The organism is Microbacterium indicum DSM 19969 (assembly GCF_000422385.1).
In the GTDB taxonomy this organism is placed as follows: Bacteria; Actinomycetota; Actinomycetes; order Actinomycetales; family Microbacteriaceae; genus Microbacterium; species Microbacterium indicum.
This window is the reverse complement of sequence record NZ_AULR01000002.1, coordinates 394,639-451,239: the sequence shown is the minus strand read 5'-3', so window position 1 is coordinate 451,239 and position 56,601 is coordinate 394,639. Positions and strand designations below refer to the sequence as shown.

Annotated in this window: 52 protein-coding genes and 5 tRNA genes (2 of these 57 cut by a window edge); 38 read left to right on the top strand and 19 right to left on the bottom strand. The window is 71.9% G+C overall.

The features are described 5' to 3' along the window. Nucleotides 1-591: the beginning of a leucyl aminopeptidase gene (locus H576_RS0104780; protein WP_029149995.1), read on the bottom strand. The gene continues 891 nt to the left of window position 1, outside the view; only the first 591 of its 1,482 coding nucleotides appear in the window; the start codon lies at nt 589-591; the stop codon falls past the left edge of the window. 87 nt (nt 592-678) lie between these two features. Here H576_RS0104780 and H576_RS0104775 point away from each other — a divergent pair, with 87 nt between their 5' ends. The 3 genes from H576_RS0104775 to H576_RS0104765 all read left to right on the top strand — a co-directional run bounded on the left by H576_RS0104775 (nt 679) and on the right by H576_RS0104765 (nt 3,769). Beyond that, nucleotides 679-1,611, top strand: a complete 933-nt coding sequence (locus H576_RS0104775) for a proteasome assembly chaperone family protein (RefSeq protein ID WP_029149994.1) — start codon at nt 679-681, stop codon at nt 1,609-1,611. A gap of 209 nt (nt 1,612-1,820) precedes the next feature. Then, complete coding sequence (locus tag H576_RS0104770) at nt 1,821-3,080, top strand: RNA polymerase sigma factor (protein WP_029149993.1); 1,260 nt, start codon at nt 1,821-1,823, stop codon at nt 3,078-3,080. After that, on the top strand, nt 3,077-3,769 hold the full coding sequence (locus tag H576_RS0104765; protein ID WP_029149992.1) for a coenzyme F420-0:L-glutamate ligase: 693 nt from the start codon (nt 3,077-3,079) through the stop codon (nt 3,767-3,769). The genes H576_RS0104770 and H576_RS0104765 overlap by 4 nt, the downstream gene beginning before the upstream one ends. A 70-nt stretch (nt 3,770-3,839) precedes the next feature. Here H576_RS0104765 and H576_RS0104760 read toward each other — a convergent pair whose 3' ends face one another. After that, complete coding sequence (locus tag H576_RS0104760; RefSeq protein ID WP_029149991.1) at nt 3,840-4,862, bottom strand: sugar-transfer associated ATP-grasp domain-containing protein; 1,023 nt, start codon at nt 4,860-4,862, stop codon at nt 3,840-3,842. Nucleotides 4,863-4,945: 83 nt separating this feature from the next. Here H576_RS0104760 and H576_RS14330 point away from each other — a divergent pair, with 83 nt between their 5' ends. Next, nucleotides 4,946-5,638 (top strand): alanine racemase C-terminal domain-containing protein, encoded by a 693-nt coding sequence (locus H576_RS14330; protein WP_084502437.1) that lies wholly within the window; start codon nt 4,946-4,948, stop codon nt 5,636-5,638. Then, the gene (locus H576_RS0104750) at nt 5,635-6,675 is read left to right on the top strand and encodes an alanine racemase (protein WP_029149990.1); all 1,041 of its coding nucleotides are present in this window, start codon (nt 5,635-5,637) and stop codon (nt 6,673-6,675) included. The genes H576_RS14330 and H576_RS0104750 overlap by 4 nt, the downstream gene beginning before the upstream one ends. A gap of 52 nt (nt 6,676-6,727) precedes the next feature. Here the strand turns inward: H576_RS0104750 and H576_RS0104745 are convergent, their stop codons facing one another. Beyond that, complete coding sequence (locus H576_RS0104745; protein ID WP_029149989.1) at nt 6,728-6,940, bottom strand: DUF7455 domain-containing protein; 213 nt, start codon at nt 6,938-6,940, stop codon at nt 6,728-6,730. A 161-nt stretch (nt 6,941-7,101) separates the two neighbouring features. On the opposite strand from H576_RS0104745, the gene H576_RS0104740 reads away from it, so the two are divergent. Beyond that, entirely contained in the window at nt 7,102-9,207 is a 2,106-nt protein-coding gene (locus H576_RS0104740) for a DNA gyrase/topoisomerase IV subunit B (protein WP_036319183.1), read from the top strand. Nucleotides 9,208-9,250: 43 nt separating this feature from the next. Here the strand turns inward: H576_RS0104740 and H576_RS14325 are convergent, their stop codons facing one another. Further along, nucleotides 9,251-10,159 (bottom strand): EamA family transporter, encoded by a 909-nt coding sequence (locus H576_RS14325; protein WP_051172162.1) that lies wholly within the window; start codon nt 10,157-10,159, stop codon nt 9,251-9,253. After that, the gene (locus H576_RS0104730) at nt 10,159-12,603 is read right to left on the bottom strand and encodes a DNA gyrase/topoisomerase IV subunit A (RefSeq protein WP_029149987.1); all 2,445 of its coding nucleotides are present in this window, start codon (nt 12,601-12,603) and stop codon (nt 10,159-10,161) included. Before H576_RS0104730 ends, H576_RS14325 begins: the two co-directional genes overlap by 1 nt. Nucleotides 12,604-12,689: 86 nt before the next feature. Between H576_RS0104730 and H576_RS0104725 the strand changes: the two genes are divergently transcribed. Continuing rightward, the gene (locus tag H576_RS0104725; RefSeq protein ID WP_029149986.1) at nt 12,690-13,820 is read left to right on the top strand and encodes an alkaline phosphatase family protein; all 1,131 of its coding nucleotides are present in this window, start codon (nt 12,690-12,692) and stop codon (nt 13,818-13,820) included. A gap of 4 nt (nt 13,821-13,824) precedes the next feature. On the opposite strand, the gene sepH is transcribed toward H576_RS0104725, so the two are convergent. Next, entirely contained in the window at nt 13,825-14,802 is a 978-nt protein-coding gene (sepH, locus tag H576_RS0104720) for a septation protein SepH (RefSeq protein ID WP_029149985.1), read from the bottom strand. Between the two features lie 318 nt (nt 14,803-15,120). Between sepH and H576_RS0104715 the strand changes: the two genes are divergently transcribed. Then, nucleotides 15,121-15,414 (top strand): DUF4193 domain-containing protein, encoded by a 294-nt coding sequence (locus tag H576_RS0104715; protein ID WP_029149984.1) that lies wholly within the window; start codon nt 15,121-15,123, stop codon nt 15,412-15,414. Nucleotides 15,415-15,421: 7 nt separating this feature from the next. Here the strand turns inward: H576_RS0104715 and H576_RS0104710 are convergent, their stop codons facing one another. Next, nucleotides 15,422-15,907, bottom strand: a complete 486-nt coding sequence (locus H576_RS0104710; RefSeq protein ID WP_029149983.1) for a DUF3093 domain-containing protein — start codon at nt 15,905-15,907, stop codon at nt 15,422-15,424. 12 nt (nt 15,908-15,919) lie between these two features. Here H576_RS0104710 and dut point away from each other — a divergent pair, with 12 nt between their 5' ends. The 5 genes from dut to dxs all read left to right on the top strand — a co-directional run bounded on the left by dut (nt 15,920) and on the right by dxs (nt 22,701). Next, the gene (gene dut / locus H576_RS0104705; protein ID WP_029149982.1) at nt 15,920-16,369 is read left to right on the top strand and encodes a dUTP diphosphatase; all 450 of its coding nucleotides are present in this window, start codon (nt 15,920-15,922) and stop codon (nt 16,367-16,369) included. A gap of 22 nt (nt 16,370-16,391) precedes the next feature. Then, nucleotides 16,392-17,006, top strand: a complete 615-nt coding sequence (locus H576_RS0104700; protein ID WP_029149981.1) for a DUF3710 domain-containing protein — start codon at nt 16,392-16,394, stop codon at nt 17,004-17,006. Continuing rightward, on the top strand, nt 17,003-17,752 hold the full coding sequence (locus tag H576_RS0104695; protein WP_425411268.1) for a DUF3159 domain-containing protein: 750 nt from the start codon (nt 17,003-17,005) through the stop codon (nt 17,750-17,752). Before H576_RS0104700 ends, H576_RS0104695 begins: the two co-directional genes overlap by 4 nt. A 177-nt stretch (nt 17,753-17,929) precedes the next feature. Beyond that, a complete protein-coding gene (gene acnA / locus H576_RS0104690; RefSeq protein ID WP_029149979.1) occupies nt 17,930-20,632 on the top strand; it encodes an aconitate hydratase AcnA in 2,703 nt (900 codons plus the stop codon). Nucleotides 20,633-20,739: 107 nt separating this feature from the next. Next, on the top strand, nt 20,740-22,701 hold the full coding sequence (dxs, locus tag H576_RS0104685) for a 1-deoxy-D-xylulose-5-phosphate synthase (protein ID WP_029149978.1): 1,962 nt from the start codon (nt 20,740-20,742) through the stop codon (nt 22,699-22,701). Nucleotides 22,702-22,759: 58 nt separating this feature from the next. On the opposite strand, the gene H576_RS0104680 is transcribed toward dxs, so the two are convergent. From H576_RS0104680 to H576_RS0104665, 4 genes are all read right to left on the bottom strand, one after another. Beyond that, entirely contained in the window at nt 22,760-24,895 is a 2,136-nt protein-coding gene (locus H576_RS0104680) for a 3-hydroxyacyl-CoA dehydrogenase NAD-binding domain-containing protein (protein ID WP_029149977.1), read from the bottom strand. A gap of 8 nt (nt 24,896-24,903) precedes the next feature. Next, nucleotides 24,904-26,112: a thiolase family protein gene (locus H576_RS0104675; RefSeq protein WP_029149976.1), complete on the bottom strand. Its 1,209-nt coding sequence runs from the start codon at nt 26,110-26,112 to the stop codon at nt 24,904-24,906. 77 nt (nt 26,113-26,189) lie between these two features. Next, on the bottom strand, nt 26,190-27,371 hold the full coding sequence (locus tag H576_RS0104670; protein ID WP_029149975.1) for an HRDC domain-containing protein: 1,182 nt from the start codon (nt 27,369-27,371) through the stop codon (nt 26,190-26,192). A 57-nt stretch (nt 27,372-27,428) separates the two neighbouring features. Further along, the gene (locus H576_RS0104665) at nt 27,429-28,004 is read right to left on the bottom strand and encodes a DUF3000 domain-containing protein (RefSeq protein ID WP_029149974.1); all 576 of its coding nucleotides are present in this window, start codon (nt 28,002-28,004) and stop codon (nt 27,429-27,431) included. Nucleotides 28,005-28,026: 22 nt separating this feature from the next. Between H576_RS0104665 and H576_RS0104660 the strand changes: the two genes are divergently transcribed. Then, nucleotides 28,027-29,226 carry an alpha/beta hydrolase gene (locus H576_RS0104660; RefSeq protein ID WP_245559110.1) on the top strand — a complete coding sequence of 400 codons (1,200 nt, stop codon included), beginning with the start codon at nt 28,027-28,029 and terminating at the stop codon, nt 29,224-29,226. Here the strand turns inward: H576_RS0104660 and H576_RS0104655 are convergent. Then, nucleotides 29,216-29,647 (bottom strand): SufE family protein, encoded by a 432-nt coding sequence (locus H576_RS0104655; protein ID WP_029149972.1) that lies wholly within the window; start codon nt 29,645-29,647, stop codon nt 29,216-29,218. The two genes, H576_RS0104660 and H576_RS0104655, sit on opposite strands and share 11 nt — an antisense overlap. A gap of 59 nt (nt 29,648-29,706) precedes the next feature. Here H576_RS0104655 and zapE point away from each other — a divergent pair, with 59 nt between their 5' ends. The 3 genes from zapE to H576_RS14320 all read left to right on the top strand — a co-directional run bounded on the left by zapE (nt 29,707) and on the right by H576_RS14320 (nt 32,818). Continuing rightward, nucleotides 29,707-30,741 (top strand): cell division protein ZapE, encoded by a 1,035-nt coding sequence (gene zapE, locus H576_RS0104650; RefSeq protein WP_029149971.1) that lies wholly within the window; start codon nt 29,707-29,709, stop codon nt 30,739-30,741. Between the two features lie 196 nt (nt 30,742-30,937). Further along, a complete protein-coding gene (locus H576_RS0104645) occupies nt 30,938-32,185 on the top strand; it encodes an ammonium transporter (RefSeq protein WP_029149970.1) in 1,248 nt (415 codons plus the stop codon). Between the two features lie 66 nt (nt 32,186-32,251). Beyond that, the gene (locus H576_RS14320) at nt 32,252-32,818 is read left to right on the top strand and encodes a type II toxin-antitoxin system PemK/MazF family toxin (protein ID WP_425411267.1); all 567 of its coding nucleotides are present in this window, start codon (nt 32,252-32,254) and stop codon (nt 32,816-32,818) included. 66 nt (nt 32,819-32,884) lie between these two features. On the opposite strand, the gene H576_RS0104630 is transcribed toward H576_RS14320, so the two are convergent. Then, a tRNA-Val gene (locus tag H576_RS0104630) sits at nt 32,885-32,958 on the bottom strand. A 189-nt stretch (nt 32,959-33,147) separates the two neighbouring features. Here H576_RS0104630 and H576_RS0104625 point away from each other — a divergent pair. From H576_RS0104625 to H576_RS0104595, 7 genes are all read left to right on the top strand, one after another. Next, a tRNA-Gly gene (locus H576_RS0104625) sits at nt 33,148-33,220 on the top strand. A 53-nt stretch (nt 33,221-33,273) separates the two neighbouring features. Further along, nucleotides 33,274-33,344: transfer RNA gene (locus tag H576_RS0104620), tRNA-Cys, on the top strand. A 25-nt stretch (nt 33,345-33,369) separates the two neighbouring features. After that, nucleotides 33,370-33,441, top strand: a tRNA-Val gene (locus H576_RS0104615). 33 nt (nt 33,442-33,474) lie between these two features. Then, a tRNA-Gly gene (locus tag H576_RS0104610) sits at nt 33,475-33,550 on the top strand. A gap of 77 nt (nt 33,551-33,627) precedes the next feature. Beyond that, entirely contained in the window at nt 33,628-33,999 is a 372-nt protein-coding gene (locus tag H576_RS0104605; protein WP_029149968.1) for an ankyrin repeat domain-containing protein, read from the top strand. A 77-nt stretch (nt 34,000-34,076) separates the two neighbouring features. Next, nucleotides 34,077-36,014: a threonine--tRNA ligase gene (gene thrS, locus H576_RS0104600; RefSeq protein ID WP_051172158.1), complete on the top strand. Its 1,938-nt coding sequence runs from the start codon at nt 34,077-34,079 to the stop codon at nt 36,012-36,014. Further along, a complete protein-coding gene (locus H576_RS0104595) occupies nt 36,011-36,568 on the top strand; it encodes an HIT family protein (RefSeq protein WP_029149966.1) in 558 nt (185 codons plus the stop codon). The genes thrS and H576_RS0104595 overlap by 4 nt, the downstream gene beginning before the upstream one ends. Here the strand turns inward: H576_RS0104595 and pdxT are convergent, their stop codons facing one another. Next, nucleotides 36,569-37,153 carry a pyridoxal 5'-phosphate synthase glutaminase subunit PdxT gene (pdxT, locus tag H576_RS0104590; RefSeq protein ID WP_029149965.1) on the bottom strand — a complete coding sequence of 195 codons (585 nt, stop codon included), beginning with the start codon at nt 37,151-37,153 and terminating at the stop codon, nt 36,569-36,571. Further along, a complete protein-coding gene (gene pdxS / locus H576_RS0104585) occupies nt 37,147-38,046 on the bottom strand; it encodes a pyridoxal 5'-phosphate synthase lyase subunit PdxS (protein WP_029149964.1) in 900 nt (299 codons plus the stop codon). Before pdxS ends, pdxT begins: the two co-directional genes overlap by 7 nt. Nucleotides 38,047-38,086: 40 nt before the next feature. Here pdxS and H576_RS0104580 point away from each other — a divergent pair, with 40 nt between their 5' ends. Beyond that, entirely contained in the window at nt 38,087-39,403 is a 1,317-nt protein-coding gene (locus tag H576_RS0104580; protein ID WP_029149963.1) for an aminotransferase class I/II-fold pyridoxal phosphate-dependent enzyme, read from the top strand. Here H576_RS0104580 and pdxY read toward each other — a convergent pair. After that, nucleotides 39,400-40,251: a pyridoxal kinase PdxY gene (pdxY, locus tag H576_RS0104575; RefSeq protein ID WP_029149962.1), complete on the bottom strand. Its 852-nt coding sequence runs from the start codon at nt 40,249-40,251 to the stop codon at nt 39,400-39,402. The genes H576_RS0104580 and pdxY overlap by 4 nt on opposite strands. Nucleotides 40,252-40,277: 26 nt before the next feature. Between pdxY and H576_RS0104570 the strand changes: the two genes are divergently transcribed. From H576_RS0104570 to H576_RS0104530, 9 genes are all read left to right on the top strand, one after another. Continuing rightward, entirely contained in the window at nt 40,278-41,177 is a 900-nt protein-coding gene (locus tag H576_RS0104570; protein ID WP_029149961.1) for a L,D-transpeptidase, read from the top strand. A gap of 98 nt (nt 41,178-41,275) precedes the next feature. Further along, a complete protein-coding gene (locus H576_RS0104565) occupies nt 41,276-42,037 on the top strand; it encodes a YebC/PmpR family DNA-binding transcriptional regulator (protein WP_029149960.1) in 762 nt (253 codons plus the stop codon). A gap of 65 nt (nt 42,038-42,102) precedes the next feature. Then, nucleotides 42,103-42,690: a crossover junction endodeoxyribonuclease RuvC gene (gene ruvC, locus H576_RS0104560; protein WP_029149959.1), complete on the top strand. Its 588-nt coding sequence runs from the start codon at nt 42,103-42,105 to the stop codon at nt 42,688-42,690. A 9-nt stretch (nt 42,691-42,699) separates the two neighbouring features. Beyond that, nucleotides 42,700-43,320, top strand: a complete 621-nt coding sequence (gene ruvA, locus H576_RS0104555; protein ID WP_029149958.1) for a Holliday junction branch migration protein RuvA — start codon at nt 42,700-42,702, stop codon at nt 43,318-43,320. Continuing rightward, nucleotides 43,313-44,320 carry a Holliday junction branch migration DNA helicase RuvB gene (gene ruvB / locus H576_RS0104550; protein ID WP_029149957.1) on the top strand — a complete coding sequence of 336 codons (1,008 nt, stop codon included), beginning with the start codon at nt 43,313-43,315 and terminating at the stop codon, nt 44,318-44,320. The genes ruvA and ruvB overlap by 8 nt, the downstream gene beginning before the upstream one ends. 100 nt (nt 44,321-44,420) lie before the next feature. After that, nucleotides 44,421-44,825: a preprotein translocase subunit YajC gene (locus H576_RS14315; protein ID WP_051172156.1), complete on the top strand. Its 405-nt coding sequence runs from the start codon at nt 44,421-44,423 to the stop codon at nt 44,823-44,825. Nucleotides 44,826-44,884: 59 nt separating this feature from the next. Next, entirely contained in the window at nt 44,885-46,597 is a 1,713-nt protein-coding gene (gene secD, locus H576_RS0104540) for a protein translocase subunit SecD (RefSeq protein WP_029149956.1), read from the top strand. Beyond that, the gene (gene secF, locus H576_RS0104535; RefSeq protein WP_029149955.1) at nt 46,597-47,571 is read left to right on the top strand and encodes a protein translocase subunit SecF; all 975 of its coding nucleotides are present in this window, start codon (nt 46,597-46,599) and stop codon (nt 47,569-47,571) included. Before secD ends, secF begins: the two co-directional genes overlap by 1 nt. Before the next feature lie 60 nt (nt 47,572-47,631). Next, a complete protein-coding gene (locus tag H576_RS0104530; RefSeq protein WP_029149954.1) occupies nt 47,632-49,881 on the top strand; it encodes a RelA/SpoT family protein in 2,250 nt (749 codons plus the stop codon). On the opposite strand, the gene H576_RS14310 is transcribed toward H576_RS0104530, so the two are convergent. The 3 genes from H576_RS14310 to H576_RS14300 form a co-directional block, all read right to left on the bottom strand. After that, complete coding sequence (locus tag H576_RS14310; protein ID WP_051172154.1) at nt 49,860-50,426, bottom strand: type IV toxin-antitoxin system AbiEi family antitoxin; 567 nt, start codon at nt 50,424-50,426, stop codon at nt 49,860-49,862. The two genes, H576_RS0104530 and H576_RS14310, sit on opposite strands and share 22 nt — an antisense overlap. Before the next feature lie 56 nt (nt 50,427-50,482). Further along, on the bottom strand, nt 50,483-51,925 hold the full coding sequence (locus tag H576_RS14305; RefSeq protein ID WP_084502435.1) for a DUF349 domain-containing protein: 1,443 nt from the start codon (nt 51,923-51,925) through the stop codon (nt 50,483-50,485). A 75-nt stretch (nt 51,926-52,000) separates the two neighbouring features. After that, a complete protein-coding gene (locus tag H576_RS14300) occupies nt 52,001-52,255 on the bottom strand; it encodes a hypothetical protein (RefSeq protein ID WP_051172151.1) in 255 nt (84 codons plus the stop codon). A gap of 132 nt (nt 52,256-52,387) precedes the next feature. On the opposite strand from H576_RS14300, the gene H576_RS0104510 reads away from it, so the two are divergent. The 4 genes from H576_RS0104510 to H576_RS14295 all read left to right on the top strand — a co-directional run. Further along, nucleotides 52,388-53,722, top strand: coding sequence for a replication-associated recombination protein A (locus H576_RS0104510; RefSeq protein ID WP_084502433.1), 1,335 nt, complete (start codon nt 52,388-52,390; stop codon nt 53,720-53,722). A 244-nt stretch (nt 53,723-53,966) separates the two neighbouring features. Further along, nucleotides 53,967-54,848: a sulfurtransferase gene (locus H576_RS0104505; RefSeq protein WP_029149952.1), complete on the top strand. Its 882-nt coding sequence runs from the start codon at nt 53,967-53,969 to the stop codon at nt 54,846-54,848. After that, on the top strand, nt 54,845-55,987 hold the full coding sequence (locus H576_RS0104500) for an LLM class flavin-dependent oxidoreductase (RefSeq protein ID WP_029149951.1): 1,143 nt from the start codon (nt 54,845-54,847) through the stop codon (nt 55,985-55,987). Before H576_RS0104505 ends, H576_RS0104500 begins: the two co-directional genes overlap by 4 nt. Beyond that, nucleotides 55,984-56,601, top strand: the 5' portion of a protein-coding gene (locus H576_RS14295) for an acyl-CoA dehydrogenase family protein (RefSeq protein ID WP_036319169.1). 513 nt of this gene lie beyond the right edge of the window; 618 of the gene's 1,131 nt are visible here — the first part of the coding sequence; it begins with the start codon at nt 55,984-55,986; the stop codon falls past the right edge of the window. The genes H576_RS0104500 and H576_RS14295 overlap by 4 nt, the downstream gene beginning before the upstream one ends.

The following is a 56,601-nucleotide window of genomic DNA, read 5'->3' as shown; positions in this document are numbered from 1 at the left end:
GGCGACGGCGGCGACGGCCGCCTGCGCGAGCTGGTCGGGGCTCTGCCGGTCGGCGGGCGTCGAGACGAGGTCCTTCACGAGGGCCACGGCCTCGGCTGCGGCGGTCGCGCCCGCGAGGTCGGCGTCGGTCGCGGTCTGCGGGGCGTGCACGAGCGAGAGCGAAGCGCGGCGCTTCTTCGCGACGGCGTCCTCGCCGTCGGTCTTGTAACCGGCGAAGCGGTAGGAGCCGAGCGCCGCGCCCTCGGCGGCGGCGCGCCACGCGCCGTCGACACCGGTGCCCTCGGTGACGGCGACGGCGACGGTGTCGAAGCCGGTCAGCTGCCGCACGGCCGCGCCGACGTGCTCGCGGACGGCGTCGAGGCTCGGGTTCGCGCCGAGGCCCACGACCGCGAGGGGCAGGCTCGTCACCTCGGGGGCGTAGACGCGGGCGTACGCGCCCTTCGAACCCGTGAAGCCGATGGCGTCGAGCGCGGGCCTCAGGCCGGCGGGCAGCTCCGTCGCATCGCCGAGCGCGGGGAGGGCGAGGACGGCGGCGTCGGCCCGTTCGTCGGGGAAGGAGGCGTGCGTGATCGAGATCTCGGAGAGAGGCATAGGCCCATCCTAAGGACGGAGCCCGTGGCGGCCTCGCAGTTCCGGGATCCGGCCCGGGCCCTCGCGGGGCGCTCATAAAGTGGAAGGATGCCCCGCCCCTCCGACCTGTTCGATCGCGTCGCGAACGCACCCGTCGTTCCGCCGCGGCTTCCCCTCGTCGTGCTGCTCAACGGCGCGGGCGACGCGGGATCCGCGCTCGCGACCGTCACCGACTTCATGCGCGAGGAGCTCGACCCGCAGCCCGTCGCCGTCTTCCGGAACGACGAGCTGCTCGACTACCGGGCGCGCCGCCCCCTCGTGACCTTCGACGAGGACCACGTGTCCGAGGTGCGCGCCGCGCGGCTCGAGCTCTCGCTCGCGCACGACGCGCTCGGCCAGCCGTTCCTCCTCCTCGCGGGCTACGAGCCCGACTACGCCTGGGACGCGTTCGTCGAGGCCGCCATCGGGCTGGCCGACGAGTTCGACGCCGTGACCGTGACGCGCATCCACTCCATCGCGATGCCCGTCCCGCACACGCGCCCCCTCGGATCCACGGTGTCGGGCACACGCGACGAGCTCATCCGGGCGCACTCCATCTGGAAGCCGCGCACGCAGTTCCCCGGCTCGCTCGGCCACGTGCTCGAGTTCCGCATGTCCGAGGACGGCTTCCCGACCGCCGGCTTCTCGATCCTCGTCCCGCACTACCTCGCCGAGACCGAGTTCCCGGGAGCGGCCCTCGCCGCGCTCGACCGGATCATGACGGCGACGGGCCTCGTGTTCGGGCTCGACGGGCTGCGCGAGGAGAACCGCGTGTACCTCGAGCGGATCGAGGACCAGATCGAGACGAACGACGAGCTGCGCCGCATGGTCGCGAACCTCGAGCACCGCATGGACGCCTGGACGGCCGGCGGCCTCGGCGCGGGCGCGGGGCGGTTCGACGGCATCGCCGAGGGCGACCTGCCGAGCGCCGACGAGCTCGCGGCCGAGCTCGAGCGCTTCCTCGCGGACCGCCGAGATGACGAGCAGGGCCCGCAGATCTGACGCGGCGCGGGGGAATGCCGGTGCCCGCCCGGACGTTCACCTCCATGACGCGCTCTCGCCGCGTCTTCGGGGCACGGCGAGGTATGCGACAATAGGACACCGACCCGTTGCCCGGCGGTCCGCTCGCGGATCCGTCTTGACAAGGGTCTTAATCGTGCTCGAACACACCCGGGGCGCTGGCGCGTGGTGGCCCTGGTGAAAGGTGAAACGTGACTCCTGCCACGAAGACCACGAAGGCCGAAGAGGTCGACGAGACCGCTGCGGCCCCCGCGGCGAAGAAGACGACCGCGAAGAAGACCGCGGCGAAGAAGCCCGCGGCGAAGAAGACGACCGCCGCCAAGAAGGCGCCCGCGAAGTCGGCGAAGGCCGCCAAGGACGACGAGCTCGAGCCCGAGACCGGTGCAATCGAGGTCGTCGACGAGGCCGACGAGACGACCGACCAGACCGACGAGGCGCCCAAGAAGGAGCAGGCCGAGCCGCTCCCCACGGGCGCGATCGTGATCTCGCAGTCCGAGGAAGAGGACGTCCCGGTCTACTCGACGCAGATCACGGGAGCGACCGCCGACCCCGTCAAGGACTACCTCAAGCAGATCGGCAAGGTCCCGCTGCTCAACGCGGCGGAGGAGGTCGACCTCGCGATGCGCATCGAGGCGGGCCTGTTCGCCGAGGAGAAGCTGTCGAAGATGTCGGCGGCCGAGCGCTCTTCGCAGCTCGGGCTCGACCTGCAGTGGGTGACCCGAGACGGGCGCCGCGCGAAGAGCCACCTGCTCGGCGCGAACCTCCGCCTCGTCGTGTCGCTCGCGAAGCGCTACACGGGCCGCGGCATGCAGTTCCTGGATCTGATCCAGGAGGGCAACCTCGGCCTGATCCGCGCCGTCGAGAAGTTCGACTACACCAAGGGCTTCAAGTTCTCGACCTACGCGACGTGGTGGATCCGTCAGGCCATCACCCGCGCCATGGCCGACCAGGCCCGCACGATCCGCATCCCCGTGCACATGGTCGAGGTCATCAACAAGCTCGCGCGCGTGCAGCGCCAGATGCTGCAGGACCTGGGCCGCGAGCCCACGCCCGAGGAGCTCGCCAAGGAGCTCGACATGACGCCCGAGAAGGTCGTCGAGGTGCAGAAGTACGGGCGCGAGCCCATCTCGCTGCACACGCCCCTCGGCGAGGACGGCGACAGCGAGTTCGGCGACCTCATCGAGGACACCGAGGCGGTCGTCCCGGCCGACGCCGTGGGCTTCACGATGCTGCAGCGTCAGCTCGAGAGCCTCCTCGACTCGCTCTCCGAGCGCGAGGCGGGCGTGATCCGCATGCGCTTCGGTCTCGGCGACGGCCAGCCCAAGACGCTCGACCAGATCGGCGACACCTTCGGCGTCACGCGCGAGCGCATCCGCCAGATCGAGTCCAAGACGATGGCGAAGCTGCGCCACCCGAGCCGCTCGCAGTCGCTGCGGGACTACCTCGAGTGAGCGGCGAGGCGAACGAGGGCAAGGCCCTCGAGGTCACCGTTGACGGCACGACGTACCAGCGGATCCCGATCCGCTCGCGCGTCGTCATGCCGGGCGACGACATCGACGAGATCGTCGACACGTACGCCAAGGAGCACGTGCGCCCGGGCGACCTCCTCTTCATCACCGAGAAGATCGTCGCGATCACGCAGGGTCGCTCGTACATGATGGACGAGATCGAGGCGCGCCCGCTCGCGAAGTTCCTCTCGAAGTACGTCACGAAGACGTCCTTCGGGATCGGCCTCGGGATCCCCGAGACCATGGAGTTCGCGCTGCGCGAGGTCGGCACGATCCGGATCGTCTTCGCCGCGGGCGTCGCGGCCGTCACGAAGCTCTTCGGGCGTCGGGGCGACTTCTACCGCATCGCGGGCGACAAGGCGCGCGCGATCGACGGGCCGACGAAGAACACGATCCCGCCGTACAACAACGCGGTCGTGCTCGGGCCGGAGCGCCCGCGCGAGGTCGCGGCCGAGGTCAAGGCCCGCCTGGGCTGCGACGTCGCGGTCGTCGACATCAACGACATCGGCGGCAACATCCTGGGCTCGACCCTCGACAAGACGGCCGAGCGCACGCTCGTGAAGGTCCTGAGCGATAACCCGCTCGGGCAGGGCCATCAGTCGACGCCGATGGGGATCATCCGCACGGCGTGACGTCTGCGCAGAAGGGGGAGAGGACCGCGGTCCTCTCCCCCCTTCTGCGCAGACGGGTCTCGGCGCGGCCTCAGAACCCGATCGCGCGGCGGTAGCGCGGCTTGTGCCCCGTGCGGATCCCGGACACGCTCGGCTTGTTCTCGTAGACGCCCGCGCCCCAGTTGCCCTCGACGAGGTCGACGCCGTCGTTCGTGACGACCACGTCCCATCCCGCGTACTGCACCTCGGGCACCTCGCGCGCCGCGCGGCGGATGAGGTCGACGGCCTCGTCGAAGCGCGGCAGCTGGAAGTCTGCGATGACGAGCCCCGAGTCGGGGTGCTTCTCGTGGACGTGCCCGTGCGAGTCGTAGCCGGCGCTCATCGCGTGGCCCGTCTCGGGGTCGAGCATCGTGTAGAAGCCGCCGTACGACATCTGGTCGCTGACCTCGCCGCGCCCGAACTTCTGGGCGACGGCGACGATGTGCGTCTCGGATCCGTCGAAGAAGGCGACGATGCGCGTGGTGTTGACGGTCCCGGGGCAGTACGCGGCGATGTCGTCGTGCTGGCGGATGACCTCCTCGAGGAGCATCTCGTCGCCGGCCACGAGCTTCGCGTGGAACGCGGCCCAGTCGTCGACGTCGGCCGCGTGGTAGCGGCGGACGCCGAGGCCCATGTGGCTCACGGGCACCTTCGCGATGACGGTGCCGTGCTTCTCGGCGAACGCGCGCACCTCGTCGACGTTGTCGGCCGTGACGACGAGCCAGTCGCGCTCGATCATGGGGGCGAAGCGGCGGTTGAACGCGACCTTGTCCTCGAAGATCGCGCGGCCGGCCGGCTGCGAGTAGCGCTGCGCGAGCTGCATCGACACGGGGTGCGTCATGAAGGTGGCACGCTCGGCCTTCGAGAGGATCGCGAAGTCGTAGTCGACGTAGTCCTGGAACGCGACGTCGTGCTTCGCGGCCGACCAGAGCATGTCGACGACGGTCCTGGGGACGGCCTGGCCGTGCTCCTGACGCACCTCCTTCGCGCGCTCGATGACCGAGGCGATGTCGATGCGGCGGGCGCGCTCCGCGAGGTAGCGCAGCTTGGGTCCGAGGGCGAGGCCGTTCGGCATGGATCCTCCGGGTCGGCGGGCGGTGGCGTCGCGGTCGGCGCGCGTTGCGCGGCCTCTCGGCGACCCGGCCTAGTCTAGGTCGGATGACCGCGCCGACTCTGAGCACGAGCGCACCGCGTGTGCGTGTGTCGCGATCCGCCCTCGTCCGCAACGTCGCGCGGGCGCGCGCCGCGGATCCCTCCGCGCCGGTCGACCTGCGCCGCGACGCCTGCGGCGCCGGGCTGGAGACGGTCGCCCGCGCGGCGGTCGAGGCGGGCGTGCGATCGGCGCTCCTCGACGACGGCGCCGATCCGCTCGCCCGGGAGCGCGTCGCCGAGCTGGGCCTCGCGCCCTCTGTGGAACCCGCGCTCGACCCGGGCGCCGTCCTGGGCGTCGACGGGGGCGGGATCCTCGCGGTCTCCTTCTCGGGGCCCGTCCTGCAGGCCAAGCGGCTCCGCGCGGGCGACGGCGTCTCGTACGGCTACCGCTTCCGGGCCGATCGCGACACCCGCGCGGCGCTTGTGGCCGGCGGCTATGCCCAGGGCGTCGCGCGGGCGCTCGGGGGAGAGGCCGCGGTGCTCCTCGCGGGCCGCGAGATGCCGATCGTCGGCCGCGTCGCGATGGACGTGAGCGTCGTCCTGACCGGCGACGCCGAGGTCGCGCGCGGCGACGAGGCCCTCTTCTTCGGAGCCGAGGCCCCGGGGCTGCTCGCGGACTGGGCGAGGATCACGGGGCTCACGCCGCTCGAACTCGTCGCGAACGCGTGCTCGCACGCGGCCCGGGAGGTCGTCGCATGACCGCCGAGCTCCGCGTCGACCTCGCCCAGCTGCGCCGCAACGTCCGCGCGGTGCGCGCGCACATGTCGCCCGCCGAGACGATGATCGTCATCAAGGACGACGCGTACGCGCTCGGCGTCTCGGAGGTCGCGGCCGCGGCCGCCGAGGCCGGGGCGCGCTGGTTCGGCGGGATCGACATCCCGAGCGCCCTCGGCGCGAAGGCCGCGGCCGGATCGACCGTGCGCGTCCTCGCGTGGGCGACGGCGGGGGAGGACGAGGCGGCGCGCGCCCTGAGCGCGGGCCTCGAGCTCGGGGTCGGCGACGCCGACTATCTGGAGCGCGTCGCCCGGGCCGCGGAGGCGACGGGGATCGTCGCCCCCGTTCACCTCAAGGCCGACACAGGGCTGCACCGCAACGGCGTGCGGCCCGAGGAATGGCGGGCCTTCTGCGAGCGGGCGCGCGCGCTCGAGATCGCGGGCAGCGTGCGGGTCGTGGGCCTCTGGACGCACATCGCCGAGGCGAGCGACGCCGAGGACGACCGGGCGCGCGCGGCGTTCGACGCCGCGATCGACGGCGCGCGGGCTGCGGGGCTCGAACCCGCGGTGCGCCACCTCGCCGCGAGCGCCGCGGCCTGGCATCGCCCCGAGTTCCGGTACGACCTCGTCCGGATCGGCGCGTTCGCCTACGGCGTGCGCTCCGAGGGCGGGCCCGACGTCCCCGGGATCGCGCCCGTCGCCTCGCTCGTCGCCCGCGTCGTGCGCGTCGAGGGCGACGCCGCGGTCGTGGATCTCGGATCCGTCGACGGATTCCCGTCGACCGCGGCCGGCCGCATCGAGGTCGCGGGCCCCGCGGGGCGTCGGCCGCTCCTCGCGGTCGGCGCCTTCGAGTCGCGCGTCGCCGCGTGGGACGGCGCGGCGGCCGGCGACGAGGTCGTCGTGTTCGGCCCCGGAACGCGCGGCGAGCTCACCCCGACCGACGTCGGCGAGGCGATCGGGACGGTCGGCGAGGAGCCGCAGCTCCGCATCGCGCGCCACGTGCGCCGGGTCTACCTGCCCTGACGCGCGAAGGCGCCCTCCCGCCGGAGCGGAAGGGCGCCTGAGGCGTCGTGCGCTACTTCGCCTCGACGAGACGGTCGGTCTCGTCGTGCCACTCGGTGGCGACGGCGCGGAGCTTCTCCTCGAACTTGCGGCCGTGGTGCGCGCAGTAGAGCAGCTCGCTGTCGCCCACCGTGGCGGCGATGTAGGCCTGGGCGCCGCACGCGTCGCAGCGGTCTGCGGCGGTGAGACGGTGGATCGTCGTCGGAGCTTCTGCTGTCGTCGTCATCGTGCTTCTCTCCATTCGTCGTGTGTCCGTCCTCGGAAGCGTTGTGCCCCATACAACCACGCGGGCATCGGGGCGAGGGCCGCATTCCGCCCCGTTTCGCGGTGGGCGTACGGGAGTGTCCTGAGGATCGGGGTCGATCTCCGAAGATAGGATCGAACATCATGACGAACGCCGACGCGACCGAGTACAGCGCTCACCACCTCCAGGTGCTCGAGGGCCTCGAGGCCGTCCGCAAGCGCCCCGGCATGTACATCGGGTCGAACGGCTCGCCCGGCCTCATGCACTGCCTCTGGGAGATCATCGACAACTCGGTCGACGAGGCCGTCGGCGGCAACGGATCCCGCATCGACGTCGTCCTCCGCGCCGACGGCTCGGTTGAGGTCCAGGACCGCGGCCGCGGCGTCCCCGTCGACGTCGAGCCGCGCACGGGCCTCACGGGCGTCGAGGTCGTCTACACGAAGCTCCACGCGGGCGGGAAGTTCGGCGGCGGATCGTACGCGGCGTCGGGCGGCCTGCACGGCGTCGGCGCCTCGGTCGTCAACGCGCTCTCGGAGCGCCTCGACGTCGACGTGGACCGCGGGGGGAAAACCTACGCGATGTCGTTCCGCCGCGGTGAGCCCGGCGTCTTCGCCGACGCCGACGAGCCGCGCCCCGACGCGCCCTTCACGCCGTTCACCGGCGGCAGCGAGCTGCGCGTCGTCGGCAAGACGGCGAAGGGCGTCACGGGCACGCGCGTGCGCTACTGGGCCGACCAGCAGATCTTCACGCCCGACGCGGCGTTCCAGTACGACGACCTCGTCACGCGCGCACGACAGACGGCCTTCCTCGTTCCGGGCCTCGAGATCGTGATCCGCGACGAGCGCCACGCCGACGACCCCGAGACCGGGGTGCGCGAGACGAGCTACCGCTTCGACGGGGGCATCAGCGAGTTCGCCGACTTCCTCGCGACCGACGCGCCCGTGACCGACACCTGGCGCCTCAAGGGATCCGGCTCCTTCACCGAGACCGTTCCGATGCTCCAGCCCGACGGATCGATGCAGTCGACGTCGGTCGAGCGCGAGTGCGCCGTCGACATCGCGCTGCGCTGGGGCACGGGGTACGACACGATCACGCGCTCCTTCGTCAACATCATCGCGACGCCGAAGGGCGGCACGCACCAGCAGGGCTTCGAGCAGGAGCTCACGAAGCAGCTCCGTGCCGAGGTCGAGAAGAACGCGCGCAAGCTCAAGGCCGGCACCGACAAGCTCGAGAAGGACGACGTCCTCGCGGGCCTCACCGCCGTGCTCACGGTCGAGCTCCCCGAGCCGCAGTTCGAGGGCCAGACGAAGGAGGTGCTCGGCACGCCGGCCGTGCGCCAGATCGTCGCGAAGGTCGTGCGCGAGGGGCTCCGGTCGCTCTTCACGTCGACGAAGCGCGACGACAAGACGCAGGTGTCGATGCTGCTCGAGAAGGTCGTCAGCGAGATGAAGGCGCGGCTCTCGGCGCGTCAGCACAAGGAGACCCAGCGCCGCAAGAACGCGCTCGAGTCGTCGTCGCTCCCCGCGAAGCTCATCGACTGCCGCACGAACGACGTGTCGAACTCCGAGCTGTTCATCGTCGAGGGCGACTCGGCGCTCGGCACGGCGCGCAAGGCGCGCGACAGCGAGTACCAGGCGCTGTTCCCGATCCGGGGCAAGATCCTCAACACCCAGAAGGCCTCGATCGGCGACATGCTCTCGAACGCCGAGTGCGCCGCACTGATCCAGGTCGTCGGCGCCGGGTCCGGGCGCACCTTCGACATCGACACGGCCCGCTACGGCAAGGTCATCATGATGAGCGACGCCGACGTCGACGGCGCCCACATCCGCACGCTCCTGCTGACGCTGTTCTATCGCTACATGCGCCCCCTCATCGAGAACGGGCGCGTATACGCGGCGGTGCCGCCGCTCCACCGCGTGATCGTCCAGCACCCGGGATCGAAGCCCAACGAGACGATCTACACCTACAGCGACCGCGAGCTCGAGCAGCTGCTCGCGAAGCTGCGCCGGCAGGGCCGCAGGTGGCAGGAGCCGATCCAGCGCTACAAGGGCCTCGGCGAGATGGACGCCGATCAGCTGGCCGACACGACGATGTCGCGCGACGGGCGCCTGCTGCGCCGCGTGCGCATGGAGGACGCCGAGGCGGCGGGCCACGTGTTCGAGATGCTCATGGGCAACGAGGTCGCCCCGCGCCGCGAGTTCATCGTGCAGGGCGCCGCGCACCTCGACGCCGACCGGGTCGACGCGTAGGGGGTGTTCTCCCCGACCCTCGCGAGCGGAGCGCGAGGGGGTCCTACAGCCTGATCTCGCTCGTGATGACGGGCGGTTCCTCGACGGGCTGGGCGCGGCGTGCGCCGAGCGTCGTGCCGATGCTGGCCGCGACGACGAGTGCGATCGCGATGACGCGCAGCGGCGAGAGCGCCTGGCTGAGGAGTAGCCAGCCGAAGAGCGCGGCGAAGACCGGCTCGAGCGCGAGGAGAACCCCGAAGACCCGCTGCGGGAGCCGGCGCAGCGCGACGAGCTCGAAGGAGTACGGCACGACCGAGGCGAGGAGCACGGTGCCGATGACGAGGGGGATGAGCGACGGGTCGGAGATGACCGTGCCGACCGCAGGCACGCCGAACGGGATGAGGGCGACGGCGGCGACGGCGAGGCCGACGCTCAGGCCGCCGAGGCCCGGGACGCTGCGGCTGACGCGCGAGCCCAGCACGATGTAGAGCGCCCAGCAGGCGGCGGCGCAGAGCACGAGGAAGACGCCGAACGGATCGAGCGGATCCGAGCCCAGCATGCCGTCGACCGCGAACAGCGCCATGGCCGCGAGCGCGACGGCGACCCACGCGATGTCGGAGCCGCGCCGGGAGAGCGCCGCCGCGAGCAGCAGCGGGCCGAGGAACTCGATCGCCACGGCCGGGCCGAGCGGCAGATGCTCGAGCGATGCGTAGAAGAGCCCGTTCATGGCGCCGAGGGCGAGGCCGTATCCCGCGACCGTCAGCCACTGATCGCGCGTCCACCGGTGGAGCGCGGGGCGGGCGACGATCAGCAGCGCGGCGGCGGCGAGCGTCACGCGCAGCGAGGTGAGCCCCCACGAGCCGAGCGTGGGGAAGAGCTGCACGGCGAGGGCAGCACCGAACTGCAGCGAGAGGCACGACCCGATGATGAGCGCGATCGGGAGACCGAGGGATCCCCGCGGCGCGGGCGGCACTAGAGGGCCCCGCCGATCGAGTCGATCGGCGCTTCGAGGGGCTGCCCGGATCCGTCGCGCTTCGAGAGCGTCATCGGCAGCTTGCGGACCGACCCCTTGGCGTCGAGCGCGTACGCCGGGTCGGGCCCGACCCAGGCGAGCTGCAGGACGTCCTCGCCCTTGAGGAAGGCGTGCGCGCGGACGCCGCCGGTCGCGCGGCCCTTCGCGGGGAACTCCCCGAAGTCGCTGATCTTCGCGCGCCCCGCGTCGGTCCCGGGCAGAGCGGCGCGGTTCGTCGAGACCGTCACGACGACGTTGCCGTCGCCCCGCGCGGCGCCGAAGAAGATCGCCTCGGACCCGTCCGCGACGCGCACGCCCGCCATGCCGCCGGCGGACGCGCCCTGCGGGCGAACAGCAGACGCCGGGAAGCGCAGGAGCTGCGCGTCGCTCGTCACGAAGACGAGCTCGGTGTCGTCGCCCGCGGGCGCGGCGCCGACGACGCGGTCGCCCGGCTTGAGTGCGACGGCCTCGATCTCGGACTTCGCGGGCAGGGCGCTCGGCACGATGCGCTTGACGACGCCCTGCGCGGTGCCGAGGGCGACGGGCACGTCGCCGCTGAGCTCGACGAGGGCGACGACCTGCTCGGCGCGGTCGTTGAGGCCGATGTAGTCGCGCAGCCGCACGCCCGCCGCGAGGGAGATCGAGGCGGGAGGGACCGACGGGAGGTCGATCGGGTGGAAGCGGATGAGGCGCCCGGCGTTCGTCAGCGCCCCGAGCTCGCCGCGGATCGTGCCCCGCGCCGACGAGAGGATCGCGTCGTGCTTCGCGCGCCGGGCGGGGGGAGCGAGCTCCTCGCCCTCCGGGATCTCGATCCGCACGGCGCGGCCCGTCGTCGACAGGGCGACGAACGTCGGGCCGTCGGCGATCTGCAGGTCGCCCTCCTGGCCCTTGCGGGGCCGGGCGGCGGCGGGCTTCGCGTTCATGAGGATCGTGCGCCGGGGGGTGCCGAGCTCCTCGGCGACCTGCTCGAGCTCCTGGCTCACCTGGGCGCGGATGAGCGCGTCGGATCCCAGGAGCTCCTCGAGCGCCGCGATCTCGGCGAGCAGCTCGTCGCGCTCCTTCTCGAGCTCGATCGTCGAGAACTTTGTGAGCCGGCGCAGGCGCAGCTCGAGGATGTACTCGGCCTGGACCTCGTCGAGGTCGAACACCTGGCAGAGGCGCGCCTTCGCCTCCTCGCCCGTCTCGGACGAGCGGATCACCTGGATCACCTCGTCGATGTCGAGGATCGCGATGAGAAGGCCCTGGACGAGGTGCAGGCGCTCCTGACGGCGGGCGAGGCGATAGCGCGAACGGCGCGTGACGACCTCGATGCGGTGGTTCACGTACACGACGAGCAGGTCGCGCAGCCCCAGAGTGGAGGGCTGCCCGTCGACGAGCGCGACGTTGTTGACGCCGAACGAGTCCTCGAGGGGCGTGAGGCGGTAGAGGCGCTCGAGGACCGCCTCGGGATCGAAGCCCGTCTTGACGCCGATGACGAGGCGCAGGCCGTTCTTGCGGTCGCTCAGGTCGTTGACGTCGCTGATGCCCTGCAGCTTCTTGGACTGCACGGCGTCCTTGAGCTTCTCGATGACGCGCTCGGGCCCGACCATGTACGGCAGCTCGGTGACGACGATGCCCGTGCGGCGGGGGCCGATCTGCTCGATCTGCGCCTTCGCGCGCACCTTGATGGATCCGCGGCCCGTCTCGAACGCGTCGCGCACGCCGTCGAGTCCCATGATGATGCCGCCCGACGGGAAGTCGGGGCCCGGCACGAACTCCATGAGCTCGGCCGTCGTCGCGTCGGGGTTCTCGAGGAGGTGCACGGCCGCGTTCACGACCTCGATGAGGTTGTGCGGCGCCATGTTCGTCGCCATGCCGACGGCGATGCCCGTCGTGCCGTTGACGAGCAGGTTCGGGAACGCGGCGGGCAGGACCGACGGCTGCTGGAACTGGCCGTCGTAGTTCGGCACGAAGTCGACGACGTCCTCGTCGAGGTCGCGGGTCATGCTCATCGCCGGGCGCGCGAGGCGGGCCTCGGTGTAGCGCGACGCGGCGGGGCCGTCGTCGAGGGACCCGAAGTTGCCGTGCCCGTCGATGAGGGGGACGCGGAGGGCGAAGTCCTGCGCGAGGCGCACGAGAGCGTCGTAGATCGCGCTGTCGCCGTGCGGGTGGAGCTTTCCCATGACCTCGCCGACGACGCGCGCGCTCTTGACGTGGCCCCGCTCGGGGCGGAGGCCCATCTCGGCCATCTGGTAGAGGATGCGGCGCTGCACGGGCTTGAGGCCGTCGCGCGCGTCGGGGAGCGCGCGCGAGTAGATCACGGAGTAGGCGTACTCGAGGTACGAGCCCTGCATCTCGGCTTCGAGGTCGACGTCCTCGATGCGCTCGGGAGCGGGTGCGCTTCCGGACGACGTGGATCGCGCCATGAGGGCCTCCTCGGAGTGGGGTGTCGATCGGGCTCCGCGCGGAGCGGATCGCGGTGTGCGACCGGCGCTGTGCGAGACTGGCCCGGATGTCGAAGATCCTACCGAATGAGGCCTCGGCGGGCCGTGATCTCGCCGGAGTGGCGCCCGAGATGCTGCGCTCGCTCGCGGGGGAGTCGACCTGGCTCCCGGCCGCCCGGTCCGCCGTGCTGATCGTCGTCGACGGGCTCGGATCCATCCAGCTCCGCGCGCACCGCGCCCACGCGCGGCGCCTCGCCGACGCGATGCCGAAGAAGCACATCGCGCGATCGGTGTTCCCGTCGACGACGGCCGCGGCCCTCACGACGCTCCTGACGGGTGCCGCGCCGGGATCCCACGGCCTCGTCGGCTACCGCGTCCTCGACCCCGATCGCGGGATCCTCGCGAACCAGCTGAACGGCTACGAGCGCGACGGGCTCGACCCCGTGACGTGGCAGCGCGAGGAGACGATCTTCGAGCGCGCGTCGGCCCGGGGATTCACCCCCTTCGTCGTCGGCATGGGGGAGTACCGCGGTTCGGGGCTCACGGCCGCGATCCTCCGTGGTGCCGAGTACGTGCCCGAGAACGACCTCGCGCAGCGCGTCCGCGTCGCGCTCGCCCTCGCCGCGGCCGCACCCGGGCGTCTCGTGTACTGCTACGTCCCCGAGCTCGACAAGGCGGGGCACGCGCGCGGCGTCGACTCGGATGAGTGGCGCGCGGCGCTCGAGGCGATCGACGCCGCCGCGGCCCCGGCGCTCGATCCCGCGGACGGCGTCGGCGTCGTCGTCACGGCCGACCACGGGATGGTCGACGTGCCGCGCCACCGCCACGTGCTGCTGCAGGACGGGGATCCGCGCCTCGCGGGCGTCGCGCAGATCGGCGGCGAGCCCCGCATGCTGCACCTGTACCTCGACGCGGGCGCCTCGGCCGACGAGGTCGCCGCGACCTGGCGTGCAGAGTCGGGCGCGAGCTGCGACGTGTCGACGCGCGACGAGGCGATCGGGGACGGGCTGTTCGGCGTGGTCGCTCCGCACGTCCGCGGGCGGATCGGCGACGTGCTCGTCGCGGCGCGGGGCGCCTGGGCGTTCTACGACGACCGCGTCGCCGACAAGGGCCCGCAGCGCATGATCGGGCAGCACGGATCGACGACGCCCGACGAGACGTCGGTGCCGCTCATCCGTCGCGGCGCCTACGCGGGCTGACGCCTCAGTCGTCGCTGCGCGCGCCGAACACGATGTCGTCCCAGGACGGCATCGAGGGGCGTCGTCGGCGGCGGCTCGTGTCGGTCGACGCCTGCGGGTCGTCGTCGGAGCGCGGGGCCTCGGCCTCGGGCTCCTGCTCCTCGGCCGGAGGGGGCGTCTCGTCGAGGACGGGGTCGAGGGCCCCGAAGATCGCGACGGGGCGCTCGGGGCGCTCGTCGTCGGCCTCTGCCGAGGGAGGCGCCTGGCGCTGTCCGCGCTTGCGGCGCAGCGCCTCGAGGAGATCCGCCGTGTCGGCGTGCTGCTCCTCGGGCTCGGACTGGGCCTCGGGCGGGAGGTCCTCCTGGAACGCGTGGTCGTCGAACGTCGACGCGTCCTTCTCCTCGGACTCGAGCGCGCGGAGGCGGGGGATCAGCCCCTCCGGCATGCGCCCCTGCCGCGAGAGCTGCGTCGCGTCGCCGTTCTGGGGCGCGAGCGCGCTGCGGCGCGGGTCGAAGGTCCATCGGGCGTCGTGGTCGACGCCGCCGGCCGAGAACGTGAGCTTGACGATCCAGCCCTCGTCGGTCTTCCAGCTCGTCCACCGCTCGGCCGCGGCCGAGAGCTCGGCGAGCTTCTGGTGGATCGCGGTGCCGAAGGTCGGATTCTCGTCCTGGTCGAGCCGGATCCCCGTGAGCACGGGCATCGCGAGCGCCCGGCCGACGATGTGCTCGCGCTCGGCGAGGACGGGCCCCTCGAAGAGGCGCACGCGCTCGACGTCGCAGCCGAGCAGCTCGGCGACCTCCTCTGCGGAGAGCCCGGCGCGGATGTGCGCCTGGATCTCGCGCGGGCTCGGGCCGACGACCTTGGGTCGCGCCTCGACCTCGACCCCGGCTCGGCGCACCTCGGTGCGCAGCATGTCGTCGATGTCGAGGGTGAAGCGCTGTCCCTGCTCGGTGGCCAGGACGAGCCGCATGCCCTCCGTGCCGACGATGGTCAGCTGTTCCATCCCTGCTCCCTTCCGCGGCCGCGCACGCGTCGCGGCTCGGAGACATGGTGCCACGCGACCCGCGCCCGGGCGGGGAATAACGCGGGCGCGCCGCCCGTTCCACCGGGCACAGCTCGTCTGACGCGCCGCGCGGCCCGACACATTTGCGAAACACGCGCATGTCATGCAGACTGTCGCCGCCCCGCCGCACGCGCGATATCCGCGTCGCCTGTCGACGACAGCCGCGCTGCGCCGGTCGAGAGCTGGTCGTCGGGCGCACCCGAAGGCCCCCGCGACACCGCTGACCCACCCCTCCCCTGAAAGAAGTGACGCCCACCGATGGCAACTGACTACGACGCCCCGCGCAACAAGAACGAAGATGAAGGCAACGAGTCGATCGAGGCCCTCAAGGCCGCGCGCTCGAGTCAGACGGCGGCGACCGAGACCGAGGACTCGGACAACCCGAGCTTCGAGCTCGGCGGCAACGACCTCTCGAACGTCGAGCTCGACGTCGTGGTCCTGCCGCCGCAGCAGGACGAGTTCACCTGCATGAGCTGCTTCCTCGTGAAGCACCGCTCGCAGCTCGACCACATGTCGGACGCCGGCCCGATCTGCAAGGACTGCGCCGTCTGACGCCCGCCTAGCGGCGCTGCGCGCGCTCGATGGCCGCCGCGAGGCGGTCGGGCGTGCGCGACGAGATGGTCCACGAGGTCACGGGATCGTCGGGATCGATGTTCGGAACGAACACGATGCCGGCGATCCCTCCGCGTATCAGGTGCCATCCCTGCGTGTCGATCGAGACGCCGCGCACGTGACGCGCGTCCTCGCCCTCCAGGACGCGCGGTTCGCCGAGCAGCGACACGTCGATGTGCGCGCGCCCCGCCTTGAGTTCGGTGCCGCGGATCCGCACGATCGGGGCGGCCATGACGAGCAGGAACACGACGACGATCGCGGTCAGGACGCCGAGCCCGATCGCGACGATGCGGTCGTACTGGACGAACACGAGGGCGACCATCGGGGAGACGATCGCGGCGCCCGCGAGGATCTTCAGCGACGGCGTGAGCCGCTCCTGATAGGTGCGGGCTGTGGATGCGATGCCCTCAGCGGGCGCGTTGACGTTCTGCATTACCCTCGTTGCGTGACCGAAACCGTGGACGTCCCCATTGTCGCACCCGTGGTCCCGGCCTACGCGCACCCCGGCGACGCGGGCGCCGATCTCGTCTCGACCGAGGCCGTCCGCCTCGAGCCGGGACAGCGCGCGCTCGTGGGCACGGGAGTGCGCATCGCGCTGCCCGAGGGGTACGCGGCCTTCGTCGTCCCGCGCAGCGGCCTCGCGGCGAAGCACGGCATCACGATCGTGAATTCGCCCGGCACGATCGACGCGGGCTACCGTGGCGAGATCAAGGTCGCGCTCCTCAACACCGACGCGGCCGCGGCGTACGAGGTGTCGCCCGGCGATCGCATCGCCCAGCTGATCCTGCTTCCGGTTCCGCGCGCGAACTTCATCCCCGTCGACGATCTCTCCGAGAGCGTCCGCGGCGAGGGTGGGTTCGGATCCTCCGGATACGCGACGCCGGCCGCCCGCTGAACCACGAGAGGACCGCACACAGATGACCGACGAAGACGCGAAGCCCGAAGACGCGGCGCCCGAGGCGCCGTCGACCGAGAAGTCGGCGCCCGAGGACCGCGCCGAGAGCGGCCCGCTCGACGAGACCGAGGCGCCGCCCGTGCGCCCGTACATCGACCTCGGCGGCGTCAAGATCCTGCCGCGAGAGGGGCTGAACCTGCGCCTCGAGGTCGAGGAGCAGACGAAGCGGATCGTGGCGGTCGGTCTCGACTACGCCGACTCGACGCTGCAGGTGCAGCCGTTCGCCGCGCCGCGCTCCGCGGGGCTGTGGCACGAGACGCGCGAGCAGATCCGCGGCCAGGTCGCCCAGCAGGGCGGTCGGGTCGAGGAGCGCGAGGGCCCGCTCGGGCCCGAGCTGCTCGCCGAGGTGCCCGTGAGCGCCGACAGGGGTGCCGAGAAGCGCATCGCGCGCTTCGTCGGCGTCGACGGCCCGCGCTGGTTCCTGCGCGGCGTCATCGGCGGCAGGGGAGCGAGCGACCCCGAGGCGGCCGAGAAGGTCGAGGACCTGTTCCGCTCGATCGTCGTCGTGCGCGGCGGATCCCCCATGCCCCCGCGGGACCTCATCCCGCTGACGATGCCCACGACGCCCGGATCGTGAGCGACGCCGGCACGCCGCTGACCCCGCCGGAGCCCGACGAGGGCGACCCGTCGGCGCCCGGGGCGTTCGCCGCGGCGTTCGGCCAGGCGGCGAAGCGCGCGGGCCTCGATCCGTCGTCCTCGTCCTCGACGGGCCGCGCGGTGTGGACCGCGATCGGCGGCGTTCGCGGCGTCTTCGAGTCGGTCGTCCCGCTCGTGGTCTTCCTCGTGAGCCTGACGATCTGGTCGGACCGGCTGTGGCTCGCGGTCGTTCTGTCGATCGGGGCCGCCGCGATCTTCACGATCGCCCGCCTCGCGCAGCGGCAGGCGCCGTCGGCGGCGCTCGGCGGCCTCGTCGCCGTCGCGGTCGCGGGCGTCCTCGCGCTCGTGACCGGGCGGGCAGAGGACAACTTCATCCCCGGCTTCCTGACGAACGTCGTGTACGGGGGAGTGCTCCTCGCGTCCGCGCTGAGCGGCTGGTCGGTCATCGGCCTCGCGGGCGGCTTCCTCATGGACGACGGGCTCGCCTGGCGGGCGGACAGGCGCAAGCGGCGCGTCTACTTCTGGCTCGCGATCGCGTGGGCGGCGCTCTTCTTCGCGCGCCTCGCGGTGCAGTTCCCGCTCTGGCTCGCGGGCGCCGACGTCCAGCTGATCGGGACGATCAAGCTCGTGATGGGGATCCCGCTGTTCGCGCCGCTCGTCGCGATCACCTGGCTCGCGGTGCGGGCCCTCTACCCGAAGCGGGACGCGGACACGCCAGCCTCCTGACGCCGTGCGTCGGCGGTCCTCGTCGTGTACGATTTATCTCGACATCAAGATAAATTGCGCCTCGCGACGAGGCCGCCTCCCTGCTGCGAAGGGGTTAGGGCGGCCTTGGTGGACCTCGTCCGACCCTGGGAGGATGATGGGAGGCGCAATGCCGCGGTCGACCAGGAGGAGACACTCGTGTCCACGGTGAACAGCTTCGGTGCGAAGAGCACCCTGACGGTCGGCAGCACCGACTACGAGATCTTCCGCATCGACGCGGTCGACGGCTTCGAGCGGCTCCCGTACAGCCTGAAGGTGCTGCTCGAGAACCTGCTGCGCACGGAAGACGGCGCCAACATCACGAAGGAGCAGATCTCGGCCCTCGGGAACTGGGACGCCTCGGCCGATCCGTCGACCGAGATCCAGTTCACGCCGACGCGCGTCGTGATGCAGGACTTCACGGGCGTGCCCTGCATCGTCGACCTCGCCACGATGCGCGAGGCCGTCACGGCCCTGGGCGGCGACCCCGACCGGATCAACCCGCTCTCGCCCGCCGAGATGGTCATCGACCACTCGGTGATCGCCGACCTCTTCGGCCGGCCCGACGCCCTCGAGCGCAACGTCGAGATCGAGTACGAGCGCAACGGCGAGCGCTACCAGTTCCTGCGTTGGGGCCAGACGGCCTTCCAGGACTTCAAGGTCGTGCCCCCCGGAACGGGCATCGTCCACCAGGTCAACATCGAGCACCTCGCCAAGGTCGTCTACGACCGCGAGGTCGGCGGCGTCCTCCGTGCGTACCCCGACACCGTCGTGGGAACCGACTCGCACACGACGATGGTCAACGGCCTCGGCGTGCTCGGCTGGGGCGTGGGCGGCATCGAGGCCGAGGCCGCCATGCTGGGCCAGCCCGTGTCGATGCTCATCCCGCGCGTCGTGGGCTTCAAGCTCTCGGGCGAGATCCCCTCGGGCGTCACCGCGACCGACGTCGTGCTCACGATCACCGACATGCTGCGCAAGCACGGCGTCGTGGGGAAGTTCGTCGAGTTCTACGGCGAGGGCGTCGCGTCGGTTCCGCTCGCGAACCGCGCCACGATCGGCAACATGAGCCCCGAGTTCGGCTCGACCGCCGCGATCTTCCCCGTCGACGACGTCACGCTCGACTACCTGCGCCTCACGGGCCGCGACGAGCAGACGGTCGCGCTCGTCGAGGCGTACGCGAAGGAGCAGCACCTCTGGCACGACCCGTCGCGCGAGCTCGTCTTCAGCGAGTACCTCGAGCTCGACCTCTCGACGGTCGTTCCCTCGATCGCCGGGCCGAAGCGCCCGCAGGACCGGATCCTCCTCTCGGAGGCGAAGTCGCAGTACCAGACCGACATCGCGAGCTACTCCGACGAGGCCTCGAAGCCGACGCACGTCCGCGCGGGCGAGGTCGACTACGAGCTCGACAACGGCGCCGTCACCCTCGCCGCCATCACGTCGTGCACGAACACGTCGAACCCGTCGGTCATGGTCGCCGCGGGCCTCATCGCCCGCAAGGCGCGCGAGCGCGGGCTCACGAGCAAGCCCTGGGTCAAGACGACGCTCGGCCCCGGCTCGAAGGTCGTCACCGACTATTACGAGAAGTCGGGCCTCGACAAGGACCTCGAGGGCCTCGGCTTCTACACCGTCGGCTACGGCTGCACGATCTGCATCGGCAACTCGGGACCGCTCATCGAGGAGGTGTCGCAGGCCGTCAACGAGAACGACCTGGCCGTCACCGCGGTGCTCTCGGGCAACCGCAACTTCGAGGGCCGCATCAGCCCCGACGTCAAGATGAACTACCTCGCGTCTCCGCCGCTCGTCGTGGCCTACGCGCTCGCGGGCACGATGAACTTCGACTTCGACAACGACCCGCTCGGGACCGACGAGTCAGGCGCCGAGGTCTTCCTCAAGGACATCTGGCCGAGCCCGGCCGAGGTCCAGGAGATCATCGACGCCTCGATCTCGCGCGATCAGTTCATCAAGCAGTACTCGACGGTGTTCGAGGGCGACGAGCGGTGGAAGAACCTGCCGACGCCCACGGGCCCCATGTTCGAGTGGGACGAGAACTCGACCTACGTGCGCAAGGCGCCGTACTTCGACGGCATGACGATGGAGCTCGACCCGGTCGCCGACATCCAGGGCGCGCGCGTCCTCGCGACGCTCGGCGACTCGGTCACGACCGACCACATCAGCCCCGCGGGCGCGATCAAGGGCGGAACCCCCGCCGCGCAGTACCTCACGGAGCACGGCGTCGAGCAGCGCGACTTCAACTCCTACGGCTCGCGCCGCGGCAACCACGAGGTCATGATCCGCGGCACGTTCGCGAACATCCGCCTCAAGAACGCGCTCGTGCAGGCGGTCAACGACGGCAAGGTCGTCGAGGGCGGCTTCACGCGCGACTTCACGAAGCCCGAGGGCCCGCAGTCCTACATCTACGACGCCGCGCAGAACTACGCGGCCGAGGAGACGCCGCTCGTGATCTTCGGCGGCAAGGAGTACGGCTCGGGATCCTCGCGCGACTGGGCCGCGAAGGGCACCTCGCGCCTCGGCGTCAAGGCGGTCATCACCGAGAGCTTCGAGCGCATCCACCGCTCGAACCTCATCGGCATGGGCGTCGTCCCGCTGCAGTTCCCGGCCGGCGAGAGCTGGGCGTCGCTCGGCCTCGACGGCACCGAGATCGTCTCGATCGCGGGCCTCGAGAAGCTCAACGACGGCGTGACGCCCGAGACGGTGCACGTCACGGCGGCGCCGAGCGAGCACTCGCCCGCGGGCAAGGCCCCCATCGAGTTCGACGCGGTCGTCCGCATCGACACGCCCGGTGAGGCCGACTACTACCGCAACGGCGGCATCCTCCAGTACGTGCTCCGCTCGCTGGTCTGACCCGCTCGGACGCAGGCGCCCCGATCGGAATCGTCCGGGCGGGGCGCCTTCTCCGTTCCGGGCCGCGCATCGCCGTGCTTTCCAGCCCGGCGGCGTAATGTCGGAACATGACCTTGCTCGATGGGATCACCGGCCCGCGCGACCTCGACCGGCTCTCGCCAGCCGAGCTGCGGCAGCTCGCGGGGGAGATCCGCGACTTCCTCGTCGATAACGTGTCCCGCACCGGCGGCCATCTCGGTCCCAATCTCGGCGTCGTCGAGCTGACGATCGCGCTGCACCGCACCTTCGACTCTCCCCAGGACCCCATCGTCTGGGACACGGGACACCAGTCGTACGTCCACAAGCTCCTCACGGGGCGCCAGGACTTCTCCGAGCTGCGCTCGCGCGGAGGCATCGCGGGCTACCCCCAGCGGTCCGAGAGCCCGCACGACGTCGTCGAGTCGTCGCACGCGTCGAGCTCGGTCAGCTGGGCGGACGGGATCTCGCGTGCGTTCGCGCGCACGGGCCGCGCCGATCGCCACGTCGTCGCCGTCGTGGGCGACGGCGCCCTGACGGGCGGCATGACGTGGGAGGCGCTCAACAACATCACCGACGACAACGACCGCAACCTCGTCATCGTCGTCAACGACAACGGACGCTCGTACGCCCCGACGATCGGGGGCATGGCCCGCTACCTCAACAGGGTCCGCACGGCGGCTCCGTACCGCGACCTCACGGCCAAGTCGGGCCGCGCCGCGGGCCTCTTCGGCGGCCTGGGCCGCGCGATGTTCCGCGGCTTCCGCGGCGGCATGCACGGCTTCCTCTCGCGCTTCACGAACAACACCGACCTGTACGCGCAGCTCGACATCAAGTACCTCGGGCCCGTCGACGGCCACGACATCGCCGCGCTCCGCGAGACGCTCGAGCTCGCGAAGTCGTACAGCGCCCCCGTTCTCGTGCACGTCATCACCGAGAAGGGCCGCGGATACGAGCCGGCCCGCGAGGACGAGGCCGATCAGTTCCACGCCGTCGGGCGGATCGATCCCGCGACGGGCGAGCCGCTCGGGTCGCACGCGACCGGGTGGACCGACGTCTTCGCCGAGAAGCTCGTCGAGATCGGCGAGCGCCGCGACGACGTCATCGCGATGACGGCCGCGATGCTGCGCCCCACAGGCCTCGGGCCCTTCGCCGAGCGCTTCCCCCAGCGCGTCTACGACGTCGGCATCGCCGAGCAGCACGCCGTCGCCTCGGCGGCCGGCCTCGCGTACGGCGGGCTGCACCCCGTCGTCGCGCTGTACGCGACGTTCGTCAACCGCGCGTTCGACCAGGTGCTCATGGACGTCGCGCTGCACAAGGCCGGCGTGACCTTCGTGCTCGATCGCTCGGGCGTGACGGGCCCTGACGGGCCGAGCCATCACGGTATGTGGGACCTCGCCCTCCTGCACATCGTGCCGGGGGTCCGCATCGCGGCCCCGCGCGACGCCGAGCGTCTGCGCGAGGAGCTCGACGAGGCCGTCGCGGTCTCCGACGCCCCCACGGTGGTGCGCTACCCCAAGGGCGACGTGGCGCCGGAGATCCCCGCCGTCGAGCGCCTCGGCGACGGCACCGACCTCCTCTACCGCGAGGGCCCCGAGGACGTCCTGCTGATCGGGATCGGCCCGTTCGCGGCCACGGCGCTCGATGTCGCGGGGCGCCTGCGGGCCCAGGGCATCGGCGCGACCGTCATCGATCCGCGCTGGGTCGTGCCCGTCGCCGCATCCGTCGTCGACATGGCACGCACCCACCGCCTCGTCATCACGATCGAGGACGGGATCCGCGTGGGCGGCATCGGCACGCGCGTGCGCCAGGTGCTCCGTGAGGCGGGCATCGACACCGCCGTCGACGAGCTGGGGCTGCCCGACGCGTTCATCGACCACGCGTCGCGCGGCGAGATCCTCGCCGACGCCGGGCTCACGCCCGCGAAGATCGCGCAGGACGTCGTCGCTCAGGTCCTCGGAGCGCGCATCCCCGTCGCCCGCACCGAGGAGGAGCACACGCGGCGCGTGCAGGAGCAGGCCGACACGGGCGAGATCCCGCGCCGCTCCCGCTGACGCCGGACGACGACGCCCCGCCGCTCCTCTCGGAACGGCGGGGCGTCGTCGTCGCGCGTCAGGCGACGCCGCGGATCTCGGGCTCGTGGAACGGACCCCCCGCCGCGCGGGCCGACGCGCCCGAGCGGTCGAGGTAGGGCGTCGCGCCGCCGTCGACGAACGGCCAGCCCGCGCCCAGGATGAGCGCGAGGTCGATGTCCTCGACCTCGGGGACCACGCCCTCGTCGAGCATGATCCGGATCTCGCGCGCGAGCTCGTCCTGCACGCGGGTGAGGATCGTCTCGGCGTCGGCGGGCGACGACCCGACCTCGATCACGGCTCGGGCCTCCTTCGTGAACCCCGTGATGCGCTTCTTCCGGTCGCGCTCGAGCGGGCCGTCGATCTCGGAGAGCGCGTGCATGTTCGGCGAGGAGTGGAAGCGGTCGGGGAAGTGCCCCGCCATGGTGTCCTGGACGTGTGCCGCGACCTTCCAGCCGACGAGGTCGATGAGCTCGAAGGGCCCCATCGGGAGCCCGAGCGGCGCGAACGCGGTCTCGACGTCGGCGAGCTTCGCGCCCTCGTCGACGGCGCGCGCCGCCTCGCCCATGACCTTCGCGAGCAGGCGGTTCACGACGAACCCCGGGGCGTCGGCGCAGCCGATCGCGTTCTTCTTCAGCGCCTTCGCCGTCACGAAGGCGGTCGACGCCGCCGCGTCGGTCGTCCGCGGCGTGCGGACGATCTCGATGAGCGGCATCACAGCGACGGGGTTGAAGAAGTGGAAGCCGACGAGGCGCTCGGGGTGCTCGAGCACCGAGCCGATCTCGGCGACCGAGAGCGACGAGGTGTTGGTCGCGAGGATCGCGTCGTCTGCGATGTGCGGCTCGATCTCGCGGAACACCTGCTGCTTGACCGAGGTCTCCTCGAACACGGCCTCGATCACGAAGTCGCAGTCAGCGAACTCGGCCTTGTCCGTCGTCCCCTCGATGAGCGCGCGGAGGCGGTTCGCCGCGTCGGAGTCGAGGCGCCCCTTCTGCTCGAGGGCCGCGATCTCGGTCACGATGGCCGCGACGCCGCGGTCGACGCGGTCCTGCGAGACGTCCGTGATGACGACGGGTACCTGCAGGCGGCGCAGGAACAGGAGGGCGAACTGCGTGGCCATGAGGCCCGCTCCGATGACGCCGACCTTCGTGACGGGCCGCGCGAGCGACTTGTCCGGCGCACCGACGGGGCGCTTCGCGCGCTTCTGCACGAGGTCGAACGCGTACATCGACGCCGCGAACTGGTCGCCCGTGATGAGGTCGGCGAGCGCCTCGTCCTCGCGTTCGAAGCCCTCGGCGACGGATCCCTTCGCGGCCTTCTCCAGGAGGTCGAGCGCGCGATACGGCGACAGCGGGACCCGCCCGATTCGCTGCTCGAGCGTCTCGCGGGCGACCTTGATCGCGATCGGCCACTTCGTCATGCGCTCGAAGCGCCCGGGCTGGTTCTTGCGTTCCACTGCGACGGATCCGCCGAGCACGCCGTCGGCCCAGGCGAGCGAATTCTCGAGGTAGGAGGCCGACGGGAAGATCGCGTCGAAGATCCCGAGGTCGAAGGCCTGCTGCGGCTTCAGCATGCGGTTCTGCTTGAGCGGGTTCGAGATCACGACCTCGAGCGCGTTCTCGATGCCGATGAGGTTCGGCAGGAGGGTCGCGCCGCCCCACCCCGGGATGATCCCGAGGAAGACCTCGGGGAGCGCGATCCCCGCCGCGGTGGCGTCGACGGTGCGGTACGTCGAGTTCAGCGCGATCTCGAGGCCGCCGCCGAGCGCGAGGCCGTTGACGAACGCGAACGAGGGGACGCCGAGGTCGGACAGCTTGCCGAGCACGTGGTGCCCGCGCTGCGCGATGAGCTTCGCGTTCTGCCGGGACTGGAGCGCCGAGATCTGCGAGAGGTCGGCGCCGGCGGCGAAGATGTACGGCTTGCCCGTGATCCCGACGGCGTCGAGCTCGCCCGCGAGCGCGCGCCGGCGGAGATCCTCGATGACGCCGTCGAGCTCGGTGAGCGTGCCGGGGCCGAGCGTGTTGGGGCGCGTGTGGTCGCGCCCGTTGTGCAGCGTGATGAGGGCGAGCGTGCGGCCGCTCGCGAGCGTCACGTCGCGCACGAGCGAGTGCGTGACGACCTCGTCGACGGCGGCGGCGTCGAGGGGCGCGAAGTCGATGGATTCGTAGTCGGTCATGGTCGTCATCACTTCCGCTTCTTCTTGCCGTTCCAATGCGGGTTCTCCCACACGACGCTGCCTCCCTGGCCCAGGCCCACGCACATCGCCGTGAGGCCGTAGCGCACGTCGGGGCGCTCCTCGAACTGGCGGGCGAGCTGGATCATGAGGCGCACGCCGCTGGCCGCGAGGGGGTGACCGAGCGCGATCGCGCCGCCCCACGGGTTGACGCGGGGATCGTCGTCGTCGATGCCGAAGTGGTCGAGGAACGAGAGCACCTGCACGGCGAAGGCCTCGTTGAGCTCGAAGAGGTCGATGTCGTCGATCTCGAGGCCCGCCTTCGCGAGCGCCTTCTCGGTCGCCGGGATGGGTCCGATTCCCATGACCTCGGCGGGGACGCCCGCGAAGCCGAACGAGACCATGCGCATCTTCGGCTGGAGCTTGAGCCGCTTGACGGCGCTGCCGCTCGCGAGGAGGCTCACCGTCGCGCCGTCGGTGAGGGGAGACGAGGTGCCGGCCGTGACGCGGCCGTGGGGGCGGAACGGGGTCTTGAGGCCCGCGAGCACCTCCATCGTCGTCTCGGGGCGGCGGCCCTGGTCCTCGATCGCGAGCTGGAACGCGCCGTCGGCGTCCTGGACCGAGACGGGAACGAGGTCGGGCTGGATCCTGCCCGCCTCGTAGGCCGCCTGGACCTTCTGCTGGCTGCGCATGCCGAAGCGGTCGGCGCGCTCCTTCGTCAGTTCGGGGAAGCGGTCGTGGAGACGCTCGGCGGTCACGCCCATGTTGAGGGCCTGCGGGTCGACGAGCCGCTCGGCGACGAAGCGCGGGTTCGGGTCGGCGTTCGAGCCGATGGGGTGGCGGCCCATGTGCTCGACGCCGCCCGCGATCGCGAGGTCGTACATGCCGGCGCCGATCGAGGCGCCCATGGTCGTGACGGCGGTCATCGCGCCGGCGCACATGCGCTCGATCGCGAAGCCGGGAACCGTGATGGGGAGCCCCGCGAGGAGCGCCGTCGTGCGGCCGAGGGTCAGGCCCTGGTCGCCCGTCTGGCTCGTCGCCGCGATCGCGACGTCGTCGATCTGATCCTTCGGGACCTGCGCGTTCCGGTCGATCAGACCCTGCATCGCCTTGACGACGAGGTCGTCGGCGCGGGTGTTCGCGTAGATCCCTTTGTCTCCGGCGCGCCCGAACGGGGTGCGCACGCCGTCGATGAAGTGGACGTCCAGCTTCTGGGCCACATTGCCTCCTGAGTGTGCGTTTGCGGTGCCAGCTTAGAAGGCGCGCACAACGCGGAGGCGAATCGGATGGGGCGAAGCTACGAAGCGTCGCCCGCGTCGCCGGGGGGCGTTTGCGCGGCGCGCACAAACGCGCGGGCGATGATCGGGGCGGTCTGCCCGATCTGCCAGGGACGGGCGCCGAGGGCCGCGAGAGCCTCGCCGATCGCCTCGGGCGTCACCCGCTCGGGCGGCTGCCACGCGACGCGGCGCAGGTGCTCGGGGGTCAGGAGGTTCTCGGTCGGCATCGACAGGAACTCGGCGTGCGCCTCGACGGCCGGCTTCGCCATCTTGAGGCGGTGATCCGCCTCGGGGCGACGGCCGGACCACGCCCGGACGGGAGGCAGGGAGTCGCTCGGAACGCGCTCGGCGGGCTGATCGGCGTCGGCTCGGCCGTCGACGAACGCCTGCCACCACCTGTCGAGCTCTGTGCGGCTCGCGCGGCCGACGAACTCCTTGACGCCCGCGAGCTCTCCGCGTGATCGCGGGTGCGCCGTGACGGCGGCGACGATCGAGCGATCGGGGACGAGCCGCCCCGGGGCCGTGTCGGTCTCGCGGGCGAATGCGTCGCGAGCGAGCCACAGGGCGCGGGCGACGGCGAGATCGCGGCGGCCGCGCACCTTGCTGAGGCCCGAGAGCCGCCTCCAGGGCTCGGCGGGGGCGCGCTTCGGGAGGCGCGTGAGCTCGTCGGCGAACTCCTCGTGCGCCCAGTCGAGCTTGCCCGTCGCCTCGAGCTCCTCGGCGACGGCGTCGCGCACGTCGACGAGGTGCAGGACGTCGAGCGCGGCGTACTCGAGCCAGTCCTGGGGGAGCGGGCGCGTCGACCAGTCGGCGGCGGAGTGCTCCTTCTTCAGAACGATCCCGAGCGTGCGCTCGACGACGGCGCCGAGGCCCACGCGCTCCCACCCGAGGAGGCGCGCCGACAGCTCGGTGTCGAAGATCGTGCGGGGGATCAGGCCGATCTCGCGCAGCGACGGCAGGTCCTGCGTCGCCGCGTGGAAGATCCACTCGGCATCGGCGATCGCGTCCTGGAGGGGCGTCATGTCGCCGATCGCGGGCGGGTCGAACAGGAAGACGCCCGCCCCCTCGCGGAAGACCTGCACGAGGTACGCCCTCGCGCTGTACCGGAAGCCCGACGCGCGCTCGACGTCGACCGCGACGGGCCCCGTCCCGGCGGCCAGCGTCGCCGCGGCGGCGGAGAGCTCTTCTGCGGTCTCGATCACGCGGTACGGAATGGCGGTCTCCTCGGGTCTGACGTGCGACTCTCTATCTTCTCGCGTTCACCGGCGCGGGCGCGCGCCGAGGACGGCGATGTCCTCGGACCCGGGAGGAAGACCCGCGAGCATGCAGACGAGCTCCGCCCATGCGTCGATGTGCGCGGCGTCGGGCGATACGGGCGTCCAGGACGCGCGGAGCTCGATCTGGGATCCGTCGCCCTGGGCCGCGAGCGAGCCGAAGCCGCGCGACACGGTCTTGGTCGCGGTCCCCGAGATCGCGGCGTGCGCGGCGCCGCGCGCGTCGAGCGCGTCGGTGAGCCACGACCAGGCGACGTCTGCGAGCAGGGGGTCGTTGCCGATCTCGGGCTCGAGCGGCGCCTGCGCGAACGCGATGACGCGCCAGGGTCCGCCCCACGACTCGGGCTCCTCGTCGTCGTGCAGCAGGACGAAGCGCCCCGTGCCGTACGGGGAGTCGCCGTGCGCGTCGGGGCGCACATCTCCCGCGAACGCGATCGACTGAGGCGCGACGCCGGCGGGCGAGGCGATCTCGCGGACGACGAGGTCGTCGCGGAACGTCGCGCCGCGCAGGGCGCCTGCCGCGGCGTCGAACGCCGACGGGGGAGCACCTGTGTCAGACACGCCTAGAGACTAGGCTGAACGCGTGGTGAGAGACCCCAGGCGCGCCGCGGGACACGCCCCGCACCTGTCCGAGATCGCAGCCCTCGCGGGCGTCGCCGCGCTCGGCGTCGTCGCGGGAGGCACGGCGGTCGCCTTCGCGATCGCCCGCAAGGCGGTGTCGCCGCAGCAGCGCCGCATCGCCGACGTGCAGGTGCACGCAGTGTCCCGCACGGCGCAGACCATCACGCTGGGGCGCACGCCGGACACGGTGCTGCCCGGCCGATACGGCCTGTTCGTCAACGGATCCCGCGGCTACCTCAAGCTCGGGTCCGTCGTCGCCGAGGACGACCGCACCGTGACCCGCAAGCTGCTGACGCACATCGCGTCGGGCGAGCGGATCGCGCGCGCGGCGTCGTTCTCAGGGTGGTACTACGACGAGCCGGCGCAGCTGCACGTCCCGTTCCGCGACGTGACGGTGCGCGCGCCTGTGGGGGAGTGCCCCGCCTGGTTCTTCCCTCCCGAGGGAGACGGTCCGCGCGACACCTGGGTCATCGCGGTGCACGGCCGCGGCACCGTCCGGGCCGAGGTGCTGCGCGCCGTCCCGGTGTTCCGCGCGCTGGGCCTCCCGACCCTCACGGTGTCGTACCGCAACGACGGCGAGGCGCCGCGGTCGTCGTCGGGCCGCTACGGTCTCGGCGCGACGGAGTGGCGCGACGTCGACGCCGCGATCGCGTACGCCCGCACGCGCGGCGCGCGACGCGTCGTCATCATGGGGTGGTCGATGGGCGGCGCGATCGCGCTCCAGACGGCTCTGAACTCGGCGCAGAGCGACATGATCGCGGGGCTGATCCTCGACTCGCCCGTCGTCGACTGGCGGCTCGTGCTCGGGTTCCAGGCGCGCGCGCTGCACGTGCCTTCGCCCGTGACGCACGTCGCGATCCGGCAGCTCACCATGCCGGGGTGGTCGCGCGTCGTGCGCTCGGGCGAGTCGATCTCGCTCAACGACCTCGACGTCGTCCGGCGAGCGGACGAGCTGCGGCAGCCGATCCTCGTGATGCACAGCGACGACGACGGCTTCGTCCCGTCGGACGCGTCGCACGGCCTCGCGGAGGCGCGGCCCGACCTCGTGACGCTCTCGGCGTGGAAGGAGGCGCGCCACACGAAGCTCTGGAACTACGACGAGGCGCGCTGGGCCGAGACGATGCGCTCGTGGCTCATCGAGCAGGATATCGTCACGCCGTGAGGGCGGCGACCTGCCGCTTGACGCGCCGCAGCATGCCGGCCATCCCCGAGAGCCGCAGGGGCGAGACGACCCGCTCGAGCCCCAGGGTCTGCGGGAAGTCGGCGGGGATCGCGAGCACGTCGGCGACCGCCTGACCCGTCACCCCCTGCTGGAGGAGGGCCGCGAAGCCGCGCGTCGTCGGGGCCTCGGCGGGGGCGATCGCGTGGAGCGTCACGATCCCGTCCGCGACGTCGACCGCGACGTACACGGGCGACTGGCACTCCGTCACGCGCTCGGCGGCCGTCGGGTCCGACGCGTAGGGCTCGCGGGCCGGGGCGAGCTCGCCGCCGAGCTCGACGAGGAGCTCCAGCCGGTCGGGCGTCTCGAGCGCGAGCAGGTCGTCACGGATCTCGGCCAGGGGGGAGGGGATCGATCCGGTCATGCTCCCCACGATAGGACGGTGGATCCGGGTGCCCGCGGCGCGCCGTACCATTGCTGGCGATGACCGCGCCGACCGCAACCCTCGTCCAGCTCTCCGAGCGACACCCGCAGCTCACGGGCGAGGAGATGCTCCAGAGCCTCGTCACGCCGCCGCAGTTCGACGGCGCGACCTTCGACAGCTACCGCGTCGACGCGGCGTACCCGTCGCAGGAGGAGGCGAAGGAGCGGCTGCGCGCCTTCGCGGCCGGCGGATCCGTGCCCGTGGAGCGCCGCGGCCTCTTCTCCTTCGGGCGGAAGAAGGGTCAGGCGGCGCCCGCGCAGAAGCCCGGCGTGTACCTCGACGGCGGATTCGGCGTCGGCAAGACCCACCTGCTCGCGGCGATCTACCACGCGGTGCCGTCGCCGCGGAAGCACTTCGGATCGTTCATCCAGTACACGGCCCTCGTGGGCGCACTCGGCTACCGCAACGCCGTCGAGCTGCTGCGCGGGTCGGCTCTGCTCTGCATCGACGAGTTCGAGCTCGACGACCCGGGCGACACCATGGTCATGACGCGCCTCCTCGGCGAGCTCGTCGCGAGCGGCACGCGCCTCGCGGCGACGAGCAACACGCCGCCCAACGCTTTGGGCGAGGGACGCTTCGCCGCGCAGGACTTCCTCCGCGAGATCCAGGGCATGTCCGACAGCTTCGAGACGACCCGGATCGACGGCGTCGACTTCCGGCAGCGCTCGACGACGGGAGGCGCGGTCGTCCTCGAGGGATCCGACTACGACGACGCGCTCGCGTCGGCCGGAACCGCGTCCGACGACGCGTTCGACGACCTCGTCGCGCACCTCGCGGTCGTGCACCCCTCGCGCTACGCCCGCCTCGTCGACGGCGTCGACGTCGTGGGCCTCCGCGGCGTGCATCAGCTGTCCGACCAGTCCGAGGCGCTGCGGTTCGTCGCGTTCGTCGACCGCGTGTACGACGCCGAGCTGCCGATCCGTGCGACGGGCGCGCCGCTCGACGACGTCTTCTCGCCCGAGATGCTCGCGGGCGGCTACCGCAAGAAGTATCTGCGCGCGATCTCGCGACTCGTGGCGTCGACGCACGCCTGAGTCCGGAGATTCCCATCGACTGCCCCCAGGGCGTCGAAACACAGCGTTTACTCCCACGGCATCCGTGTAACACCACGGAAATGCGCACAGAACGCCCCGGATCATCGCGCACGTCACGATATTCAGATCCGGTCGAGCGCTCCATGTCGACCACAGCTCACCGGTGCACCAATACCCGAAACCAGTGAGGACCACCATGGACAGCGGTCAACTCGCGTGGCTGATCATCGCCACCGCTCTCGTTCTCTTCATGACGCCCGGCGTCGCCCTCTTCTACGGCGGCCTCGTCAAGGCCAAGAGCGTCGTCAGCATGATGATGCTGAGCTTCGGCTCGATGGGCCTCATCGCCGTGCTCTACGTGCTGTTCGGCTTCAGCATGTACAACAACATCGGCGGCCCCGGGGCGTTCTCCGGGAACCCCTTCGCCGACTTCGGCCTCCAGTCGACCGTCGACTCCGACGCGACGGGTGAGGGCCTCATCAACGTCGTGTTCGCGGCGACCTTCGCGATCATCACGGTCGCGCTCATCTCGGGCGCCATCGCCGACCGCGCCAAGTTCTGGCCGTGGATGCTCTTCGCGGGCATCTGGGCCACGCTCGTCTACTTCCCCGTCGCCGCATGGGTCTGGGTCGACGGCTGGATCATCAACCTCGGCTCGCTGATGTTCGGCGAGGACTCGGGCGTCGCGGTCATCGACTGGGCGGGCGGCACCGCGGTCCACATCAACGCCGGTGCCGCCGCGCTCGCGCTGGCGCTCGTCCTCGGCAAGCGCGTCGGCTTCCAGAAGGGCATCAACCGCCCGCACAACGTCCCGCTCGTGATGCTCGGAGCGGCGATCCTCTGGTTCGGCTGGTTCGGCTTCAACGCCGGCGTCACGGCCGCCCCGCTCGGCGAGGACGGCGGCACGGGCACGGGCCTCATCATCGTCAACACCCTCGTGTGCCCCGCCGCCGCGATCATCGGCTGGATCGTCGTCGAGAAGATCAAGGACGGCAAGTCGACCTCGGTCGGCGCCGCCTCGGGCGCCGTCGCGGGTCTCGTCGCGATCACCCCGGCCTGTGCGAACCTCACGCCGGGCACCGCAATCATCCTCGGCCTCATCGCCGGTGTGGTCTGCGCTCTCGCCGTCGAGCTCAAGTGGAAGCTCGGCTACGACGACTCGCTCGATGTCGTCGGCGTCCACCTGGTCGGCGGCCTCATCGGAACGCTCTATCTCGGCTTCGCGGCCATCGACACGGGCCTCTTCACGGGCGGCGACTACAAGCAGCTCGTCGTGCAGCTGATCAGCTCGGTCGCGGTCCTCGTGTACTCGTTCGTCGTGGCCTTCGTGCTCGGCTGGATCATCGACAAGACGATCGGCTTCCGCGTGAAGAACGAGGACGAGATCGCCGGCGTCGACGTGTCGGTCCACGGCGAGGACGGCTACGCGCTCGCCGAGCGCTGATCCGCACCTTCCCGAACGCTCGCGGGGCGTCGTCTCTTCGGAGGCGGCGCCCCGTAGTGTTTGCGCGTGGCGAGAAAAGGAATCTGGAGCCGGCTGCTGTCGGTCGGGCTGGACGTCGCGGCGTCGGCCCTGAAGAGCTCGAAGAGGAAGCCCGCGTCGACGGCGGCGTGGCCCGCCCCCAGGGCGCAGCAGGGGAGCGACGGATCGGTGCCGGCGCCCGCGGGCGACGTCACGGTCGAGGTCGACCCGCGGTCGGTGCGGTCGCTGCGCCTCTCGTACAGTCCCGAGCGCGACGGCGACGCCGACGCGGGCGAGATCGTGTGGACCTGGGTGCCGTACGCCGAGAACGACGGCCGCGGGAAGGACCGCCCCGTGCTCGTCGTCGCGAACGGCCCCGCGGGGCGCGTGTACGCCGTCAAGTTCACGAGCAGGTCGCACCACGGTGACCGCGAGTACTTCGCCCTCGGCTCCGGCCCCTGGGATGCCCAGGGGCGCGAGTCGTGGGTCGACCTCGATCAGCTCTACTCCGTTCCCGTGGACGGGCTGCGGCGCGAGGCCGCCGCTCTCGACCTCGAGCGCTTCACGCGGGTGGCGGCGGAGCTCGGGCGCCGCTACGGGTGGCGGGCCGCCTGATCCCGCAGACGACGAAAGGTCCCCCGGGCTGCGATGGGAATCGCGATCCGGGGGACCTTCACTCTGTGGGCGATGCGGGACTCGAACCCACGACCTCTTCGGTGTGAACGAAGCGCGCTAACCAACTGCGCCAATCGCCCGTAGAGAGCTGCGCCGCCGGAGCGGCACAAGAGTCGATACTACAGGACGGATCCGGATAGTCGGGAACGGGGTGGCGACCCGGGGGTGTCGCGCCGGGACACGCCCGGAGACCCGCCGCGGTTTGGCGGGGGCGCGGGGTTGGGCTAATGTAGTTCAAGTGCCCGGCGCGGAAGCGGCGGAAACGAAATGCGGATGTAGCGCAGTTGGTAGCGCATCACCTTGCCAAGGTGAGGGTCGCGAGTTCGAGTCTCGTCATCCGCTCGAGTGTGGCCTCGATTCACGTCGGGACGCATGCGGGTTCGAATCCCACCCACGGTGGCGTGGCCGAGAGGCTAGGCACCGGCCTGCAAAGCCGTTTACACGGGTTCGAATCCCGTCGCCACCTCTCCACAACTGAACAGCTCTCATGAGCGCGATTGGCGCAGCGGTAGCGCGCTTCCCTGACACGGAAGAGGTCACTGGTTCGATCCCAGTATCGCGCACGGATGCCCCCGGAGACGGGGGCTTTTCCATCCGCGGATGTAGCGCAGCTGGTAGCGCATCACCTTGCCAAGGTGAGGGTCGCGAGTTCGAGTCTCGTCATCCGCTCCACCGGGAGGCCCCGGCCGGATCCTCGGATCCCGCCGGGGCCTCTCTGCATCCCCGGCGCCGCGCCCTACGCTGGGTGCATGCCCGAATCGATGCCCGACGACGTCGTGGAGTTCGCCAACCGCCTGTTCGACCTGGCCCGCGCGGGCGACGAGTCCCTCCTCGCGTACCTCGACCAGGGCGTCGACGCCGACCTCACCGACGCCAAGGGCGACACGCTCCTCATGCTCGCGGCATACAACGGACACGCGGCTCTCGTCGCGGGCCTCCTCGCCGCGGGCGCCGACCCGAACCGGCTCAACGACCGGGGTCAGTCGCCCGTCGCCGGCGCCGTCTTCAAGGGGGCGGAAGACGTGGTCGCCGCTCTCGTCGCGGCCGGCGCCGACCTCGACGCGGGAGCGCCGAGCGCCCGCGCGACGGCGCAGATGTTCGGCCGCGCCCTCCCGGCGTAGGGCGCCGGGCGCGGGGCGAATAGGATGGTCCGGTGACCACTGGATTTGATCTGTACCCCGAACGGTCCGTCGTCGCCATGCGCGTCGACGGCGATCTGAAGGACCTCGCGACGGAGGTCACCGAGGGGCAGACGACGACGCCGGTCACGATCGACAGCGAGGACGGCCTCGCGATCCTCCGCCACTCCACGGCCCACGTCATGGCGCAGGCGGTCCAGGCGGTCGACGCGCAGTCGAACCTCGGCATCGGCCCGCCCGTCACCGACGGCTTCTACTACGACTTCCAGGTCGCCGAGCCCTTCACCCCCGATTCGCTCAAGGCGATCAAGAAGGAGATGCAGCGCATCGTCAAGGCCGGCCAGCGCTTCGTGCGCCGCGTCGTCACCGACGAGGAGGCGCGCGCCGAGCTCGCCGACGAGCCCTTCAAGCTCGAGCTCATCGGGCTCAAGGGCGGCAAGAAGGAGGCGGCCGAGGGCGCGAGCGTCGAGGTCGGCGCGGGCGAGCTCACGATCTACAACAACGTCGACCCGAAGACGGGCGAGACGGTGTGGAAGGACCTCTGCCGCGGCCCGCACATCCCCAACACGCGGCTCATCGGCAACGGCTGGGACATCATGCGCGTCGCGGGTGCCTACTGGCGCGGCAGCGAGAAGAACCCGCAGCTGCAGCGCATCTACGGCACCGCGTGGCCGTCGAAGGACGACCTCGTCGCGTACAAGGACCGCCTCGCCGAGGCCGAGAAGCGCGATCACCGCAAGCTCGGCCGCGAGCTCGACCTCTTCTCGTTCCCCGACGAGCTCGGATCCGGCCTCAGCGTCTGGCACCCCCGCGGCGGGCTCGTCCGCGGCGAGATGGAGCAGCACGCGCGCCGCCGTCACATCGAGAACGGCTACACCTACGTCTACACGCCCCACATCACGAAGGGCGATCTCTTCGCGAAGTCGGGCCACCTGGCGACGTACGCCGACGGGATCTGGCCCCCCATCCGCATGGACGAGGAGCGCGACGACGAGGGCAACGTCACGAAGCAGGGCGCCGACTACTACCTCAAGCCCATGAACTGCCCGATGCACATCCTGATCTACAAGGAGCGCGCGCGCAGCTACCGGGATCTGCCGCTCCGCCTCGCCGAGAACGGCACCGTCTACCGCAACGAGCTCTCGGGCGCGCTGCACGGCCTGACGCGCGTCCGCGGATTCACGCAGGACGACGCGCACCTCTTCGTCGCGCGCGAGCAGCTCGAGGAGGAGGCGACGCGGGTCCTCGAGTTCGTGCTCTCGCTGCTCAAGGACTTCGGCCTCAGCGACTTCCGCCTCGAGCTCTCGATGCGCGACGACGAGAAGTCGAAGTGGATCGGCGAGGAGGAGGTCTGGGACGTCGCGACCGACGCGCTGCGCCGCGTCGCGCAGGCGACGGGCCTCGACCTCGTCGAGGAGCCGGGCGAGGCCGCCTTCTACGGGCCGAAGATCGACCTCAAGGTCACCGACGCGCTCGGGCGCTCGTGGCAGCTGTCGACGGTGCAGGTCGACTTCAACCTGCCCGAGCGCTTCGGCCTCGAGTACGCGGCGGCCGACGGCACGAAGCAGCGGCCGATCATGATCCACCGCGCTCTGTTCGGATCCATCGAGCGCTTCTTCGCGATCCTCCTCGAGCACTACGCGGGCGAGTTCCCCGTGTGGCTCGCACCCGTGCAGGTCGTCGGCATACCCGTCGCGAACGAGTACGCCGACTACCTCGGCGGCGTCGTCGACCGGCTGCGTCGCGCAGGCGTCCGCGCCGAGCTCGACGCGAGCGATGACCGCATGCAGAAGAAGATCCGCACGCACTCGACGGCCAAGACGCCGCTCCAGCTCATCGCGGGCGAGACCGACCGCGAGGCCGGCACGGTGTCGTTCCGCTTCCGCGACGGGTCGCAGCGCAACGGCGTCCCGATCGACGAGGCCGTGGCGTTCGTCACGGGGCTCATCGAGTCGAAGCAGCAGGTGATGAGCGACCCCGAGGCGGCCGCCGCGTGACGAGCCCCGGCGAGGAGTTCGCGCAGCTCGAACCCGAGAGCGCGGGCGGGGGCGTCCCGGACGCGTTCCAGCGCCTGTGGACGCCCCACCGCATGGCCTACATCAACGCGGGGGCCGATGCGAACCGCGGATCGGGGTGCCCGTTCTGCGCGGCCCCGGGGAAGAGCGACGCCGACGGCCTCATCGTCCACCGCGGCGAGCACGCCTTCGTCCTGCTGAACCTCTTCCCGTACAACTCGGGCCACCTGCTCGTGTGCCCGTACCGCCACGTCGGGCTCTACGACGAGGCGACGTCCGAGGAGACGGCCGAGATCGCGTACCTGACGCAGGTCGCGATGCGCGTCCTGCGCGAGACCTCGCGCTGCGACGGCTTCAACATCGGCATGAACCAGGGCGAGGTCGCGGGCGCCGGCGTCGAGGAGCACCTCCACCAGCACATCGTGCCGCGGTGGAAGAGCGACGCGAACTTCTTCCCGATCATCGGGAGGACGAAGGCGCTCCCGCAGCTGCTCGGCGAGGTGCGCGAGGCGATCGCGGGGGCCTGGCCCGCCTGATCACGCGGCCCGCGCGCGGGCGAGGAAGCGCCGGTGCAGGCGGTCCTCGCCCGTGAGCTCGGGATGGAACGCCGCCGCGAGGATCGGACCCTGCTCGACGGCCACGACGCGCCCGTCGGGGAGTGACGCGAGGACGTCGGCCGACCCCGGATCCGCGACGATCGGGGCGCGGATGAAGGTCGCTGCGACGGGGCCGGGGCCGATCGCGGGCGCGTCGAGCAGGGCGTCGAACGACGCGGCTTGTCCGCCGAACGCGTTCCGCCTCACCGTGACGTCGAGCCCGCCGAAGGTCCGCTGGCCCGCCGCGCCGTCCGCGAGGCGGTCGGCGAGAAGGATCATGCCCGCGCACGTGCCGAATGCCGGGAGCCCCGCGCGCAGGCGCGCGACGAGCGGATCCCGCAGCCCGAAGGAGCGTGCGAGCCTGTCGATCACGGTCGACTCGCCGCCGGGCAGGAGGATCCCGTCGATCCGCTCGAGGTCCTCGGGGCGGCGGACCCGCGAGACGCGCGCACCGAGACTCTCGAGCATTCGGACGTGCTCGCGGACGCCGCCCTGCAGCGCGAGCACCCCGACCGTCGTCACCATCCGCGCTCGGCGAGGCGGTGGGGTGCGGGCAGGTCGGCGACGCTGATGCCGACCATCGCCTCGCCGAGCCCGCGCGAGACGTCGGCGACCACGGCGGGATCGTCGAAGAAGGTCGTCGCGCGGACGATCGCCCGGGCCCGCGCGGCGGGGTCGCCCGAGCGGAAGATCCCGGATCCGACGAAGACCCCGTCCGCGCCGAGCTGCATCATCATCGCGGCGTCGGCCGGCGTCGCGACCCCGCCCGCCGTGAAGAGCACGACGGGCAGCGACCCGGAGCGGGCGACCTCGACGACGAGCTCGTAGGGCGCCTGCAGCTCCTTCGCCGCGACGTAGAGCTCGTCGTCGCTCTTGGACGCGAGCGCGCGGATCTCGGAAGAGATCTGCCGGATGTGGCGCGTCGCCTCCGAGACGTCGCCCGTTCCGGCCTCGCCCTTGGAGCGGATCATGGCCGCGCCCTCGGTGATGCGGCGCAGCGCCTCGCCGAGGTTCGTCGCGCCGCACACGAAGGGCACCTCGAAGGGCCTCTTGTCGATGTGGTTCGCGTAGTCGGCGGGGGAGAGCACCTCGGACTCGTCGACGAAGTCGACCCCGAGCGCCTGCAGCACCTGCGCCTCGACGAAGTGGCCGATGCGCGCCTTCGCCATGACGGGGATCGACACGGCCTCGACGATCCCGTCGATGAGGTCGGGGTCGCTCATGCGCGCCACGCCTCCCTGCGCGCGGATGTCCGCGGGAACGCGCTCGAGTGCCATGACGGCGACCGCCCCCGCGTCCTCGGCGACCCGCGCCTGATCGGGTGTGACGACGTCCATAATGACGCCGCCCTTCAGCATCTCTGCCAGGCCGCGCTTGACGCGATCCGTCCCCGTCGTGGGCTCTGCAGTTTTTGTCATAGGCCAAAAGATAGCAGGCGCGAGCCGTAGGCTGATCCGGATGACGGATCAGGTCCCCGCGCTCGCGATCACCGGACGCACGGCCGTCTCGATCGCCGCGGATCTCCGCGCCCTGATCGAGCGCGGCGTGCTCGCGACCGGCGACGCCCTGCCGCCCGTGCGGGCGCTCGCCGACGAGATCGGCGTCAACCGCAACACCGTCGTCGCCGCGTACCGGCAGCTCGCCCAGGCGGGCCTCGTCGCGTCGCGCGGCCGCGGCGGCACCCGCGTCACGGGGGTGAGCTCGGTGCCCGAGGAGGGCTTCGCGCCGGCGAGCGACCTGCGCGACGTCGCGGCGGGGAACCCCGACCCGTCACTCATCCCCGACGCGTCGGCGGCGCTCACGGGCATCGTCGGGCGACCGGTCCTGTACGGCGAGCCCGTCATCGACGCGGGGCTCGAGGAGTGGGCCGGCGCGTGGATGGGGCCCGACGTGCCCGCCGGCTTCCGCCTGACGATCACGAACGGCTCCTTTGACGCCGTCGAGCGGCTCCTCGCGCAGGCGCTGGCGCGCGACGACGCCGTCGCGGTCGAGGATCCCGGCTTCCTCGCGACGATCCGCACCGTGCGGCTCGCCGGCTACCGGCCGATCGCGGTCGCCGTCGACGGGGAGGGCATGACGCCCGACGGCCTCCGCGCCGCCCTCGAGGCGGGCGCGCGCGCCGTCGTCGTCACACCCCGCGCGCAGAACCCCACGGGGGCGACGCTCACGGAGCGCCGGGCGTCCGAGCTTCGGGACGTGCTCGCGGATCACCCGTACGCGCTCGTGATCGCCGACGACCACTTCTCGCTGCTCTCGCACGCGCCGTATCGGTCCCTCGTCGGGCCGGGGCATCGGCGCTACGCCCTCGTGCGCTCGGTGTCGAAGTTCCTGGGCCCCGACATGTCGCTGGCGATCGTCGCGAGCGACGAGCACACGGCGGCCCGGCTCGCCGAGCGGCTGAGCCCCGGCACGACCTGGGTGAGCCACCTCCTGCAGCGCCTGGCGCACGCGCAGCTCGCGGGATCCGGGGGCGAGATCGCCGCGGCTGGCGACCACTACGCGCGAAGGAACGCCGCCTTCGCCGCGGCGCTCGCGGAGCGCGGGATCGCGGCCGAGCCCGGCGAAGGGCTGACGGTCTGGGTCGACGTCGGCCGACCCGCCGACGCCGTCGCGGGCGCGCTGGCGCGACGCGGATGGCGCGCGCGTCCCGGCGACGAGTTCCGCGTCGCCGACCGGGATCCGTCGCGCCACCTGCGGATCACGGCGCATCGTCTCTCGGACGCGGAGCAGGGCGCCCTCGCGGACGCCCTGCGCGACGCGATCGACGCGGTCTAGCGGACCCGGCGCGCCGCGAACTCCATCGCGGGGTGCGCGTAGTGCTCCTGCGCCTCGACGAGGAGGAGCTCCTTCGCGCCTGCCGCGTGCGTCCGCTCGAGTAGGCCGTAGACGCTCGAAGCCGTGCGGGCGAGGGAGTCGGCCGCGTCGCGCGTGCGCGCGAAGTGCGCCGTGAACAGCGCCGCCGTGACGTCGCCTGATCCGTTCGCCTTCATCGGCAGGTGAGGAGTGGTGACGACCCACGCGCCCTCGCCCGTGACAGCCATCATCTCGATCGTGCCCTCTTCGCGGTCCGGCCGCTCGACGCTCGTCACGAGGATCGTGTCCGGCCCCATGGCGCGCGCGAGGTCGGCCGACGCGAGGGTCGACTCGATCGTGTCGGGCGCCGTGCCCGTGAGGTAGCCGAGCTCGAACTGGTTCGGCGTGATGATGTCGGCCACCGGCACGACCCTGTCGCGCAGCAGGTCGGGGATCGCCGGGGCCACGAAGCAGCCCGACTTCGCGTTGCCCATGACGGGGTCGCAGGCGTAGAGCGCCCCGGGGTTCTGCACCTTGACGCGGGCGACGGCGTCGACGATGACGTCGGCGATGCCCTCGGAGCCCTGGTATCCGCTCAGGACGGCGTCGAGCGTCGGGAACGCGCCGCGCTCCTCGACGCCCGTGATGACGTCGGCGACGTCGCGAGGATCCATGACCGGGCCGCGCCACGCGCCGTACCCCGTGTGGTTCGAGAAGTTGACGGTGGAGACGGGGAGCACGTCGACGCCGATGCGCTGCATCGGGAAGACCGCGGCGGAGTTGCCCGCGTGGCCGTATGCCACGGCAGACTGTATGGAGAGAATGCGCATCCCCCGATCATGCCACCGATTGACCTATGCCAGACAGACGCCTGCGTCGCTCCGTGACGATCATCGCCGCCGCTCTCGTCGCGGCGGCCGCCGCCGTGACCGCCGTGGCGCTCTGGCCGGCGCCGGCGGGGCGCGCCGCCGATGCGACGCCCGCGCCCGCGGCGGAGCCCGCGCCCTCCCCGTCGCCGTCGCCCACGCAGGCCGGCTACCCGGCGGACGACGCGACGTACGACGTCGCCGGGCTGCCCGCGACCGAGGTCTTCTCCGTGATTCCCGGTCTTCCGACAGACGACGATCCCTTCGGCGATCCGACGGGGCTCGTCGCGCAGGCGTCTGGCGATGCGGCGCCCGTCTTCGCGGAGCCGGGAGGCGACCCGGTCGCGGTCCTGCCGCGTGAACAGCGGTACGGCGGCACGACGGTGCCCGTCGTCGAGAGGCAGGAGCACTGGCTGAAGGTGCTCGTCGCCGGCCGGCAGGGACTGCCGGGGAGCGGGGATCCCTCGCAGGCGATCGGGTGGGTGCGGGCCGGCGACGTCGCGGTGACCGAGAACGCGCACCGCGTCGACGTCGACCTCGCGGCCGGCACGATCGCGATCTCGGGGGCGGGGGAGCGCGAGGCCGTCGCGGGGCCGTTCGCGTGGGGCGCCGCGGCCACCCCCACCGCGGTCGGTCGCTCGTTCATCATGCTCAACGAGACCGTCGCGTTCGACTACACCCGCGGCCACCCGATGGTGTACCTGTCGGTGCAGTCGCCGACTCTCGCGGGCTTCGACGGCCAGGATCAGGCGACGATCGCGTTCCACTACCACGACGCGCACGAGGGGGCGATCTCGAACGGCTGCCTGCGCCTCGGCGCTGAGGCGATCGACCGCATCGCGCAGCTGCCGCTCGGCACGCCGGTCTACGTCCACGGCGCCGACGCGTAGCGGGCGCCGCCGCCGCGTAGGATGGTCGGAAGTCCCGCGGCGCTCGGCGCCGACGCGCGCCCGGAGATGCGCGGCGCACGAGTTCTACAAGGAGATTCATGTCCGGTCACTCCAAATGGGCCACGACGAAGCACAAGAAGGCCGCGATCGACGCGAAGCGCGCCAAGTCGTGGGCGAAGCTCATCAAGAACATCGAGGTCGCGGCCCGCATGGGCGGCCCCGACGAGTCCGGGAACCCGACGCTGTTCGACGCCGTCCTCAAGGCGAAGAAAACCTCGGTCCCGAAGGACAACATCGAGCGCGCGATCAAGCGCGGCGCCGGCATCGGCGGCGAGGCCGTCGAGTACACGACGATCATGTACGAGGCCTACGCCGCGGGCGGCGTCGCCGTCCTCATCGAGTGCCTCACCGACAACAAGAACCGCGCGGCGGCCGAGGTGCGCACGATCGTGTCGCGCAACGGCGGCAACATGGCCGACCCCGGCAGCGTCTCGTTCAACTTCGAGCGCAAGGGGGTCATCGTCGTCCCCGGCGAGGGCACGACGGAGGACGACGTCATGATGGCCGCTCTCGAGGCCGGCGCGCAGGAGATCGAGGCCGTTCCCGACGGCTTCGAGGTCGTCACCGAGGCGAGCGACATGGTCGCGGTCCGCACGGCCCTCGTCGAGGCCGGCATCGAGTACGACTCGGCCGACGCCGAGTTCGTCGCGAACCTCAAGGTCCCGGCCGACGCCGAGACGGCCCGCAAGGTCTTCCGCCTGATCGACGCGCTCGAGGACAGCGACGACGTCCAGAACGTCTTCTCGAACGTCGACATCTCGGACGAGGTCCAGGCCGAGCTCGCCGAGGACGACGAGTAGGACGGTCTTGCCGAATCGCCCCGCGGATCCGCTTTCGGACCCGCGGGGCGATTAGCGTTGGGGGCATGACCCTGCGCGTCCTCGGCATCGACCCCGGCCTGACGCGCTGCGGGATCGGGGTCGTCGACGTCGCCCCCGACCGCTCCGCGACGCTCGTCCACGTCGGCGTCGTCCGCTCGCCGATCGACGCCCCCGTCGGCGACCGCCTCGCGACGATCGCGCGGGGGATCCGCGAGGTCCTCGAGGAGCACGCGCCCGAGGTCGTCGCCGTCGAGCGGGTCTTCGCGCAGCACAACGTGGCCTCGGTCATGGGGACGGCGCAGGCGTCGGGCGTCGCGCTCATGCTCGCGGCGGAGCGCGGCCTGCCGACCGCGACGCACACGCCGAGCGAGGTCAAGGCGGCGATCACGGGCTACGGCTCCGCCGACAAGGCGCAGGTGCAGCACATGGTCGCCCGCGTGCTTGGACTCGCCGAGATCCCGAAGCCGGCCGACGCGGCCGACGCCCTCGCGATCGCGCTCTGCCACGCATGGCGCGGGGGAGCGGCCTCCGCCGCGCCGGGGGCGGCCCTGACGCCCGCCCAGCAGGCGTGGGCCGCGGCCGAGAAGCGCACGGCGCGTGTCGCTCGAACATCCGTACGAACTCGCCGCTAGGCTCGTGGGGTGATCTCCTCCCTCCGCGGCACCGTCCTCCACGCGTCAGCCGACCACGTCGTCCTCGAGGTGTCGGGCGTCGGGTTCCACGTCGCCGTCACGCCCGACGTCGCCCACACGGCGCGCGAGGGAGCCGAGCTCTTCCTGCACACGTCGATGATCGTGCGCGAGGACGCCATGAGCCTCTACGGCTTCGCGTCGCGCGACGAGCTCGAGGTCTTCGGCACGCTCCTCGGCGTGAGCGGCGTCGGACCGAAGTCGGCGCTCGGCGTGCTCGCGGGCATGACGATCGATCAGATCGCCGACGCGGTCGCGGCCGAGGACGACAAGCCCTTCCGCAAGGTGTCGGGCATCGGCCCCAAGACGGCGAAGCTCATCGCGGTGCAGCTGCAGGGGCGGATCCACGCCGCGGCACCGGCGCAGGCGCCCGTCGCCCATGCGGCCCCCGCGGTCGTCGACCAGGTGATCCTCGCGGTCGCGGGCCTCGGCTGGCCCGAGCGCGTCGCCGCCGAGGCCGTCACGACGGCGGCCGAGGGCGCGTCCGAGGCCGACCGTGGCTCGGTCCAGACGCTCCTGCGCCTCACGCTCGCGGCGCTCGGCCCCGCGCAGAAGGCGGGCGAGCGTGGCTGACGACGCGACGTCCTCCGCGGCGCAGGGCGACGCCGAGCTCGCCGTCGAGGGCGCGCTCCGTCCCCAGAGTCTCGACGCCTTCGTCGGCCAGCACAAGGTGCGCGGGCAGCTGCAGCTGCTCCTCGAGGCCGCGCGGATCCAGCGCCGCCCGGCCGACCACATCCTGCTCGCGGGTCCCCCCGGGCTCGGCAAGACGACGCTCGCGATGATCGTCGCGCACGAGGCCGAAGCGCCGCTCCGGCTCTCGAGCGGCCCGGCGATCCAGCACGCGGGAGACCTCGCGGCGCTGCTCTCGAGCCTCACGCCGGGCGAGGTGCTGTTCATCGACGAGATCCACCGCATGGCGCGCTCGGCGGAGGAGATGCTCTACCTCGCGATGGAGGACTTCCGGATCGACATCATGGTCGGCAAGGGTGCGGGCGCGACGAGCATCCCGCTCGACCTCGCCCCCTTCACGCTCGTGGGCGCCACGACGCGCTCGGGCATGCTGCCGAACCCGCTCCGCGACCGCTTCGGCTTCACGGCCCACCTCGAGTTCTACGACGCGGCGGAGCTCGAGCAGGTCGTCGACCGCTCGGCCTCGGTCCTCGGGGTGGGGCTCGACGGCGCGCAGCGCGGCGAGATCGCGCGGCGCTCGCGGGGAACGCCCCGCATCGCGAACCGGCTCCTCCGGCGCGTGCGCGACTGGTCGCTCGTGCACGGGGGAGAGGTGACGCTCGACGGCGTCCGCGCCGCTCTCGATCTGTACGACGTCGACGCCATCGGCCTCGACCGGCTCGACCGCGCCGTGCTCGACGCCGTCGTGCGGCGCTTCCGCGGGGGCCCCGTCGGGCTGTCGACGCTCGCGGTCGCGGTCGGAGAGGAGGCCGACACCGTCGAGAGCGTCGTCGAGCCGTACCTCGTCCGGATCGGCTTCCTCAGCCGCACGCCACGCGGACGCGTCGCGACGCCCGAGGCGTACGCGCATCTCGGGGTGCCGGTGCCCGACGGGATCGCTTGAATCGATGGCCTATGATCGGTGAGATGCGCGCGCCCCGACGCGCCCTCATTCCGCGGAGTCTCCCGCGCGATTCCTCCCGACGAAAGGCCCTCCCCGCCCCATGTCCCCGGATATCATCCTCCTCGTCGTCGCAGCGGCGCTGCTCGTCTTCATGTTCTGGTCCTCGAGCCGCCGCCGCAAGAAGGCCCAGGCCGACGAGGAGAAGCGCCAGGCGTCTCTCGTCCCCGGCACCGCGGTCATGACCCGCTCGGGTCTCTACGGCACTCTCGTCGAGTTCGACCCCGAGGACCTCACCAAGCGCGCCGTCGTCGAGATCGCGCCGGGCGTCGAGGTCCAGGTCCACGCGCAGACGGTCGTCCTCGACCCCGACGCGCTCGTCGAGCCCGAGGAGGCCGAGGAGCAGATCCCCGGCGACGACCTCATCGAGGACTCCCGCACCGAGGACGAGCTTCCGGGCGACGACGCGGCCGAGCGCCGCGACGACGAGGACGACAAGAAGAACTGAGCGGTGCGGCCGCGCCGCGGCCGCATCCGTCTCCCGATCGACAACGAAGGCGACCCGTCGTGGCTTCACGCACATCGTCGCGCCGTGGCTGGCGCGCTCTCCTCGGCCTCCTGGTGGTGGCCGTGGTCCTGTTCGGCGCGAACGCGCTGGGCGTCCACGTGTTCAAGCAGGGCACCTGGATCCCCGAGCTCGCGCTCGACCTGCAGGGCGGCACGCAGATCATCATGCAGGCCGACAACGGGGGAGAGACCCCGACGGCCGAGCAGATGGACCAGGCGGTCCAGATCATCCGCCAGCGCGTCGACGCGTCCGGCGTCTCCGAGGCGTCGATCACGACGCAGGGCAGCGACAACATCGTCGTGCAGATCCCCGGCAACGCCGACGAGGAGACGCGCCAGCGCATCGAGGCGAGCGCCCAGATGCAGCTGCGCCCCGTCCTCTACGCGGCCGACCCCGCGACGAGCTACGTCGGCGACGACGGCGAGACGACCGAGTACCCGACGCCCGACCCCTCGCTCAACGCGACACCGACGACGTCGCCCACGAACGGCAGCGACCTCGCGTGGGTGACCGACGCGCTCTACGCGCAGATGCTCGCGTACGACTGCACCGACGAGGCCAACGACCCCGCGCACGCCCCGGCGGACGAGCCGCTCATCACGTGCGAGCAGGACGGATCGGCGAAGTACATCCTCGGTCCCGTCGAGCTCGACGGATCGGCGATCTCGGACGCGCAGGCCGTCGTTCTGCAGCAGAGCGGCGCGTGGGCCGTCCAGGTCACCTTCGACAGCGCCGGCACGAAGACCTTCGCCGACATCAGCCAGCGCCTCTACAACCTCCAGTCGCCGCAGAACCAGTTCGCGTTCGTGCTCGACGGATCGGTGATCTCGGCGCCGTCGATGAACGGCGTCATCACCAACGGGCAGCCGCAGATCTCGGGAACCGGCATCACGCAGGAGACGGCGTCGACGCTCGCCGACCAGCTGCGTTTCGGCGCCCTGCCGATGAGCTTCGAGGTCGTCTCGAGCGACACGATCTCGGCGACGCTCGGCTCGCAGCAGCTGCAGATCGGCCTCATGGCGGGCCTCATCGGCCTCGCGCTCGTGGCGCTGTGGGTCGTCCTCGTGAGCTACCGCGCGCTGGGCTTCGTCATCATCGCCTCGCTCGGCGTGATGGCCGTCCTGACGTACATCATGCTGTGCCTGCTGTCGTGGCGCATCGACTACCGCCTCTCCCTCGCGGGCGTCGCGGGCCTCATCGTCACGATCGGCTTCACAGCCGACTCGTTCATCGTGTACTTCGAGCGCATCCGCGACGAGCTGCGCGGCGGCAAGTCGACGACCGCGGCGACCGAGGACGGCTGGGACCGCGCGAAGCGCACGATCTTCATCTCGAAGTCGATCAACATCCTCGCCGCCGTCGTGCTGTACATCCTCGCCGACGCCACGGTGAAGGGCTTCGCGTTCACGCTCGGCCTCACGACCGTGATCGACATCCTGATCTTCGTGCTCTTCACGCACCCGGTCATGCAGATCCTCGTCCGCACCCGCTTCTTCGGCGGCGGGCACCCGCTCTCGGGCCTCGACCCCGAGGCGCTCGGATCCGTGTACCGCGGCCGCGCGCAGTTCCGCGCGCCCGTCGTCGCGCGGGGCCGCGATCGCCGCTCGTCCGGCGAGGCGGCGAAGCGGCAGACGATCGCCGAGCGCAAGCTCGCCGAGAAGCGCGCCGCCGAGGGCGATACCGGCTCGACCGACGGAAAGGCTGACGACTGATGCGCAGCATGAACGAGATCGGAAACGATCTCTACACCGGCAAGACCTCCGTCCCGTTCGTCGCGCGCCGACGCCTCTGGTTCATCATCGCGATCGTCCTCGTCGTGCTCTCGGCCATCGCGCCGTTCGTGCGCGGCGTCGAGTTCTCGATCGAGTTCACGGGCGGCTCCCAGTTCACGGTCTCGGGCGCCTCGACGACCGATCAGTCGATCGCGACCGACGCGGTCGACCAGGTCGCCCCCGACGCCGAGACCTCGGTCACGGTCGTCGGCGAGGACGGCATCCGCGTGCAGACGTCGCAGCTCACGGCGGACGACACGCGCACGCTCTCGGCGGCGCTGGCCGAGGGCTACGGCGTGAGCGCCGACGACGTCACCGACTCGTTCATCGGCGCGACGTGGGGCGCCGACGTCACGCGGCAGTCGCTGTGGGGCCTCGGGATCTTCCTCGTCCTGACCTTCCTGGTGCTCGCGATCTACTTCCGCACGTGGAAGATGTCGGTCGCCGCGATCGTCGGCCTCGTCGACGTGCTCGTCGTGACGATCGGGGTGTACTCGCTCGCGGGCTTCCAGATCTCGCCTTCGGCGGTCATCGGATTCCTCACGATCCTCGCCTACTCGCTCTACGACACGACGGTCGTGTTCGACAAGATCCGCGAGAACACCGCGGCCGAGTCGGATCGCACCTTCGGGGAGTCGGTCAACCTCGCCGTCAACCAGACGCTCATCCGATCGATCAACACCTCGGTCGTCGCGGCGCTCCCCGTCGCCGCGATCCTGTTCATCGGCGTGTTCGGCTTCGGCGCCGAGACCCTGAGCGACATCTCCCTGTCGATCTTCGTCGGCATCCTCGTCGCGACCTATTCGACCCTGTTCGTCTCGGCGCCTCTCTACTCGCTGCTCCGCGAGCGCGAGCCGAAGATCGCCCAGCGCGACGCGCGGATCCGCTCCGCGCGCGAGGCAGTCGGGGCCTAGGCGCGCGTAGGATGGGCGCATTCACCGCGGCTGCGGCACGGATCCCGGGGAGGCAATCGAATGGCTGACGCTCTCTCCACTTCGGCCGGGCCCAGCCTGCGGTGGCTCGTCCCGCGCATCTTCACGCGGGCCAAGCCCAACGCCGACCTGCAGAAGCTCCTCCAGGCGGTGCGGGCGTCGAACCCCCGCGCCGACCTGTCGATCGTTGAGAAGGCCTACACGGTCGCCGAGGAGAAGCACCGCGGCCAGAAGCGCCAGAGCGGCGAGCCCTACATCACGCACCCGCTCGCGGTCGCGCAGATCCTCGCCGAGATGGGCCTCGGCCCGCGGGCGATCGCGGCGGCCCTGCTGCACGACACCGTCGAGGACACCGGCTACCCGCTCGAGGAGCTGACGCAGGAGTTCGGCGACGAAGTCGCCCTCCTCGTCGACGGCGTCACGAAGCTCGACAAGGTCAAGTACGGCGACAGCGCGCAGGCCGAGACGGTCCGCAAGATGATCGTCGCGATGTCGAAGGACGTCCGCGTCCTCGTCATCAAGCTCGCCGACCGGCTGCACAACGCCCGCACGTGGGGCTTCGTGCCGCCCGAGAAGGCGAAGAAGAAGGCGACCGAGACCCTCGAGATCTACGCGCCCCTCGCGCACCGGCTCGGCATCTCGACGATCAAGAGCGAGCTCGAGGACCTGTCGTTCGCGGTTCTCTACCCGAAGATCTACAACGAGATCGACAGCCTCGTGAAGCAGCGCACGCCGCAGCGCGAGCAGTACGTGACCCGCGTGATCGGCGAGGTGAACGAGGACCTCGCCGAGCTGCGGATCCGCGGCACCGTGTCGGGGCGGCCGAAGCAGCTGTACTCCGTGTACCAGAAGATGGTCGTCCGGGGCCGCGAGTTCGACGACATCTACGACCTCATCGGCATCCGCGTCATCGTCGGGACCGTCCGCGACTGCTACGCCGTGCTCGGCGCGCTGCACGCCAGGTGGACGCCGCTCCCCGGCCGCTTCAAGGACTACATCGCGACGCCGAAGTTCAACCTCTATCGGTCGCTCCACACGACGGTCATCGGGCCCGGCGGCCGCACCGTCGAGATCCAGATCCGGACCGAGGAGATGCACCACCAGGCCGAGTACGGCGTGGCGGCGCACTGGAAGTACAAGGAGCGCATGGCCGCGACGGGCGGCCGCACCGACGAGCGCGCGTCGAACGAGGACATGGCGTGGATCGCCCGCCTCAGCGACTGGCAGGCCGAGACGAAGGACCCGGGCGAGTTCCTCGACTCGCTGCGCTTCGAGATCGGCGCCAAGGAGGTCTACGTCTTCACCCCGAAGGGGCGCGTGATCGGGCTCCCCAAGGGGGCGACCCCCGTCGACTTCGCCTTCGCGGTGCACACCGAGATCGGCTACCGCACGATGGGCGCCAAGGTCAACGGCCGCCTCGTGCCGCTCGAGTCCGAGCTGCAGTCGGGCGACGTCGTCGAGGTCTTCACCTCGAAGAACCCCGACGCGGGGCCGAGCGCCGACTGGCTGGCGTTCGTCAAGAGCACCCGCGCGCGCAACAAGATCCGCGGGTGGTTCACCAAGGAGCGCCGCGAGGAGGCGATCGAGCAGGGCAAGGAGGGCATCGCCCGCGCGATGCGCCGCCTCAACATGCCGTTCGCGCGCCTCAAGGACTCGCTGCCCGACGTCGCGGCCCAGCTGCACTACGACGACGTGTCGGCCCTGTACGCGGCGGTCGGCGAGGGGCACGTGTCGCCCCAGTCGGTCCTCGAGAAGGTCCAGTCGGTCGCGGCCGAGGAGGCCACGTCGACGGGCGCGATCGACCTGCCGCCGACCGCGAGCTCGCGCGCTCCGCGCACGGGCGACTCGGGGGTCCTCGTGCGCGGAGCCCCCGACATCCTGGTCAAGCTCGCGAAGTGCTGCACCCCCGTGCCCGGCGACGAGATCGTCGGCTTCGTGACCCGCGGAAGCGGCGTCTCGGTGCACCGCGCCGACTGCACCAACGTCAAGGCGCTCGGCGAGAGCCCCGAGCGCATGATCGACGTCGAGTGGGCGCCCACGACGCGGGCCGTGTTCCTCGTGCAGATCCAGGTCGAGGCGCTCGACCGCGGGGGGCTGCTGAGCGACATCACGAGCGTGCTCAGCGAGCACCACGTGAACATCCTCTCGGCCTCGGTCCAGACGACGAAGAGCCGGCTCGCGATCAGCCGGTACGTCTTCGAGATGGGCGACACCGTGCACCTCGACCGCGTGCTGAGCGCCGTCCGGCGCATCGAGGGTGTCTACGACGTCTACCGCGTCACCTCGGGATAGCCCTCGAGCAGGCCGCGCAGCCGCACGCGGTACCTCAGCCGCCGCGGCTCGCGCAGCCACGCGAGGGCGCGGCGCCTGAGCGCCTCGTCGTCGAGGAGGAGGCCCAGCGCGTCGTCCGACGCCGCGTCGCCCGCGAAGGCTGCGCGCGCGACGTCGTACACGGTGCGTGCGGGCGTCGTGACGGCGACGCCCGCGATGTCGCCGACGTCGCGCGCGGGCAGCCACCACTCGCGGATGACGACGCCCGCGCGGCGCTGCCTGCTGACGGGGGATCCGTCGACCCGCTGGGCCGTGTGCGGGCGGGGCTGCCGCGGCACGAACCCGTGGATCCATGCCGCCGAGAGGCCGACGGCGGCGTGCCCGAGAGGGATGAGAGGACGGGCGATGCCGGCGCGCACGTGGTCGCTCTCGGGCAGGCCGGCGGGGACGAAGGGCGCGTCGACGGGGCCCGCGGGCTCGGCGGCGACGAGATCCCCGTCGAGGCGCGCGGCCGTCAGCTCAGCGAGCGAGAGGAGCGGACCGGGGTGATAGACGAAGGGGCGCATGCCGCGAGTATGTCGCGGCACGCGCCCCTGGCGTTCGGGCCTGTGGAGAACCGGCGTCAGCCGCCGATCGCGCGAAGCCAGGCGGTGCGGGCGTCGATGGCCTCCTGCGCCTCGGCCGCGGCCTTCTTGTCACCCTTCGCCTCGGCGGCGGCGAGGTCGGCCTCGAAGCCCGCGATCGAGTCGCGCAGCTGCGAGCCCATGTCGTTGGCGCGCGCCTTGGTGCGCGGGTCGTTGCGCTTCCAGTCGACGTCCTCGCGGTCCTTGAGGGCCGTCTCGATCCGGCGCATGCGGCCGTCGAGGTCGCGCTCCGTCTCGCGGGGGAAGATCCGACCGACCTCGTCCCAGCGGCGCTGGATGTCGGTGAGCGTCTGGCGAGCGGCCTTGAGGTCGGCGATGTCGGCGACGGCGGCCGCCTCGACGAGGAGGGCCTCGCGCGCCTCGATCTTCGGGGCCGACTCGGCGACCTCCTCGGCGTTGCGCTCGGTGCGCGCCTGGTAGAGGACGTCGCCGGCGGCCTTGAAGCGCGCCCACAGGGCGTCGTCGGCCTTGCGGCCCGCGCGGCCGACGCGCTTCCACTCGTCGAGGAGCGCGCGGTAGGCGGGGATCCCGTCCTCGCCCTGCGAGGCGAGGGCCTCGGCGCGGCCGATGATCGCCTGCTTCTCGTTCTTGGCGCCCTTGTGGACCTCGTCGAGCTCGGCGAAGAACGCGCGGCGCGCGCGCTCGAGGGTCGAGCGCGCGTCGCGGAAGCGCTTCCAGAGCGCCTGGGCGGTCGCCTTGGGAAGGCGCGGCCCGGTCTTCTGGTGCTCCTGCCACTGGGCGAACAGGTCGTTGAGGTCGGCGGTCGCCTGCTTCCACTGCACCTGCTGCGGGTCGCGGGCCGCGAGGGCCTCGACCTTCTGGACGATGCCCTCGCGCTCGGCGATCGCGGCGTCGACGGCGGCGCGCTGTGCGGCCGACTCCTCGGCGCTGGCGGCGGCGAGCTGGTCGACGACCGCGGAGAGGCGGGCCTCGAGGCCCGCGAGGTCGCCGACCGCGGCGGCGCCCGTGACGTCCTTCAGGAGAGCCGACGCCTGGCCGCGCAGCTCCTTGGCCGACGATCCGCCCGCCTGGTGGCGCTGCTCGATCGTCGCGACCTTGAACGCGAGGTCGTCGAACTTGCGCACGTAGTACTGCAGGGCCTCTTCGTGGGTGCCGTCGGGGTACTCGCCGACGACGCGCCAGTCGTCGCCCTCCTTGACCGACACGACGCCGTTCTCGTCGACGCGGCCCCAGTCGGCTGCGCCTTCGACGGACGGCGCGGGGGCCGCGGCGTCGACGACGGGCGTCACGGGCGGCGCGGGCCGCTTGGGGCGGTTCGCGAACGCGGCGGGCGAGGGCCGTCCCGGCTTCGGCGCGGCGGGCGCCGGAGCGCTCTCGGCCGGCGTCTCGGGCGCGGCGGTCTCCGCGGCCTCGGGAGCGGCGGTGGGTTCGGTCTCAGGGGTGCTGTCGGGCGTCGACACGGGAGGCTCCTCGTCGCGCGGTGCGCGGGAAGGGGAAAGGGACGCCGCCCAGCCTAGTACCCGTGGGCCCGCGCGCTACTGCGCGTCGGGAGAGTCGCTCGGCGCCGGGGTCTCGGTCGACGTCGAGTCGGCCGCGGCACCGGGGCCCACCTCGTAGAACGCGATCTGTCCGCCGATCGCCCCGAGGACGATGACGCCCGCAACGGTCCCGGCGATGATGTTGTCGCGTCGGCGCCTGCGCGCCTGGGCGGTGTGCAGCTTCTGATGCGCCTCATACAGGCGGCTGCGCTCGCGATTCGCGCGAGCGGCGCGCTCCTTGGCCGTGGCCACGCATTCTCCTCGGGGGTGAGAGGGGGATCCGCAGTACCCGGATCCGCAAACCACCGAGACATTACGCCCCGCGCGTATGCGCGCAAAACCACCACGCGAGTTCCGAGCGATTTCCGCGTTAGCGTGGACGGAATGAACACGTCCGCCGCGCTCTTCCAGGGGCAGACCCCGCTCGCGGTGCGCATGCGCCCCACCTCGCTCGCCGAGGTCGCGGGCCAGCAGCACCTGCTGAGGCCCGGGTCGCCGCTCGTGGCGCTCGCGGACGCCGACGCGAAGAAGCCCGGAACCGTATCGGTGATCCTCTGGGGCCCTCCCGGCACCGGCAAGACGACGCTCGCGCAGGCGGTCGCGCGGTCGTCGGGCCGCCGCTTCGTCGAGCTCTCGGCCGTCACCGCCGGCGTCAAGGACGTGCGGGAGGTCATGCAGGAGGCGCTCAACCAGCGCGACCTGTACGGGCAGTCGACGATTCTCTTCCTCGACGAGATCCACCGCTTCACGAAGGCGCAGCAGGACGCCCTCCTGCCCGGCGTCGAGAACGGCTGGGTGATCCTCATCGCGGCGACGACCGAGAACCCGTCGTTCTCGGTGATCTCGCCGCTCCTGTCGCGCTCTCTCCTCCTGACGCTCCGGCAGCTGACGGACGACGACCTCGCGATGCTCCTCGACCGCGCCGTGTCCGACCCGCGCGGCCTCGACGGCGCCGTCCTCCTCGAGGACGAGGCCCGCGACGCGATCGTCCAGCTCTCGTCGGGCGACGCGCGCCGCGCGCTGACGGCGCTCGAGGCCTCGGCCGGGGTCGCCGCGGGCGATCACGAGGGGGACGGGCTCCCGTCCGTGACGCCCGACGTCGTGGCGCAGGCCGTCGACCGCGCGCTGCTCCGCTACGACCGGCAGGGCGACGAGCACTACGACGTCATCAGCGCGTTCATCAAGTCGATCCGCGGATCCGATCCCGACGCCGCGATCCACTACCTCGCCCGCATGATCGAGGCGGGGGAGGACGCCCGCTTCATCGCGCGGCGCCTCATCGTGCACTCGGCCGAGGACATCGGCATGGCCGACCCCCGCGCCTTGCAGATCGCGACGGCCGCGGCCGACGCCGTGCAGCTGATCGGCATGCCCGAGGGGCGGATCCCGCTCGCCGAGGCGACGATCTACCTCGCGACGGCGCCGAAGTCGAACGCGGCGGTCGTCGCGATCGACTCCGCGATCGGCGACGTGAAGGCCGGGCGGATGAGTCCCGTGCCGCTCCACCTGCGCGACGCGCACTACGCGGGCGCCAAGAGGCTCGGGCACGGTAAGGGCTACCGGTACCCGCACGACGACGATCGCGGGGTCCTCGGCCAGCAGTACCTCCCGGACGCGCTCGCGGGCATCCGCTACTACGAGCCGACGAACCACGGCAACGAGCGCGGCGTATCCGACGCGCTCGACAAGATCCGCCGGATCCTCGACGAGCGCGGCTGACACACTCCGCAACATCCGCGCCCTCCGCGACGCCCGCGGGCGGCCGATGCGCAATTCCGATTAATCCCGTCGGAACAGGCGATTCCGTGCGCCCGTGGCCGCAGGGAGAGCCGTGTGACGACGCACGGCGACACGGTCCGTCACACGGGGACGCGGGCGGCGGAACGGGAACCTGATCAGGCCATAGCGTTGCGGTCCACGGCGCACCCCCGCGTCGCGGGACCGAGTGCCGGGAGGCAGCCTGATGACCGAGATCCTCATCGAACCCGACGAGCTCGCCGACCGCCTCGCCGGCGACCGCCCGCCGCGCGTGCTCGACGTGCGCTGGCGCCTCGAGCGCACGGACGGCCGCGAGGCGTTCGCGGAGGGGCACATCCCCGGAGCCGTGTACGTCGACCTCGAGACCGAGCTCGCCGAGGCGGGGAGCCCCGCCGCCGACGGGAGGCACCCGCTGCCCTCGCGCGAGCGCCTCGAGGCCGCGGCCCGCCGGTGGGGGATCTCGGACGGCGACTCCGTCGTCGTGTACGACGCGCTCCGCTCGCTGTCGGCGTCCCGCGCCTGGTGGCTCCTGCGCGACGCGGGCATCGCCGACGTGCGGATCCTCGACGGCGCGCTGCGCGGCTGGATCTCGGCGGGGCACGACGTCGAGACGGGGGAGTCGTCGCCCGAGCCCGGGGACGTCACCCTGGGCAGGGGCGGGCTCGCCGTCGTCGACATCGACGGCGCCGCCCGCGTCGCGGCCGACGGTGTGCTCCTCGACGTGCGCGCCGCCGAGCGCTACCGCGGCGAAACCGAGCCGATCGACCCGCGCGCCGGCCACGTGCCAGGCGCCGTGAGCCTCCCGACCGTCGACAGCACGACGCCGGACGGGCGCTTCCTGCCCGCCGACGAGCTGCGCGAGCGCTTCGCCGCGGCCGGCGTCACAGAGGGCGCCCCCGTGGCGGTCTACTGCGGCTCGGGGGTGACGGCGTCGCACGCCTTCGCGGCCCTGACGCTCGCGGGCTACGCCCCGATCCTCTTCCCCGGCTCGTGGAGCCAGTGGTCGAACCATCCCGAACTCCCCGTCGCGACGGGGCCGACACCGGAGGGCGCCTCGCCCGCCGCGAGCCCGGAGGCAGCAGCATGACCGTCGAATTCATCAGCGCGATCAACGTCCGCGACCACGACGAGCTGCGGCCCGCGACGGGGGGCCGCCCGCTGGATCCGGCGTACCTGCGTCGTTACGCGCGCGCCCTCGAGGACGCCGGCTTCGACTACACGCTCGTGCCCTACGGCAGCACGGGGCCCGACTCCTTCGTCGTCGCGACCGCGGTCGCCGCGGCGACGGAGCGGATCCAGCCCATCGTCGCCGTGCGGCCGAACACCGTCCACCCGACCGTCGCGGCGCAGCAGCTCGCGACGCTCGACCAGGTCTCGGACGGCCGCGCCGTGCTGCACGTCATCTCGGGCGGGAGCGACGCCGAGCAGGCGCGACAGGGCGACTACCTCCCGAAGGACGAGCGCTACGACCGCTCGGAGGAGTGGATCCGCATTCTCCGCCGCGCCTGGGAGGAGGAGGCCCCGTTCAGCCACGCGGGAGCGCACTACGTCTTCGACGACTTCGGCCCGGGGTTCCGGCCGACGCGCCGCATCCCGATCTCGGTCGGCGGATCCTCCGACGCGGCCTATCGCGTCGGAGGCGCGCTCGGCGACATCTTCGGCCTCTGGGGCGAGCCGCTCGCCGACACCCGCGAGCAGATCGACCGCATCGACGCGTCGGCGCGCGCGGCGGGCCGCACCGACCGGCCGCGGATCTGGGTCACGTTCCGCCCCATCGTCGCGGAGACCGACGAGCTCGCCTGGGAGAAGGCGCACCGCCGCATCGCGCGCGTCGCCGAGACCTACGCGAACGGCGGCCTCGTCCCGGGGAGGCAGCAGACGTCCGACCCGCAGAACGTCGGATCGCAGCGCCTCCTCGCCGCCGCGGCCCGCGGAGAGGTCCACGACCGCGCGCTCTGGACGAAGCCCGCGTCGATCACGAACGCGCAGGGCGCCTCGACGGCCCTCGTCGGCAGCTACGAGACCGTCGCCGCGGCGATCCTCGACTACGTCGACCTGGGCGCCGAGCTCGTGTCGGTGCGCGGATACGACAACCTCAACGACGCGATCGACTACGGGCGCTACGTCCTGCCGCTCGTCAGGCAGGAGCTCGCGCACCGCGAGGCGACGGGGCGCCGCGGCGAGGTCGTCGCGCAGCCCGCGATCGTCGAGGGCGTGCGCGCGTGACGCTCGCCGACGCCCGCACGCTCCCCGCCGTCCGGATCGACGACGCCTCGCTCGAGTCCCTCACGCGGGAGCTCGCCGAGCACGCGCCCGCCCACGACCGCGACGCCTCGTTCCCCTGGGAGGGGATCCGCGCCGTCCACGCGGCCGGCATCCTCACGGCTCCGCTCACCGACCCGCTGTCGGCCGCCGACGCGTCCCGCGTGTTCCAGGCGCTCGGCGCGGGCGACCCCGCCGTCGCGCTCATCTCGGCGATGACGGTCCTGCAGCACGAGCACCAGCGCGCCGACCCGACGTGGCCGGAAGCTGCGCGCGACGCGCTCCTCGCGGCGTCGCTCGACGGCCCCGCGCTCGTCAACGCCGTGCGAGCGGAGCCCGAGCTGGGCGCGCCCGCGCGGGGCGGCGTACCCCTCACGACTGCCGAGCGCACCGCGACGGGCTGGCGCGTCACGGGCCGGAAGGCCTTCGCGACGGGGTCGGAGGGGCTCGCCCTCCACGTCGTCTGGGTCGTGACGGACGAGCCGAGCCCGCGCGTGGGGTCGATCCTCGTGCCGGGCGACGCCGCAGGCGTCTCGATCGTCCGCACCTGGGATCACCTCGGCCTCCGCGCGTCGTCG

Excerpts from the sequence above, each read along its gene's own strand:
- H576_RS0104730 (WP_029149987.1), bottom strand. The coding sequence starts at position 12,603 with ATGGCGCGATCCACGTCGTCCGGAAGCGCACCCGCTCCCGAGCGCATC.
- sepH (WP_029149985.1), bottom strand. The coding sequence starts at position 14,802 with ATGGAACAGCTGACCATCGTCGGCACGGAGGGCATGCGGCTCGTCCTG.
- H576_RS14310 (WP_051172154.1), bottom strand. The coding sequence starts at position 50,426 with ATGCGCCCCTTCGTCTATCACCCCGGTCCGCTCCTCTCGCTCGCTGAG.
- thrS (WP_051172158.1), top strand. The coding sequence starts at position 34,077 with ATGCGCGTCGACGGCGATCTGAAGGACCTCGCGACGGAGGTCACCGAG.
- H576_RS0104570 (WP_029149961.1), top strand. The coding sequence starts at position 40,278 with ATGCCAGACAGACGCCTGCGTCGCTCCGTGACGATCATCGCCGCCGCT.
- zapE (WP_029149971.1), top strand. The coding sequence starts at position 29,707 with ATGACCGCGCCGACCGCAACCCTCGTCCAGCTCTCCGAGCGACACCCG.
- H576_RS14330 (WP_084502437.1), top strand. The coding sequence starts at position 4,946 with ATGACCGCGCCGACTCTGAGCACGAGCGCACCGCGTGTGCGTGTGTCG.
- H576_RS0104740 (WP_036319183.1), top strand. The coding sequence starts at position 7,102 with ATGACGAACGCCGACGCGACCGAGTACAGCGCTCACCACCTCCAGGTG.
- H576_RS0104715 (WP_029149984.1), top strand. The coding sequence starts at position 15,121 with ATGGCAACTGACTACGACGCCCCGCGCAACAAGAACGAAGATGAAGGC.
- H576_RS0104655 (WP_029149972.1), bottom strand. The coding sequence starts at position 29,647 with ATGACCGGATCGATCCCCTCCCCCCTGGCCGAGATCCGTGACGACCTG.
- H576_RS0104510 (WP_084502433.1), top strand. The coding sequence starts at position 52,388 with ATGAACACGTCCGCCGCGCTCTTCCAGGGGCAGACCCCGCTCGCGGTG.
- H576_RS0104745 (WP_029149989.1), bottom strand. The coding sequence starts at position 6,940 with ATGACGACGACAGCAGAAGCTCCGACGACGATCCACCGTCTCACCGCC.
- H576_RS0104565 (WP_029149960.1), top strand. The coding sequence starts at position 41,276 with ATGTCCGGTCACTCCAAATGGGCCACGACGAAGCACAAGAAGGCCGCG.
- H576_RS0104605 (WP_029149968.1), top strand. The coding sequence starts at position 33,628 with ATGCCCGAATCGATGCCCGACGACGTCGTGGAGTTCGCCAACCGCCTG.
- H576_RS0104580 (WP_029149963.1), top strand. The coding sequence starts at position 38,087 with ATGACGGATCAGGTCCCCGCGCTCGCGATCACCGGACGCACGGCCGTC.
- H576_RS0104725 (WP_029149986.1), top strand. The coding sequence starts at position 12,690 with ATGTCGAAGATCCTACCGAATGAGGCCTCGGCGGGCCGTGATCTCGCC.
- H576_RS0104760 (WP_029149991.1), bottom strand. The coding sequence starts at position 4,862 with ATGCCGAACGGCCTCGCCCTCGGACCCAAGCTGCGCTACCTCGCGGAG.
- H576_RS0104710 (WP_029149983.1), bottom strand. The coding sequence starts at position 15,907 with ATGCAGAACGTCAACGCGCCCGCTGAGGGCATCGCATCCACAGCCCGC.
- H576_RS0104680 (WP_029149977.1), bottom strand. The coding sequence starts at position 24,895 with ATGACCGACTACGAATCCATCGACTTCGCGCCCCTCGACGCCGCCGCC.
- H576_RS0104500 (WP_029149951.1), top strand. The coding sequence starts at position 54,845 with ATGACCGTCGAATTCATCAGCGCGATCAACGTCCGCGACCACGACGAG.
- secF (WP_029149955.1), top strand. The coding sequence starts at position 46,597 with ATGCGCAGCATGAACGAGATCGGAAACGATCTCTACACCGGCAAGACC.
- dxs (WP_029149978.1), top strand. The coding sequence starts at position 20,740 with ATGACCTTGCTCGATGGGATCACCGGCCCGCGCGACCTCGACCGGCTC.
- H576_RS0104750 (WP_029149990.1), top strand. The coding sequence starts at position 5,635 with ATGACCGCCGAGCTCCGCGTCGACCTCGCCCAGCTGCGCCGCAACGTC.
- H576_RS0104530 (WP_029149954.1), top strand. The coding sequence starts at position 47,632 with ATGGCTGACGCTCTCTCCACTTCGGCCGGGCCCAGCCTGCGGTGGCTC.
- pdxY (WP_029149962.1), bottom strand. The coding sequence starts at position 40,251 with ATGCGCATTCTCTCCATACAGTCTGCCGTGGCATACGGCCACGCGGGC.
- pdxS (WP_029149964.1), bottom strand. The coding sequence starts at position 38,046 with ATGACAAAAACTGCAGAGCCCACGACGGGGACGGATCGCGTCAAGCGC.
- ruvC (WP_029149959.1), top strand. The coding sequence starts at position 42,103 with ATGACCCTGCGCGTCCTCGGCATCGACCCCGGCCTGACGCGCTGCGGG.
- H576_RS0104505 (WP_029149952.1), top strand. The coding sequence starts at position 53,967 with ATGACCGAGATCCTCATCGAACCCGACGAGCTCGCCGACCGCCTCGCC.
- H576_RS14315 (WP_051172156.1), top strand. The coding sequence starts at position 44,421 with ATGTCCCCGGATATCATCCTCCTCGTCGTCGCAGCGGCGCTGCTCGTC.
- H576_RS0104700 (WP_029149981.1), top strand. The coding sequence starts at position 16,392 with ATGACCGACGAAGACGCGAAGCCCGAAGACGCGGCGCCCGAGGCGCCG.
- pdxT (WP_029149965.1), bottom strand. The coding sequence starts at position 37,153 with ATGGTGACGACGGTCGGGGTGCTCGCGCTGCAGGGCGGCGTCCGCGAG.
- H576_RS0104775 (WP_029149994.1), top strand. The coding sequence starts at position 679 with ATGCCCCGCCCCTCCGACCTGTTCGATCGCGTCGCGAACGCACCCGTC.
- H576_RS0104645 (WP_029149970.1), top strand. The coding sequence starts at position 30,938 with ATGGACAGCGGTCAACTCGCGTGGCTGATCATCGCCACCGCTCTCGTT.